This window comes from Terrisporobacter mayombei, assembly GCF_020748465.1.
Taxonomy (GTDB): domain Bacteria; phylum Bacillota; class Clostridia; order Peptostreptococcales; family Peptostreptococcaceae; genus Terrisporobacter; species Terrisporobacter mayombei.
Genome location: NZ_JAHZMP010000002.1, coordinates 634,388 through 690,667 on the forward strand (window position 1 = coordinate 634,388; position 56,280 = coordinate 690,667).

At 28.2% G+C, this 56,280-nt stretch carries 73 protein-coding genes and 3 pseudogenes (2 of these 76 only partly in view); 66 read left to right on the plus strand and 10 right to left on the minus strand.

Features of this window, described 5'->3' with window-relative positions:
- From K0039_RS09525 to K0039_RS09565, 9 genes and pseudogenes are all read left to right on the plus strand, one after another.
- On the plus strand, positions 1–172 hold the final stretch of the coding sequence (locus tag K0039_RS09525) for an isocitrate dehydrogenase (NAD(+)) (RefSeq protein ID WP_228104820.1). It extends 821 nt beyond the left edge of the window; the window shows 172 of its 993 coding nt (coding positions 822–993); its start codon lies beyond the left edge, outside the window; it ends in the stop codon at positions 170–172.
- A gap of 94 nt (positions 173–266) precedes the next feature.
- Positions 267–1,076 carry an MBL fold metallo-hydrolase gene (locus K0039_RS09530; RefSeq protein WP_228104821.1) on the plus strand — a complete coding sequence of 270 codons (810 nt, stop codon included), beginning with the start codon at positions 267–269 and terminating at the stop codon, positions 1,074–1,076.
- A 215-nt stretch (positions 1,077–1,291) separates the two neighbouring features.
- Complete coding sequence (locus tag K0039_RS09535) at positions 1,292–1,900, plus strand: class I SAM-dependent methyltransferase (protein WP_228104822.1); 609 nt, start codon at positions 1,292–1,294, stop codon at positions 1,898–1,900.
- 49 nt (positions 1,901–1,949) lie between these two features.
- On the plus strand, positions 1,950–2,687 hold the full coding sequence (locus tag K0039_RS09540) for a hypothetical protein (RefSeq protein WP_228104823.1): 738 nt from the start codon (positions 1,950–1,952) through the stop codon (positions 2,685–2,687).
- Position 2,688: 1 nt separating this feature from the next.
- Positions 2,689–3,432, plus strand: a complete 744-nt coding sequence (gene ymfI / locus K0039_RS09545) for an elongation factor P 5-aminopentanone reductase (protein ID WP_228104824.1) — start codon at positions 2,689–2,691, stop codon at positions 3,430–3,432.
- A 72-nt stretch (positions 3,433–3,504) separates the two neighbouring features.
- A pseudogene (locus K0039_RS09550) lies at positions 3,505–4,082 on the plus strand (nitroreductase family protein).
- 84 nt (positions 4,083–4,166) lie between these two features.
- On the plus strand, positions 4,167–4,694 hold the full coding sequence (locus K0039_RS09555) for a hypothetical protein (RefSeq protein ID WP_228104825.1): 528 nt from the start codon (positions 4,167–4,169) through the stop codon (positions 4,692–4,694).
- 160 nt (positions 4,695–4,854) lie between these two features.
- On the plus strand, positions 4,855–5,193 hold the full coding sequence (locus tag K0039_RS09560) for a rhodanese-like domain-containing protein (RefSeq protein WP_228104826.1): 339 nt from the start codon (positions 4,855–4,857) through the stop codon (positions 5,191–5,193).
- Between the two features lie 147 nt (positions 5,194–5,340).
- Entirely contained in the window at positions 5,341–5,685 is a 345-nt protein-coding gene (locus tag K0039_RS09565) for a hypothetical protein (RefSeq protein ID WP_228104827.1), read from the plus strand.
- Between the two features lie 224 nt (positions 5,686–5,909).
- Here the strand turns inward: K0039_RS09565 and K0039_RS09570 are convergent, their stop codons facing one another.
- Positions 5,910–6,290, minus strand: a complete 381-nt coding sequence (locus tag K0039_RS09570; protein ID WP_228104828.1) for a DUF6483 family protein — start codon at positions 6,288–6,290, stop codon at positions 5,910–5,912.
- A gap of 194 nt (positions 6,291–6,484) precedes the next feature.
- Between K0039_RS09570 and uvsE the strand changes: the two genes are divergently transcribed.
- Positions 6,485–7,438 (plus strand): UV DNA damage repair endonuclease UvsE, encoded by a 954-nt coding sequence (uvsE, locus tag K0039_RS09575; RefSeq protein ID WP_228104829.1) that lies wholly within the window; start codon positions 6,485–6,487, stop codon positions 7,436–7,438.
- A gap of 247 nt (positions 7,439–7,685) precedes the next feature.
- On the opposite strand, the gene K0039_RS09580 is transcribed toward uvsE, so the two are convergent.
- Together K0039_RS09580 and K0039_RS09585 are read right to left on the minus strand one after the other, a co-directional pair.
- Positions 7,686–8,066 (minus strand): DUF4363 family protein, encoded by a 381-nt coding sequence (locus K0039_RS09580; protein ID WP_228104830.1) that lies wholly within the window; start codon positions 8,064–8,066, stop codon positions 7,686–7,688.
- A gap of 11 nt (positions 8,067–8,077) precedes the next feature.
- Positions 8,078–8,734 carry a DUF421 domain-containing protein gene (locus tag K0039_RS09585; RefSeq protein ID WP_228104831.1) on the minus strand — a complete coding sequence of 219 codons (657 nt, stop codon included), beginning with the start codon at positions 8,732–8,734 and terminating at the stop codon, positions 8,078–8,080.
- A 105-nt stretch (positions 8,735–8,839) separates the two neighbouring features.
- Between K0039_RS09585 and K0039_RS09590 the strand changes: the two genes are divergently transcribed.
- From K0039_RS09590 to K0039_RS09600, 4 genes and pseudogenes are all read left to right on the plus strand, one after another.
- On the plus strand, positions 8,840–9,301 hold the full coding sequence (locus K0039_RS09590; protein WP_228104832.1) for a C-GCAxxG-C-C family (seleno)protein: 462 nt from the start codon (positions 8,840–8,842) through the stop codon (positions 9,299–9,301).
- A 186-nt stretch (positions 9,302–9,487) separates the two neighbouring features.
- Entirely contained in the window at positions 9,488–10,924 is a 1,437-nt protein-coding gene (miaB, locus tag K0039_RS09595) for a tRNA (N6-isopentenyl adenosine(37)-C2)-methylthiotransferase MiaB (protein ID WP_228104833.1), read from the plus strand.
- A gap of 549 nt (positions 10,925–11,473) precedes the next feature.
- Positions 11,474–11,716 carry a VanZ family protein gene (locus K0039_RS23870; RefSeq protein WP_369123851.1) on the plus strand — a complete coding sequence of 81 codons (243 nt, stop codon included), beginning with the start codon at positions 11,474–11,476 and terminating at the stop codon, positions 11,714–11,716.
- Positions 11,662–12,381 (plus strand): annotated as a pseudogene (locus K0039_RS09600) (D-alanyl-D-alanine carboxypeptidase family protein). The gene K0039_RS23870 and the pseudogene K0039_RS09600 overlap by 55 nt, the downstream one beginning before the upstream one ends.
- Before the next feature lie 22 nt (positions 12,382–12,403).
- Here K0039_RS09600 and K0039_RS09605 read toward each other — a convergent pair.
- Positions 12,404–13,015, minus strand: coding sequence for an NUDIX hydrolase (locus K0039_RS09605; RefSeq protein ID WP_265589452.1), 612 nt, complete (start codon positions 13,013–13,015; stop codon positions 12,404–12,406).
- Between the two features lie 123 nt (positions 13,016–13,138).
- On the opposite strand from K0039_RS09605, the gene K0039_RS09610 reads away from it, so the two are divergent.
- The 12 genes from K0039_RS09610 to K0039_RS09665 all read left to right on the plus strand — a co-directional run bounded on the left by K0039_RS09610 (position 13,139) and on the right by K0039_RS09665 (position 31,910).
- On the plus strand, positions 13,139–14,410 hold the full coding sequence (locus tag K0039_RS09610; RefSeq protein ID WP_228104834.1) for a nickel pincer cofactor-dependent isomerase, group 22: 1,272 nt from the start codon (positions 13,139–13,141) through the stop codon (positions 14,408–14,410).
- Between the two features lie 625 nt (positions 14,411–15,035).
- Positions 15,036–17,879 carry a DNA mismatch repair protein MutS gene (gene mutS, locus K0039_RS09615; protein WP_228104835.1) on the plus strand — a complete coding sequence of 948 codons (2,844 nt, stop codon included), beginning with the start codon at positions 15,036–15,038 and terminating at the stop codon, positions 17,877–17,879.
- A 60-nt stretch (positions 17,880–17,939) separates the two neighbouring features.
- Positions 17,940–19,922: a DNA mismatch repair endonuclease MutL gene (gene mutL, locus K0039_RS09620; RefSeq protein ID WP_228104836.1), complete on the plus strand. Its 1,983-nt coding sequence runs from the start codon at positions 17,940–17,942 to the stop codon at positions 19,920–19,922.
- Positions 19,923–19,934: 12 nt separating this feature from the next.
- On the plus strand, positions 19,935–20,876 hold the full coding sequence (gene miaA / locus K0039_RS09625; protein ID WP_228104837.1) for a tRNA (adenosine(37)-N6)-dimethylallyltransferase MiaA: 942 nt from the start codon (positions 19,935–19,937) through the stop codon (positions 20,874–20,876).
- A 67-nt stretch (positions 20,877–20,943) separates the two neighbouring features.
- Positions 20,944–21,192 carry an RNA chaperone Hfq gene (gene hfq / locus K0039_RS09630; protein ID WP_228104838.1) on the plus strand — a complete coding sequence of 83 codons (249 nt, stop codon included), beginning with the start codon at positions 20,944–20,946 and terminating at the stop codon, positions 21,190–21,192.
- A gap of 150 nt (positions 21,193–21,342) precedes the next feature.
- A complete protein-coding gene (locus tag K0039_RS09635) occupies positions 21,343–22,623 on the plus strand; it encodes a methionine gamma-lyase family protein (protein WP_228104839.1) in 1,281 nt (426 codons plus the stop codon).
- An 81-nt stretch (positions 22,624–22,704) separates the two neighbouring features.
- Positions 22,705–23,805, plus strand: a complete 1,101-nt coding sequence (locus tag K0039_RS09640) for an SIR2 family protein (RefSeq protein WP_228104840.1) — start codon at positions 22,705–22,707, stop codon at positions 23,803–23,805.
- 45 nt (positions 23,806–23,850) lie between these two features.
- Positions 23,851–24,552, plus strand: a complete 702-nt coding sequence (locus tag K0039_RS09645) for a DUF554 domain-containing protein (protein WP_228104841.1) — start codon at positions 23,851–23,853, stop codon at positions 24,550–24,552.
- 103 nt (positions 24,553–24,655) lie between these two features.
- Positions 24,656–25,522: a kinase gene (locus K0039_RS09650; RefSeq protein WP_228104842.1), complete on the plus strand. Its 867-nt coding sequence runs from the start codon at positions 24,656–24,658 to the stop codon at positions 25,520–25,522.
- 601 nt (positions 25,523–26,123) lie between these two features.
- Positions 26,124–26,633 (plus strand): NADH-quinone oxidoreductase subunit NuoE, encoded by a 510-nt coding sequence (nuoE, locus tag K0039_RS09655; RefSeq protein ID WP_228104843.1) that lies wholly within the window; start codon positions 26,124–26,126, stop codon positions 26,631–26,633.
- A gap of 13 nt (positions 26,634–26,646) precedes the next feature.
- Positions 26,647–28,395, plus strand: a complete 1,749-nt coding sequence (locus K0039_RS09660; protein ID WP_228104844.1) for an NADH-quinone oxidoreductase subunit NuoF — start codon at positions 26,647–26,649, stop codon at positions 28,393–28,395.
- 17 nt (positions 28,396–28,412) lie between these two features.
- Positions 28,413–31,910, plus strand: a complete 3,498-nt coding sequence (locus K0039_RS09665; RefSeq protein ID WP_228104845.1) for an FAD-dependent oxidoreductase — start codon at positions 28,413–28,415, stop codon at positions 31,908–31,910.
- A gap of 75 nt (positions 31,911–31,985) precedes the next feature.
- Here the strand turns inward: K0039_RS09665 and K0039_RS09670 are convergent, their stop codons facing one another.
- From K0039_RS09670 to K0039_RS09685, 4 genes are all read right to left on the minus strand, one after another.
- Entirely contained in the window at positions 31,986–32,465 is a 480-nt protein-coding gene (locus K0039_RS09670; protein ID WP_228104846.1) for an ABC transporter substrate-binding protein, read from the minus strand.
- 34 nt (positions 32,466–32,499) lie between these two features.
- Positions 32,500–34,017, minus strand: a complete 1,518-nt coding sequence (locus K0039_RS09675; RefSeq protein WP_228104847.1) for a recombinase family protein — start codon at positions 34,015–34,017, stop codon at positions 32,500–32,502.
- Positions 34,014–34,247 carry a helix-turn-helix domain-containing protein gene (locus K0039_RS09680; RefSeq protein ID WP_228104848.1) on the minus strand — a complete coding sequence of 78 codons (234 nt, stop codon included), beginning with the start codon at positions 34,245–34,247 and terminating at the stop codon, positions 34,014–34,016. Before K0039_RS09680 ends, K0039_RS09675 begins: the two co-directional genes overlap by 4 nt.
- 293 nt (positions 34,248–34,540) lie before the next feature.
- Positions 34,541–34,882 (minus strand): helix-turn-helix domain-containing protein, encoded by a 342-nt coding sequence (locus K0039_RS09685; RefSeq protein WP_228104849.1) that lies wholly within the window; start codon positions 34,880–34,882, stop codon positions 34,541–34,543.
- A gap of 188 nt (positions 34,883–35,070) precedes the next feature.
- Between K0039_RS09685 and K0039_RS09690 the strand changes: the two genes are divergently transcribed.
- From K0039_RS09690 to K0039_RS09715, 6 genes are all read left to right on the plus strand, one after another.
- The gene (locus K0039_RS09690; RefSeq protein ID WP_228104850.1) at positions 35,071–35,325 is read left to right on the plus strand and encodes a helix-turn-helix transcriptional regulator; all 255 of its coding nucleotides are present in this window, start codon (positions 35,071–35,073) and stop codon (positions 35,323–35,325) included.
- Positions 35,326–35,379: 54 nt separating this feature from the next.
- Positions 35,380–35,577 (plus strand): hypothetical protein, encoded by a 198-nt coding sequence (locus K0039_RS09695; protein ID WP_228104851.1) that lies wholly within the window; start codon positions 35,380–35,382, stop codon positions 35,575–35,577.
- Positions 35,578–35,655: 78 nt separating this feature from the next.
- Positions 35,656–35,844, plus strand: coding sequence for a hypothetical protein (locus tag K0039_RS09700; protein WP_228104852.1), 189 nt, complete (start codon positions 35,656–35,658; stop codon positions 35,842–35,844).
- 9 nt (positions 35,845–35,853) lie between these two features.
- Complete coding sequence (locus K0039_RS09705; RefSeq protein WP_228104853.1) at positions 35,854–36,186, plus strand: hypothetical protein; 333 nt, start codon at positions 35,854–35,856, stop codon at positions 36,184–36,186.
- 2 nt (positions 36,187–36,188) lie between these two features.
- The gene (locus tag K0039_RS09710) at positions 36,189–36,947 is read left to right on the plus strand and encodes a Rha family transcriptional regulator (RefSeq protein WP_228104854.1); all 759 of its coding nucleotides are present in this window, start codon (positions 36,189–36,191) and stop codon (positions 36,945–36,947) included.
- Positions 36,940–37,122 carry a hypothetical protein gene (locus K0039_RS09715; protein ID WP_228104855.1) on the plus strand — a complete coding sequence of 61 codons (183 nt, stop codon included), beginning with the start codon at positions 36,940–36,942 and terminating at the stop codon, positions 37,120–37,122. Before K0039_RS09710 ends, K0039_RS09715 begins: the two co-directional genes overlap by 8 nt.
- A gap of 49 nt (positions 37,123–37,171) precedes the next feature.
- Here K0039_RS09715 and K0039_RS09720 read toward each other — a convergent pair whose 3' ends face one another.
- Positions 37,172–37,396, minus strand: coding sequence for a hypothetical protein (locus K0039_RS09720; RefSeq protein ID WP_228104856.1), 225 nt, complete (start codon positions 37,394–37,396; stop codon positions 37,172–37,174).
- 86 nt (positions 37,397–37,482) lie between these two features.
- On the opposite strand from K0039_RS09720, the gene K0039_RS09725 reads away from it, so the two are divergent.
- The 21 genes and pseudogenes from K0039_RS09725 (at position 37,483) to K0039_RS09820 (ending at position 46,468) form a co-directional block, all read left to right on the plus strand.
- Positions 37,483–37,773, plus strand: coding sequence for a hypothetical protein (locus K0039_RS09725; protein ID WP_228104857.1), 291 nt, complete (start codon positions 37,483–37,485; stop codon positions 37,771–37,773).
- 99 nt (positions 37,774–37,872) lie between these two features.
- Positions 37,873–38,187, plus strand: coding sequence for a hypothetical protein (locus K0039_RS09730; protein ID WP_228104858.1), 315 nt, complete (start codon positions 37,873–37,875; stop codon positions 38,185–38,187).
- A complete protein-coding gene (bet, locus tag K0039_RS09735; RefSeq protein WP_228104859.1) occupies positions 38,177–39,094 on the plus strand; it encodes a phage recombination protein Bet in 918 nt (305 codons plus the stop codon). The genes K0039_RS09730 and bet overlap by 11 nt, the downstream gene beginning before the upstream one ends.
- 50 nt (positions 39,095–39,144) lie before the next feature.
- Entirely contained in the window at positions 39,145–40,038 is an 894-nt protein-coding gene (locus K0039_RS09740; protein WP_228104860.1) for a phage replisome organizer N-terminal domain-containing protein, read from the plus strand.
- 79 nt (positions 40,039–40,117) lie between these two features.
- On the plus strand, positions 40,118–40,636 hold the full coding sequence (locus tag K0039_RS09745; protein ID WP_228104861.1) for a hypothetical protein: 519 nt from the start codon (positions 40,118–40,120) through the stop codon (positions 40,634–40,636).
- A gap of 11 nt (positions 40,637–40,647) precedes the next feature.
- Positions 40,648–40,821 (plus strand): hypothetical protein, encoded by a 174-nt coding sequence (locus K0039_RS09750; protein WP_228104862.1) that lies wholly within the window; start codon positions 40,648–40,650, stop codon positions 40,819–40,821.
- Positions 40,821–41,153, plus strand: coding sequence for a hypothetical protein (locus K0039_RS09755; protein ID WP_228104863.1), 333 nt, complete (start codon positions 40,821–40,823; stop codon positions 41,151–41,153). Before K0039_RS09750 ends, K0039_RS09755 begins: the two co-directional genes overlap by 1 nt.
- Positions 41,154–41,166: 13 nt before the next feature.
- Positions 41,167–41,349, plus strand: coding sequence for a hypothetical protein (locus K0039_RS09760; protein WP_228104864.1), 183 nt, complete (start codon positions 41,167–41,169; stop codon positions 41,347–41,349).
- A gap of 17 nt (positions 41,350–41,366) precedes the next feature.
- On the plus strand, positions 41,367–41,498 hold the full coding sequence (locus tag K0039_RS21975) for a hypothetical protein (protein WP_265589454.1): 132 nt from the start codon (positions 41,367–41,369) through the stop codon (positions 41,496–41,498).
- Positions 41,488–41,850 (plus strand): VRR-NUC domain-containing protein, encoded by a 363-nt coding sequence (locus K0039_RS09765; protein ID WP_228104865.1) that lies wholly within the window; start codon positions 41,488–41,490, stop codon positions 41,848–41,850. The genes K0039_RS21975 and K0039_RS09765 overlap by 11 nt, the downstream gene beginning before the upstream one ends.
- Before the next feature lie 4 nt (positions 41,851–41,854).
- Positions 41,855–42,112, plus strand: a complete 258-nt coding sequence (locus K0039_RS09770; RefSeq protein WP_228104866.1) for a hypothetical protein — start codon at positions 41,855–41,857, stop codon at positions 42,110–42,112.
- The gene (locus tag K0039_RS09775; RefSeq protein ID WP_228104867.1) at positions 42,081–42,626 is read left to right on the plus strand and encodes an HNH endonuclease signature motif containing protein; all 546 of its coding nucleotides are present in this window, start codon (positions 42,081–42,083) and stop codon (positions 42,624–42,626) included. The genes K0039_RS09770 and K0039_RS09775 overlap by 32 nt, the downstream gene beginning before the upstream one ends.
- 107 nt (positions 42,627–42,733) lie before the next feature.
- Entirely contained in the window at positions 42,734–43,276 is a 543-nt protein-coding gene (locus K0039_RS09780; protein WP_309164882.1) for a sigma-70 family RNA polymerase sigma factor, read from the plus strand.
- Positions 43,277–43,366: 90 nt separating this feature from the next.
- Positions 43,367–43,486: a Spo0E family sporulation regulatory protein-aspartic acid phosphatase gene (locus tag K0039_RS09785; protein WP_228104868.1), complete on the plus strand. Its 120-nt coding sequence runs from the start codon at positions 43,367–43,369 to the stop codon at positions 43,484–43,486.
- 11 nt (positions 43,487–43,497) lie between these two features.
- Positions 43,498–43,662 carry a hypothetical protein gene (locus K0039_RS09790; RefSeq protein ID WP_228104869.1) on the plus strand — a complete coding sequence of 55 codons (165 nt, stop codon included), beginning with the start codon at positions 43,498–43,500 and terminating at the stop codon, positions 43,660–43,662.
- Positions 43,649–43,807: pseudogene (locus tag K0039_RS09795) on the plus strand (nucleoid-associated protein); the annotation flags it as partial. The gene K0039_RS09790 and the pseudogene K0039_RS09795, both read left to right, overlap by 14 nt.
- 259 nt (positions 43,808–44,066) lie before the next feature.
- The gene (locus K0039_RS09800; protein WP_228104870.1) at positions 44,067–44,603 is read left to right on the plus strand and encodes a GNAT family N-acetyltransferase; all 537 of its coding nucleotides are present in this window, start codon (positions 44,067–44,069) and stop codon (positions 44,601–44,603) included.
- 215 nt (positions 44,604–44,818) lie between these two features.
- Entirely contained in the window at positions 44,819–45,211 is a 393-nt protein-coding gene (locus K0039_RS09805) for a hypothetical protein (protein WP_228104871.1), read from the plus strand.
- Positions 45,204–45,464, plus strand: coding sequence for a MazG nucleotide pyrophosphohydrolase domain-containing protein (locus tag K0039_RS09810; RefSeq protein ID WP_228104872.1), 261 nt, complete (start codon positions 45,204–45,206; stop codon positions 45,462–45,464). Before K0039_RS09805 ends, K0039_RS09810 begins: the two co-directional genes overlap by 8 nt.
- Before the next feature lie 429 nt (positions 45,465–45,893).
- On the plus strand, positions 45,894–46,010 hold the full coding sequence (locus K0039_RS09815) for a Spo0E family sporulation regulatory protein-aspartic acid phosphatase (protein ID WP_228104873.1): 117 nt from the start codon (positions 45,894–45,896) through the stop codon (positions 46,008–46,010).
- 62 nt (positions 46,011–46,072) lie between these two features.
- Positions 46,073–46,468: a hypothetical protein gene (locus tag K0039_RS09820; RefSeq protein WP_228104874.1), complete on the plus strand. Its 396-nt coding sequence runs from the start codon at positions 46,073–46,075 to the stop codon at positions 46,466–46,468.
- 172 nt (positions 46,469–46,640) lie between these two features.
- Here K0039_RS09820 and K0039_RS09825 read toward each other — a convergent pair whose 3' ends face one another.
- Complete coding sequence (locus K0039_RS09825; protein WP_228104875.1) at positions 46,641–46,871, minus strand: hypothetical protein; 231 nt, start codon at positions 46,869–46,871, stop codon at positions 46,641–46,643.
- A gap of 944 nt (positions 46,872–47,815) precedes the next feature.
- Between K0039_RS09825 and K0039_RS09830 the strand changes: the two genes are divergently transcribed.
- The 13 genes from K0039_RS09830 to K0039_RS09890 all read left to right on the plus strand — a co-directional run.
- On the plus strand, positions 47,816–48,265 hold the full coding sequence (locus K0039_RS09830; protein ID WP_228104876.1) for a hypothetical protein: 450 nt from the start codon (positions 47,816–47,818) through the stop codon (positions 48,263–48,265).
- Positions 48,266–48,292: 27 nt separating this feature from the next.
- Positions 48,293–48,589, plus strand: a complete 297-nt coding sequence (locus K0039_RS09835) for a hypothetical protein (RefSeq protein ID WP_228104877.1) — start codon at positions 48,293–48,295, stop codon at positions 48,587–48,589.
- 70 nt (positions 48,590–48,659) lie between these two features.
- A complete protein-coding gene (locus K0039_RS09840; protein WP_228104878.1) occupies positions 48,660–49,292 on the plus strand; it encodes a hypothetical protein in 633 nt (210 codons plus the stop codon).
- Between the two features lie 84 nt (positions 49,293–49,376).
- Entirely contained in the window at positions 49,377–49,682 is a 306-nt protein-coding gene (locus tag K0039_RS09845) for a hypothetical protein (RefSeq protein WP_228104879.1), read from the plus strand.
- Positions 49,683–49,753: 71 nt separating this feature from the next.
- The gene (locus tag K0039_RS09850; protein ID WP_228104880.1) at positions 49,754–50,632 is read left to right on the plus strand and encodes a terminase small subunit; all 879 of its coding nucleotides are present in this window, start codon (positions 49,754–49,756) and stop codon (positions 50,630–50,632) included.
- Positions 50,616–51,995: a PBSX family phage terminase large subunit gene (locus tag K0039_RS09855; protein ID WP_228104881.1), complete on the plus strand. Its 1,380-nt coding sequence runs from the start codon at positions 50,616–50,618 to the stop codon at positions 51,993–51,995. Before K0039_RS09850 ends, K0039_RS09855 begins: the two co-directional genes overlap by 17 nt.
- A gap of 11 nt (positions 51,996–52,006) precedes the next feature.
- Positions 52,007–53,575: a phage portal protein gene (locus tag K0039_RS09860; RefSeq protein WP_228104882.1), complete on the plus strand. Its 1,569-nt coding sequence runs from the start codon at positions 52,007–52,009 to the stop codon at positions 53,573–53,575.
- Positions 53,568–53,861, plus strand: a complete 294-nt coding sequence (locus tag K0039_RS09865; RefSeq protein WP_228104883.1) for a hypothetical protein — start codon at positions 53,568–53,570, stop codon at positions 53,859–53,861. Before K0039_RS09860 ends, K0039_RS09865 begins: the two co-directional genes overlap by 8 nt.
- Entirely contained in the window at positions 53,862–54,104 is a 243-nt protein-coding gene (locus tag K0039_RS09870) for a hypothetical protein (protein ID WP_228104884.1), read from the plus strand.
- An 8-nt stretch (positions 54,105–54,112) separates the two neighbouring features.
- On the plus strand, positions 54,113–54,358 hold the full coding sequence (locus tag K0039_RS09875) for a hypothetical protein (protein ID WP_228104885.1): 246 nt from the start codon (positions 54,113–54,115) through the stop codon (positions 54,356–54,358).
- Between the two features lie 49 nt (positions 54,359–54,407).
- Positions 54,408–54,686, plus strand: a complete 279-nt coding sequence (locus tag K0039_RS09880) for a hypothetical protein (RefSeq protein WP_228104886.1) — start codon at positions 54,408–54,410, stop codon at positions 54,684–54,686.
- A 43-nt stretch (positions 54,687–54,729) separates the two neighbouring features.
- The gene (locus tag K0039_RS09885) at positions 54,730–56,145 is read left to right on the plus strand and encodes a phage minor head protein (protein WP_228104887.1); all 1,416 of its coding nucleotides are present in this window, start codon (positions 54,730–54,732) and stop codon (positions 56,143–56,145) included.
- A gap of 2 nt (positions 56,146–56,147) precedes the next feature.
- Positions 56,148–56,280 carry the 5' portion of a hypothetical protein gene (locus tag K0039_RS09890; RefSeq protein WP_228104888.1) on the plus strand. Its footprint extends 113 nt past the window's final position, so the window shows 133 of its 246 coding nt (coding positions 1–133); its start codon is at positions 56,148–56,150; its stop codon lies off the right edge, out of view.

Here is a 56,280-nt window from a genome sequence, read left to right on the forward strand (position 1 = left end):
CATAATTCAATCGGCTATTATGATGTTAAAATACTTGGGAGAAGTAGAATATGCTAAAAAAATAGAAAGAGCTTTAGAACGAGTATTTTTAAAAGGAGAAAAGCTGACAGTAGATTTAGGTGGAAATGCCAGTACAGAAGAATTTACAGAAGAGATAATTAAGTATTTGTAGTCCTGAATAAAAATTCTTTCATAAAATATGGAAGAATTTTTATTTTTATACTATTATAATTTTAAAATCAAGTCAAACTTTAAAGGGGTGTAAGATGTTTTTAACAGTTTTAGTTGATAACAATACTATAATTGATGAATATTACATAGGAGAGCCAGGTCTTTCTTTTTATATTGAGGATGAGGATATAAAAATATTATTTGATTGTGGATACTCAAATGTATTTATTGAAAACATGAAAAAATTAAATTTAAGCACATATAATATTGATGTTTTGGCAATTTCCCATGGACATGATGATCATGTGGGCGGAATTAAATACTTAGCACAGGAAAAGTTAAATCCAAGTCTAAAAATAATTGGACATAGTTTAGCATTTAATAAAAAAATAAAAAATAATCAATGTATATCATCACCTTTAGATATAAATGGAATGAAAAATATGGGAGAAGTTCAATTAAGTAAAGGACCTATTAAAATAAGTGAAAACATTTATTTTTTAGGAGAAATACCAAGTACTATGGGTTTTGAACCTAGGCATTCTATTGGAGAAATAGAAATAGATAATAAGTATGAAAAAGATTTTATTTACGATGATACAGCATTAGTTTATAAAGGAAAAGAAGGTTTATTTATTATTACTGGATGTTCTCATAGTGGAATTTGCAATATAGTAGAATATGCTAAAAAAGTATGTAATGAAAATAGTGTGATTGGGATAATAGGGGGAACTCATTTGCGTGAATATAATGATAGAGCCAATAAGACTTTAGAGTATTTTAAAGATAATAATATTAATAAACTATATCTTGGTCACTGTACATCTTTTGAGGTAAAAAGTTATATTCACAGTAGTATTCCTATAACAGAAGTTGGTGTAGGTTTAAAATTAGAAATTAATTAATTATAGTAATAAAGCCATTGGTTTACTACACAATGGCTTTATTAAATTTTACAAAAATAAAAAAAATATTATGTTAAGAAATTAATATAGACTTAATTCAATACTAAAACTTATAATATAATAAGATATGTAGAACGTACTACTTTTTGTACATGGGTTATAAATACCTAGTAGGAAATAATTTTGAAATTAAAACATATAAAATAGGAGTAAATATGAAAGAAAAATACTATGATAAACTATTAAATATAAATACAATAGGAAATCAAAACTGGAAAAAAACCTCAACTCATAATCATCCTTATGAGCCGACATTATATATAGCTTTGGAAGAATTATTTCAAAACTATAAGTTAAAAGAAGATGATCATATAGTAGATTTTGGATGTGGAATGGGAAGATTAATTTTTTATATAAATTATCATTTCCAATCTTATGTAAAGGGTGTTGAAATTAATGAAAGATATTATGAAGAAGCTTTAATAAATAAGATTAACTATGAAAAGAAAAATAAAAAATATATGGAAAAAATAAATTTTTGCTGTGATTTAGCACAACAATATGAAATTTCCTATTTAGATAATAAGTTTTATTTCTTTAATCCTTTTTCTATTCAGATTTTTTCAAAAGTTATTGATAATATATTGGAGTCTTATGAAAATAATATGAGAGATATGGATATAATTATGTATTATCCATCTAGCGAGTATCTAGATTTTCTAGATTACAAAACACCATTTATATTGAATAAAGAAGTTAACTTAAAAGAGTTATACGAAAAAGATCCTAGAGAAAAGTTTGTTATATATAGTTTAAAATGCTAAAGTTATATTATAGAAGTTTTATAATAATATTTATACTCGAGGGGTAGTTATGGGAAAAGAATCAAGATTTAGGTTTATTTTTCGCACTATATTACTAATTATATTTATTATATTATTTATAATAGGTAAAGATAAAATAATAAGCATATTAAACTACGAAATAATATATAGCATAAAAATATATCATTTAATTTGGTTATACTTAATGTTAGAAACAGTAATTTTAATTATTCCATATACGAATAATCATTCTTATAATGGGAAATTATTTTTAAAACATTATAGACCAGTAGATAACTATGACGAGAAAAAGTTACAAAAATACATAAAGAAAAATAATAAGCATGCTAGAAGTGTATTTGTGGCATGGATAGTCTTAAATGTGGTATTATTTATAATCTATTATAATTACAACCTAAGTACACCATATATATTTTTAATTTTTATGATTTATTATTGGACTGACATGTTTTGCGTTAATGTGTGGTGTCCTTTTCATAAATTATTCTTTAAAAGTAAATGCTGCAATGAATGTAGAATATATAACTGGGATCATGTTATGTTTTGTACGCCCTTATTACTTATAAAAAGTTTTTGGTCTTATAGTTTATTTTTACTATCTTTCTTTGCATTTATTCAATGGGAATATATGATAAAAAAACACCCCGAGAGATTTTCACCTTCGACAAACAAAAAACTACAGTGCAAAGATTGCGATTACAATTGTAGATTTAATAAAATGAAATACTTAAGAAGTAAAAATTATATTAGTAAAAAAGAGGTTTAAAATGAATATAAAAAAGACAGCATTAATAACAGGAGCTTCAAGAGGAATAGGAAGAGAAATGGCAAAATTATTTGCTAGGAATAATTATAATGTAGTTATTAATTATAATTACTCAGAAAAAGAGGCACAGGAGTTGCTTGAAGAGCTTACAAATGAAAATTATAGTGTTAGAATTTTTAAGGCAGACATTTCAAATATTAATGAAGCAAATGCTTTGGTAAACTATACTATTGGTCAGTTTGAAAAAATAGACGTATTAATAAACAATGCCGGTATTAGTAAATATAATCTTTTTACAGATATAAGCTATGACGAGTGGCATGATGTAATGAATGTGAATTTAAATTCTGTTTTTTATGTTACAAAAAAGGCATTACAATATATGTTACCAGAACACAGTGGAAAAATAATTAACATATCATCTATTTGGGGGCTGGTAGGTTCTGCCAAGGAAGTTCATTATTCAACATCAAAGGCAGCAATTATTGGAATGACAAAAGCACTAGCAAAGGAACTGGGACCATCTAACATACAAGTAAATGCTATAGCCCCAGGTGTTATAGAAACTGATATGATGAAAGATGCGGATAGTGAAATAATAGAAATGTTAAAAGATGGAACACCTCTTATGAGAATTGGAAAACCTATAGATATAGCTAAATGTGCTCTATTTTTAGCCAGTGATGGAGGCGACTTTATAACAGGTCAAGTAATAAGTTCCAATGGAGGATTTGTAATAAACTAAACTTGGGAGGTTATTATGAGTAATTTGGATTTTATTTACAAGAGAAAAAGTGTAAGAAAGTTTAAAGATGAAATGGTTCCAAAAGAAGACATTGATAAGATTTTGAAAGCGGCAACTTTTGCTCCCTCAGCTAGGAACCGTCAAAACTGGCACTTGTAGTGATTAGAGACAAGAATAAAATTAATGACCTTGCACAGGATATTAGTAACAAAGCAGATGAATACATAAATAAACTAGATAATGAAGATATGAAAAATGATTTAAAAAGAATGATTTCTTATTATACTATTTTCAAAAATGCACCAGTTTTAATTTTAATTTATGGCAGTGGATATGAAAATGATGCTTATAATATGCAAAAGTATTTGGGTGAAGATGAAGAAAAGCTACAAAAATTACTATTCCCAACTGCTCCAATACAAAATGTATCGGCAGCCATGGAAAATTTATTACTTGCTACCAGTAATATGGGATATGGAACATGTTGGATGACTGGACCTATATTTGCAGTTGATGTTATTGAAAATCATATTGATTTCAAAAAAGAAGGATATGAATTAATTGCAATGACGCCACTTGGTGTGCCAATAGGAGATAAAATAATTCAACCAATGAGAAAGCCATTGGAGGAAGTAGTTACATACTTATAAAAATTTCCTTACTCCATGTTGCAAACTAGGTGCCTTATCTACCCTGTATTGCTCAAATAAAATTACAACTAAAGGAGAATAAAAATGACAAATTTTATAAACAAAGAAAAAATATTTGCCAATGCTACTAAACTGGCTGAGATTTTATTAGCGAGTGAAAATTACTCTGATTTTCATGAAAGATTAAGTAATAGTGATATTAAGTATAATGAAAATAAAACTTATGAAGTAGCACCAAGTGGATTTATTGATTTTAATCATCATTTATATGAAGATATTAATCATATGAATTCTATTAGTACAGGTTTGTATTTAGAAAAATCTTTTATAACGTTTAATATATTTATATGGACTTCTAGAGGTGAAGGATTTGCCATATTTAAGCATATACTTCGTGGTGAAGAAATAAATAAGCTGAAAAATATCGATGACGTTAAGGAGTATCTATTTACGCATTTAAATGAATTGGAAGAAGGTATAATGAAGACTTATAACAATGATATGAAGAAATCTTTGGAGGACTTTGGAAGTGGGATTGAGGCGAAAAGATTACCTCTACCTAGTATCTTAGGATGTATGAGTATAGAAAATAATTTGCAAGATTTTAGATAAATATTTATGAAAATAGCCAAGAATTTTCTTGGCTATTTTTAATATAATTAATTTTTCACATTAATAAATTTTATGTGATTTAGTTACAGAAAAAAATTAAAAATAATAATAAAATGTACTCATTGAGTAATTAAATAATAAATCATTAGGAGGAAAAACAATGGGATTTTTATCAGTACTATTTGGAAATAAAAATGTTGAAAAAGTTAATGGTGAAGAATTAAACCATATGATAAAAAATAATAAAAAATTATTAATTTTAGACGTGAGAAGTTCAGGAGAATTTAGAAATGGCCATATACCAAAATCAAAAAATATACCGGTTCAAGAAATAACCTCAAAAATGAACACCTTAGATTTATACAAAGATTCTGAAGTAGTCGTATATTGTGCATCAGGCGCAAGAAGTTCTAGTGCAGCAAATATTCTTGCAAAAAATGGGTTTAATAAGATACATAACTTAGGTGGAATCGGTAATTATAAAGGAAAACTGAAATAATGAATAATATAAAAAAAATTATTAGCGCTGACGTTTATTTATAATTGCTATTGTAATAATGATTTTAACTGGTATGTTTAAAGTTTTGATTCTTAATCAAACTCCACCTACTACTACTTTGATAAATAAACCTATTTAGTAATTACGATGGTTAGAATAAATAGACATTACAATATGGTTAAAGAAAACCTAGAATTAAAAACTAGTGGTAAAGAATTAATTGACAGTAAGAGAAACTTTAATCATATTATTGTCCCTATGGCAAGTTTTAATATAACTTTTATAAAAGCTTTAAATTGTGCAATTACCATAGGTGATTATGTGGAAGTAATTCATATTAGCTATGATAAGGAAGAAACTAAAAAAATAAAAGATAAATTTGAAAAATTAAATTTAGATATACCTTTAGTAATAAAGCATACTCCCTATAGAAATGTTATAAAAACTTTAATAGATTATATCGATACTGTAAAAGAAGAGGAAGATGAGTAACATTTGAAGCAGGATGTCCAATAACTGGTATGGCTCAGTACATGGCAATTGGTTTTCTTATCTTGCAGTAGAAGTACCAGTAAATAGGCATCAAATGAATGGTTAGGAGAAGTTGACGATGAAATATACAAAAAACTTAAATAATTAAAAAGTAAAAGGAGTATAAATAGATTGTCACAGTGAACGATTTATACTCCTTATATTTTGAAGCTAGTTATATATTTTTAGAATAAAAACTCCACCATTAAAGATACTCCATATTCTTTGCAAATAGATTTTATACCTTCAGAAATCTCATCTCTAGAATAATCATTTGACTCTAAATAATCATCACCAAAATCATTAAGATACAAATAAAACGACATTGCCATTTCAAATTGTTTCATGTCAGAAGTATTTATTTCATCAAATAGTATGTCTTCAGCATCATTTATCCTCCCTTGATTTACAAGTTCTAATAACCTTACATATAAATAATCTACTCTAGAATATGCGTCCTTTTCTGGAAGCTCATATTCTATCTCACTTTTACTAAGTACAATATGAGCAATAGATTTAACTAAATCTTTTACCATTCTTAAAATATAATCTTTTTCTAATTCCATATATTTCACTCCTATTTTTATATCTATAAATATTATTATTATCACTTTAAATAAAATTGTATCATAATAATAAAATTCATTCTATTTTTATAAAATATTATACTCTTATAAGAAAAATTATTAAAGTAAATATTTGAATACTATCTATTTATAGTGAAAAAAATATATGTAAATAAGTTTTTAAGGAGATAATTATGAGAATTAGATTAGGGTATGTGGCAATTGCATTAAATCTGAAAAATATTACATCTTCAAGTACAGTAACTTTTGCCAATTATAATAAATTAAAAAGTGAAGATGAAAAACTTAGCAAACTAAAAAGAGTTACATTTTCTAATATAGATGATTTGGAGAAAATATTAAAATATAATATTGAAAATAATATACATTTTTATAGACTAACTTCAAAACTAATCCCTTTATCTACTCATCCTGAAGTAACTTGGGACTATGAGAATTATTTTAGCAAAGAATTAAGGGCAATAGGAAAGATAATTAAATCATCTAACATGAGAGTAGATGCTCATCCAGATCAATTCAATGTAATAAATAGTGTTAAAGATAAGGTAGTAAAAGATACCATAAGAAATCTTAATCATGCAGTGGATTTATTTGACCTTATGAATTATGATGAGGGGAAATTAGTAATTCATATAGGAAGTTCAGTTGGAGGAAAAGAAGATAGTATACATAGATTTATTTCAAACTATAAAACTTTTCCAAGAAGAATAAGAGAACGATTAATTTTAGAAAATGATGATAAGGTATTCACTGCCAAAGATGTGTTTAGAATTTGTGAGGAAATAGAAGTACCTATGGTACTAGATGTACATCATCATAATTGTAAAAATAATGAGGAAAATATGAAAGATTTGCTTCCTCATATATTTTCCACATGGGATAGTGAAAGTCTACCGCCTAAAATTCATTTTTCTAGTCCAAAAGAAGGTAAGCTAGATAGAAAACACGCTGACTATATAGATGTTAATGATTTTTGTGGATTTTTAGATTTAGCAAAAGAAAATGTAAATAGAGATTTTGATGTTATGATAGAAGCAAAAAAGAAAGATCAAGCAATTTTAAAATTGATGAGGAATCTAAGAAAAATTAATTATAATTGCAAGTTTATAGATAATAGCACAATATAAATATAATAATATTCCTAGTAGGATATAATATATTTATATTATTAATAGTAAAACCGTAAAACACTACCTATAAAGAAATTCGTGATTTTTGTAGATAGTGTTATATATATTTTGTTTTAAAAGCTAAAATTCGCTATGCTCATGGCGCCAACGAGATATCCTTGCTCTCGCTTCGGATATCTCCGTTACTTAAAATTCTTATCTTAATTGCCTATAGCATAAACGAGTTTTGAAGATTATTTATTTTTTAAAAAATTCTATTAAGATTATAGCACTCATCTTCCATTAGATTTTCTAGAACCATTTTTATCTTTTCAATTTCTTGAAGACTTATCATTTTCTCTTCTAAGCATATGCTTTGTTCAAGAACTTCAAATGATGCAAATATTTCATTGAAGTAGCCATGATTTATTAGTTTATACCATATATTCTTTTCTTCATCCAAATCCATTTTAGTATCTTTCAAAATATATGAAGCTTGTTCCCATTTATCTTCTTTTATTTTTTCTTCTATAACATTGATTTGATTTATATAATTTGATGAAAACTCATTGATTTTCTCATGATTGAATAATCCTAATATGATGAACACTATGGTCCATGCAATTACAAAATAAGAGGATTTCATAAAAATTCACCTCACTCATATTTTTTTTGAATAAATATTTTGTCATATTCATCTAATACACAAATAAGAACATCTTTAACATCATCTATATGATGAGATTTGAGGATATTTAATAACCATTCATCACCTTTATCAATTAGTTTTAAATTGTTTTTAAGTATTTGACCGTCTTGTATTAATGATATGGGAAGATGATTATACTCTCGACTTGGCGTAGTATTATAAGTTGTTGTTGGAACAACGCTCAAGTTGCCGTCGGTTTCTAGTATGGCATACTGAACATATTTAATGTTAAAATATCCTTGTACACGAAGTTGTTCTAATAGTTCATTAATAGTTATCTTTTCTTTTTTTAGTGCATTATAATCTATTTTGCCTTTATTAATTAGTATAGAAGGTTTACCTGATACTACTCTTCCTATAAACTTTGATTTAAGGCCTAAAATAGAGATTAATGTTTGCATAAACACTAAACCTGTCAGGGCAGCTATTCCATAAAGCATGGGAATATCATTGTTTTCCATGGGCGTTGATGCTACTTCTGCTATTAATAAAGTTATAACTAAATCAAAACAATTCATTTCTGCTATTTCACCCTTACCCATAATCCTTAAGGAAATCAATACGGCAATGTATAGTATTATACTTCTAATAAATACAACTAACATATTTTCACCCTCCTTGCACAGTATAATAATTTAGTATTTGTAAATTTAAATGCTTTATGTATAATTTAAGTAGATAGAAAAAACTATGCTTAAAAGGGGGATAAAATGGTCAATAGTATTAATATGAAAGAAACTGTTGAGGATGCAAAATATATATTTAATAATGGTTTTGCATGTTCAGAATCTGTTATTTATGCAATTAGGAAAAACTTTCACCTAGACTTATCTGATGATGTGATAGCTATGTCGTCTGGATTTCCTTGGGGGCTAGGTAGAGCATATTGTATATGTGGAGCACTGGCTGGTGGAACTATGTGTCTTGGATACTTCTTTGGAAGAAGAGAGCCTAATGATCCTAAAATTAATAAATGTTTTGATTTAACAAAGGAATTTAGTGATGCTTTTGTCGAGTTTGCAGGATGTCAATGTTGTGGGAAGATAACAGAAGGACTTAATAGAGAGCACAATGGTCACAAAAGCAAATGTACTACTATAGTGGCCATGTCAACGCAAAAAGTCTGTGAGATTGTATGTAGAGAATTGGAAATAGAAATTATAGACAACTAGATACAGGAATTTAAAGAAGTAAGTACATTGTCTTTAGAATAAATTTACATAATGATTAAAATATAGTAATTTGGCTAAAGAATATTACTAAAGCACTAGGGTACACATACTAGTGCTTTTTACTAGTATTTTTAACAAAAATTATGATATAATTAAATTTGCATTATTTACTAAGGAGGAAGACAAATGGGAAAAAGAAAACAAGTTCAAGTTCCTGTGGAAAAGATAGAAGAGCAAAATAGATTTATTGAAGCAATTGTAGAAAAAAATAATAGATATTTTGCTATAAATAAAAGAAAACCAAAATATATGATTACGACTTTTGGATGTCAGATGAATGAACATGACTCAGAAAAACTGGCTGCAATGTTAGAGGCTATGGGCTACGAGCCTACATTAATGACAAATGATTGTGATTTAATAATATACAACACTTGTGCAGTAAGAGAAAATGCTGAACTTAAAGTTTATGGTAATTTAGGTCACTTAAAATTAGCTAAAAGAAAAAATCCAGATTTAAAAATTGCAGTATGTGGATGTATGATGCAACAGCCTCATGTAGTTAAAGAAATAAAATCTAAATATAAGCATGTGGATTTAGTGTTTGGTACACATAACTTATACAAATTCCCAGAATTGTTAACGGAGACTATGGATAGTCATACTACATTAGTAGATGTTTGGGATGTGGATGGAGAAGTTGTTGAAGGACTTAGAAGTAGTAGAAAATTTGAGCTTAAAGCATTCGTTAATATAATGTATGGATGTAATAACTTCTGTACGTACTGTATAGTTCCTTATACTAGAGGTAGAGAAAGATCTAGAACTCCACAAGACATAATAAACGAAATAAAAGAATTAGTAGCAAATGGTACTAAAGAAATAACACTACTTGGTCAAAATGTTGATTCTTATGGAAAAACTTTAGAAGAACCTATAGCATTTGCAAAGCTTCTTAGAATGACAAATGAAATAGAAGGATTAGAAAGAATAAGATTTATGACTTCTCATCCAAAGGACATATCTGATGAAGTTATATACGCTATGAGAGACTATGACAAAGTATGTGAATTTTTACACTTACCAGTACAATGTGGTAGTTCAAAACTTCTTAAGAAGATGAACAGACACTACACTAAAGAAGACTATTTAAGAATAATAGAAAAAGCAAAAACTGAAATACCAGATATTGCTCTCTCTACTGATTTAATGATAGGATTCCCTGGTGAAACAGAAGAAGACTTATTAGATACTATAGATGTGGTTGAAAAGGTTAAATACGACAATGCATTTACATTTATATATTCTAAAAGAGAAGGTACTCCAGCAGCTAAGATGGAAGATCAAATTCCAGAAGACGTTAAACATGAAAGATTTAATAAAGTTTTAGCCAAAGTAAACGAAATACTAGCAGATCTTAACAAAGAATATATAGGTAAAACAGTTGAAGTTTTAATTGAAGGAAAAAGCAAAACTGATGATACTAAATTTACAGGAAGAACTAGACAAAATAAACTAGTAAACTTTTCTGTGAAAAATCCAGAAGAAAATTTACTTGGAAAATTAATGAATGTAAAAATAAATTCAGCTACAACATTCTCACTAGCTGGTGAAGAAGCTTAACATGAAAATGTGCAAAATTATTAAATTTTGCACATTTTTTATTTGTAATTATTAAGCTTCTTTAATTATAATTTTTCAGACTAACTTTAATAAATAGTGGAGAAAATTTTAAGGAGGCTACGCCTTCAGCCAAAAAATATATTTAAATGTTATATTTTTTATTAAAGTGTACACAATTAAGGTGTGAAATTTAGAAAGGAAAAATTATGAAATGTACTTTTTAGAAAACATTACAGTATATGTTATACCATCATTATTAGTCTGTAGTATATATAATAAAATAAATGAAAAAAGAATTTTTAAAAATAATAAATCAACAATTATATATAAATGTATACTTATTTTAATGACAATATACATTAGTATACTTTTAGCATATTTGATTTCACCAATATATGGTTTTACTTTTGAAATTAATTGGAGTAAAAACTTGAATATTAATCCTTTTAGAATTTTTAATATACTATTTGAAAAACCAAAAACCTTATTAAAATATATTATTACATTTTTTACCTTATGGTTTTTTATTGCCCCTAATATGCAAAAAAAATTAACACAAGTTTTAAAGCAATTTTAAGTGGTGTAATTTTATCTTTTTTTATAGAAATATTTCAATTATTTTTATACAAAGGGACTGATATAGATCATATGATTTTAGCTTCTGTAGGTACACTATTAGGTTATCTTGTATATAAATTTTTATCATATAAATTTGAAATTAAGATGATAAAAATATTATCTATAGCAAAAGTTGTAATGAAAAAATTGCACCTGCCAGCACTGCTAAAATGATTACAGCTGTTACAGTACTAGATTACTGTAACATTAATGAAAGAGTTAAAGTAGGTGACGAGATTAAATTTGTATTTAGTGATGCGTCAAGAGCAGGGCTTAAAAAAGGTGATGTAGTGACTATAAAGCAACTACTAGATGGTCTATTACTCCCTTCGGGTAATGATGAAGCCTACGTCTTGGCAAGTTATACAGGTGAAAAAATATCTACTAGAGAATTATCAATAGAAGAAGCCATATCAAATTTCATGATTTATGCTAATAAGAAAGCAGTTTCAATTGGAGCAATAAATTAAAATTTTATTAGACCGGATGGATATGATACAAATGGGCAATATACTACAGTCAAAGATTTAGCTTGCATAGGTGATGAAGTTATGAAGTCAAAAATATTAAGTCCCATTGTATCAAAATATAAATTGAATTATAAGTACCCTGATGGTAGGGAAGTTAGATATGAAAATACAAATGAGCTAATAAACACATATAGTGAATATTACTATTCTAATATTAAAGGTTTAAAATTAGGAAGTTCATTAAATGCTGGTAAATATTTAGTTTCTGCTGCAGATATAGACAATAAAACTTATATTTGTGTTGTAATGGGATCTACAAATAAAGGAAGATGGTTAGACAGTTTATGTTTATATCAAAGTATAAAATAAGGCCTATAATATTTATGAGGCCTTAATTAGTTTTTATAAAGTTCAAAAAATTTTCTAAAATCCTAGCCGTTATACCCCAAATAACATAATCCTTATATTCATAAAACCAAACAGGATATTCACCTATTGCAAATTCATATTTTTCTTTATTAGGTATTTTTTCATAAGGAAAATTTTCATTTGGAACTACTTTTACATCATTTGTATAAATATTTGCATCGTAATTTATTAAATAATCAATTGGAACTAAAAATATATGATCAACTTCATCCTTATTAATATTTAAGTTTCTTATGTCTTTAATTTCACCTAAATAAGGATGGATTATTAAATTTGCATGTGATACATAAATATCTAAAGGAGATATAATATTAATGTTATCTTCATTAGTTCCTATTTCTTCGCAAGTTTCTCTTATACAAGCTTCTTTTGGAGTTTCATTTTCTTCAATTCTTCCTCCAGGAAAGGAAATCTCCCCAGGCTGATGCCTCATTTTCTTTGATCTTAGCTCAAACAAAATAGAGTATTTTCCATTTTCTTTTACTAGCGGTATTAATACAGAAGCACGCTTCATGTTTTCATAACCATTTATATAGGGCTGATAATTATTAAATTTGTCAATTATGTCTTTCAAAATAAAGCCTCCTAAAATTAAACATATTATTAATATAATACTATAATAACATTATAGAGTTAAAGATATTAAAAAAATTTATGCTATACTAAAATAATAGTGCTAAGTTAACGGGGGGATTTGATGGATAAAATTAATAATATATTAGAAGAAATAAAACTTCCTGAAATTATAAAAGTAAAACAAATATTTGATAAAACAAGTATTAATAACGTGGAAGAAGAGATAAGAAAATTATTAAATGAAGAAAACTTTAAAAATAAAATTAAAAAGGGAAAAACTGTTGCTATTACAGGGGGAAGTAGGGGAATTAGTCATTACAAAATCATAATGAAAACCATAGTTAATTTTGTAAAAGACAAAGGTGGTATTCCATTTATTGTTCCAGCAATGGGTAGTCATGGGGGAGGAGATGCAAAAGGACAAAAACATATTCTTGAAAAACTTGGAATTACAGAGGAAAATATGGGATGTGAAATAAAGTCTTCTATGGAAGTAGTTGAAATAGGAAGAACAATAAAAGGTTTACCTGTTTATATTGATAAAAATGCTTTTGATGCTCATGGGCTAATACTTGTGAACAGAATAAAGGCACATACTTCATTTAGAGGTGAATATGAAAGTGGTCTTGTTAAAATGCTTGCAATAGGACTAGGAAAAAGAAAAGGTGCAGATATTACTCATTCCTTGAGATTTGAAAAAATGGCTGAAAATATTTTAGAGTCAGCTAAAGTATCTCTATCTAAGCTAAATATATTATTTGGAGTTGGCACAGTAGAAAACGCCTATAATGATGTAGCCCATATAAATATATTAAATAAGGATGAAATTCTTACAAAAGAACCATTATTATTAGAAAAATCAAAAGAGCTGATGGGGAAATTATATTTAGATAATATAGATGTATTAATAGTAAAAGAAATTGGCAAAAACATAAGCGGTACAGGTATGGATACAAATATTATAGGAAGATATCATACTAAAGCTGCATCAGGAGGTCCGAATATAACAAAAATAGGTGTATTAAATCTAAATAGTAGCTCAAATGGAAATGCTAATGGAATGGGTTTAGCAGACTTTATAAGTGAAAAGTTTTATAATAATATTGAGTTTGAAAGTACATATTTAAATGCTATAACTTCCACAGAGCCAAATAGTATCAAGCTTCCTATGGTTTTAGAAAATGATAAATATGTATTTAAAGCTTGCGCTAAAACCTGCGGTGTTTTAAACTTCAAAGATATTAAGTTAGTTATTATAGAAAATACTAAAAATTTGAATGAAATATATATGAGTAGAGAAGCATACGAAAGTATAAGTGAAGATAAAATGGTTGAGGCTAAGGGAAGTTATTTTGAAATAAAATTTGATGATAATGGTAATTTCATTATATAAAATGTTAAAAGTATATTAAAATATTAAATTATTGTAAAATACGTTAAAATGTTGTTAATATACGAAATATTAATCCACTATATAATATAATAAAATAAAAAGGAGTGGATAGTATGACTACTACAGCTTGGATATTTATGGCAACAGCTTTTGTTATAATTGGAGGAGCAGCAGGATTATCTCTTAATAAAATATTAAAGAGTAATAAATAAGGTCTGGTATTAACTTCAATACATTATATATCAAATGTTATTATAAGATAATAATATTCATATTCAAATAGCTATTTATTTGTAAAAAAATAAATAGCTATTTTTTTATCTATATATTCATAAATTATTTTTTATTCTTTTTAAAAAATATTTAGCTCCTACTAAAATGCATAATAAAAGAATAACTATTATGTAGGTTATAGTATACAATATCATTAGTCAGAGATACCCATCCTTATTTTAAAGCTAATAAGAATTAATATATATTTTAGTTAATATTGTATGGATATAGGTAAGAAAATTCAATAAAATCATGGAATATTTATAAAAATTTATAATAAATCCAATATTTTTATAGATAACATATAAATTGTGTTATATGATATAATAACTAAAGATGAGGAGGTAGAAAGATGGAGATTGACAGAAATAAACTTACTCCTATGATGAAACAATATTTTGAATGTAAGGATAAATATCCTGATTGCATATTATTTTTCAGATTAGGTGATTTTTACGAAATGTTTTTTGAAGATGCTATAGTTGCATCAAAAGTACTAGAAATCGCACTAACAGGAAAATCTTGCGGTTTAGAAGAAAGAGCACCTATGTGTGGTATTCCCTTTCATGCTGCCGCTTCATATATATCGAAATTAGTAGAAGCAGGATACAAAGTTGCAATTGGAGAGCAAATGGAAGATCCTCAAAGTGTAAAAGGTATAGTAAAAAGAGAAGTAATTCAAGTAGTTACACCAGGTACTGTATTAGAAGGAAGTCTACTTGAAAATAAAAAGAATAACTATCTTATGTCTTTATATAAAGTAAATGACAAGATAGGCCTTTCTTACGTAGATATAAGTACGGGAGAAACAAATGCAACTTGTATAGCAAAAGATAAAGTTATTGAAGAAATAGCCAAGGTTAGTCCTTCAGAAATAATATTAAATGATTTAAGCTTCAAAGATAACTTAAAAAATATAGCCATAATGGGTAATATTTATATAAATGAAAGTTTTGATGAAGATTATTTAAATACAAATATATTAAGTAAATATTTTAGTGAAGATTATTTAAGAACTTTAAGGTTTGATAATGAAAATCTAATAAAAACTAGTTTATGTATACTTCTTAATTATATATATAATACTCAAAAACAAATAACATCAAATATAAATGTAATAACTATATATAATCCAATGGAATACATGGTTCTTGATATGTTTACTAGAATAAATCTTGAGTTAACTCAAACAATTAGGGGTTCTAAGAAAAAAGGATCATTACTACATGTATTAGACAAAACATCAACTGCCATGGGAGGCAGACTTCTTAGAAAATATGTTGAAGAACCTTTAGTTAATAAAAAGAAGATAGACGAAAGACTAGATGTTATTGAAGAAATAAAAGAAGATTTTTCATTAAGAGAAGATTTAATAGATATATTAAAAAATGTCTACGACATAGAAAGAATTTGTGGGAAAATTGCTTTTGAAAAAGTAAGTCCAAAAGAAATGATTAACTTAAAAAATTCCATAGAAAAGCTTCCGCTTTTAAGAGATAGAATAAACTCTTGTGATGGAGATACTATAAAAAAATATATAGATAATATGGAAGACTTAAAAGACATTTATGAGCTAATAAATGAAGCTATCATAGAAGAACCTAGTATTACAATTAAAGATGGAAATATAGTAAAATCATCTTACAATGAAGAGTTAAGAGAACTTAGAGATATTTCAAAAAATGGAGCTTTTATGATAAAAGATATAGAAAACCGTGAAAGAGAAAAAACAGGAGTTAAATCTCTCAAAATAGGATTTAATAAAGTTTTTGGTTACTATATTGAGATAACTAAAGTAAACCTTGCAAACTTAGACTTGGAAGGTGGATATATAAGAAAACAAACTCTAAGTAACGCAGAAAGATTTATAACAGAAGAATTAAAAGAAATAGAAGATAAAATCCTACATGCCGAGGAAAAAATAAAATCATTAGAATATGAGATTTTTGTAAAAATTAGACAAACTATTTACAACAACATTGATAGAATCCAAAATGTGGCTAAAATAATAGGAAATATAGATGTATTTACTTCGTTTGCAACAGTGGCTCATATTAATAACTATGTTAAACCGAGCATTAATAATGATAATAAACTTGATATAAAAAATGGACGTCATCCAGTAATAGAAAACATAGTTGGAGAAGAAAACTTTGTTCCAAATGATACTTATTTAAATAGTGGTGAAAATATTATAAATATAATTACAGGACCTAACATGTCTGGTAAGTCTACATATATGAGACAAACAGCCATAATTTGTCTAATGGCACATATGGGGTCATTTGTGCCAGCAGATTACGCAAATATTCCAATTTCTGATAGGATATTTACTAGAGTTGGTGCCAGTGATGATTTATCACAAGGTCAATCAACATTTATGGTGGAAATGAGCGAGGTTTCTCATATATTAAAAAATGCCACAGATAAAAGTTTAGTTATACTAGATGAAATAGGTAGGGGTACATCGACTTATGATGGGATAAGTTTAGCTTGGTCCATAGTTGAATATATAGAAAAGTATATTAAATGTAAGACTTTATTTGCAACTCATTATCACGAGTTAACTGAATTGGAAAATGAATTTGATGAAGTTAAAAACTACTCTATTGCTGTTAAAGATGATGGAGAAAATATAATTTTCCTTAGAAAAATAATAGATCAAGCAGCAGATAAAAGTTATGGCATTTATGTTGCTAAACTTGCTAAGCTTCCAGATAAAGTTATTAATAGATCATCAGAAATTTTAAAGGATTTAGAAAAAAACCATATATATAACGGCTACGCCATAAATGGAGGAGCTGATAATGAAGATGCCAATTTAGACATAAAGAACAAATGTTCCGGTATAGAAAATTCGGCATTAAACTTAGAATTAGAACTAAAAAAACTGGAAGATAGCAATTTTAAAAATGAAAATGAACATTTAAAACTTGAAAAAGAAAACTTAAATAAGATTTATAAAAAGCTAAAAAAAGATTATGAAAAGTTAAATGGCGAATATGAAAAACTACAAAGAGAAAACTTAGATAATATACCAAATAAAGAAGTGGCGGTAAGTGAGGATCAAATATCTTTTGATGTAGTTAAAGATGATGATATATTAGAGGAAATAAAAAGTCTAGACATATTAAGTATGACACCATTAGATGCAATGAACGCACTTTTCAATCTTCAAAAGAAAACAAAAAAATAGCGCCCACGCAGTGGCTTAAAGAAATAGCGCCCATAAAAACAAATTCTTTGGAGGGATATTATGTCAAAGAAAATAAATATACTAGATGATATAACAATAAATAAAATAGCAGCAGGGGAAGTAGTCGAAAGACCTTCTTCTGTTACTAAAGAATTAATCGAAAACTCTATAGATGCTAATTCTACACAAATAGTTATAGATATAACTGATGGAGGAAAAAAACAAATAAGAATAACAGATAATGGGAGTGGAATTTTATCCAGCGAAGTAGATAAATCATTTTTAAGACACGCTACTAGTAAAATAAAAAAAATAGATGACTTATACGACTTATATTCTTTAGGTTTTAGAGGTGAAGCTTTAGCTTCCATAGCTTCTGTATCTCGTTTGGAGATGATTACAAAAACCAAGGAAGAACCTATTGGAACAAAAGTTATTTTAGAAGGCGGGAAAGAGATTTTAAAAGAGCCTGTGGGAACAAAGAATGGAACTACCATTATTATAAAAGACTTATTCTTTAATACTCCTGCTAGGCAAAAGTTTTTGAAATCTACACATGCAGAAACTATAAATATAAGTGATTTAATTAATAAGCTTGCCATAGGAAATACAGATATACAATTTAAATATATAAATAATGGAAAGTTAATGCTAAATACTCCAGGAGATGGAAAGCTTATTTCTGTCATTAGAAGTATCTATGGAAAAGAGATAGTTGAAAATTTAATTAAAATTAATGAAAAAGGTGAATATTGTAGTATTTCAGGATATATAGGAAATAACAATATTTATCGTTCAAATAAAAACTTGCAGCATATTTACATAAATAATAGATTTGTAAAAAGTAAAATAATATTAGATGCTATAAATGAATCATATAAAAGTATTATACCTATTAATAAGCATGGTATATGTTTTTTAAATATTGATATTAATCCTTCAAAAATAGATGTTAATATCCATCCTACAAAAATGGAAATTAAGTTTGAAAATGATAAGGATTTATATATAGAAATTAGAGATTTATTAAAAAGAAAGTTACTAAATACTGCATTAATTGGTAAATATGAAAGTTATGATAGAAAACCTATTGTAAGTGAAAATAAAGAAGTATATTTAGAAAAAAAAGAAGAAGCTTTAAATACTGTAATTTCAAATAAGATAAATAGTACTACGCCCATAGAAAAATTGGATGATGACAATAAGTTTATGTCTTTTGAAGAGGCTTTAAATAAGGGAAATAATAAAAAAGACCATAATGAAAGTTTAAATAGTAATGATAAAAAAGAAGATATTAAGCTTCAGCATTTAGAAAATAAAAAAGGTGAATACTTTATAGATGGCAATATTGACCTTAGTAAATCATTTACTTTTGACGAGCTAGAAACTTTGAGTAATCTAGATAATAAAAGTAATCATGTTGAAATAATTAAGGAAGAAAATGTTATAAAAAATGAAAATAGATTTTCAATTACTGATTTTAGAGTTGTAGGAAGTATACTTAACACTTATATTGTACTTGAAAAAAATAATTCCATGTACTTATTAGACCAACATGCAGCTCACGAGAAAGTACTGTATGAGGAATATATGAAAAAATTCAAAAGCCATAAAATTGATATGCAAATGTTATTAGATCCTATAGTGGTAGAAATATCAAATGTAGATATGTTAAATGTAGAATCAAACCTTGACTTGTTTTTAAATTTTGGTTTTGAAATTGAGCTATTTGGAAATAATCACATTATGATAAGAGGTGTACCTACTATTTTTGGTAACCCTGAAAGTGAGAAATTTATTCTTCAAATTATTGATAACATAGAGGATTTGAAAAATAGTTATGACTTAAAAGGAGATAAATTTGCCTCAATGGCATGCAGAGCTGCTATAAAAGCAAATGATAAAATTCATACTATGGAAATGAAAAAGCTTCTATCTCAAATGGAATTATGTGATAATCCATTTACGTGTCCTCACGGTAGACCTACCATAGTTGAAATATCAAAAAAAGAAATTGAAAAAATGTTTAAAAGAATTATGTAAGAAAGGATTGCTATGAAGAAAATACCACTTATCATCCTAACAGGACCTACGGCCGTTGGAAAAACGGCTTTATCAATAGAGTTAGCAAAGGACTTAAATGCAGAAATTATATCTGCTGACTCTATGCAAATATATGAATATATGGATATAGGAAGTGCTAAAGTTACTAAAGAAGAAATGGATGGGGTAACACATCACATGATAGATGAAGTTAAACCAGATTTTCCTTTTTCTGTTTCAGAGTTTCAAGATAGAGCAAATAAATATATAAAAGAAGTAGCTAATAAAGGCAAAAATGTGCTAGTAACCGGTGGTACAGGTTTATATCTTAATTCATTAATTTACAATATGGATTTTGCAAAATCCAATAGTAATTCTAAAATAAGAGAAGAATTAGAAAAAGAACTTAATGAAAAAGGCATAGATTATATGCACGAAAAGTTAAAATCATTAGATGGTGAAGCTGCTTCTAGAATACATAAAAACAACACAAAAAGAGTTATAAGAGCCTTAGAAGTATGTTTGGATGGAAAGAAAATGCAAGACTTTTCCAATGATTTAAAATACAATGAAGATTACTCACCAATAATAATAGTACTAAATCGTGATAGAGAGATACTCTATGATAGAATAAACAAAAGAGTAGAAATTATGATGGAAGCAGGATTAGTTGAAGAAGTTAAAAAATTACTAGATATGGGATATGATAAAAACTTAATTTCTATGCAAGGAATAGGTTACAAAGAAATAGTTAAATATCTAGAAGGTGAATATACTTTAGATGAAGCTGTAGAAATAATTAAAAGAGATTCAAGAAGATATGCAAAAAGACAAACAACTTGGTTTAAAAGATATAAAGATAGTGAATGGTTTGATTTGGAGAAGTATGACAATATAGAATTACTTAAAAAAGATATTATGAACTTTATTGAAAATATATCTAAAAATGTATAATATTATAATATAATTGTTTATAGATAAATAGTTTATTTAATATAATTTAGTCGGGAGGATATTATTAATGAAAAATACTGCTTTAAATTTACAAGATTTATTTTTAAATAATGCTAGAAAAGAAAGAGTACCTGTAACAATATATTTAATGAATGGTGTTCAAGTTAAAGGCTATGTAAAAGGATTTGACAGCTATATAGTATTACTAGAAGGTGAAAATAAACAACAAAATCTAATTTATAAACATGCAGTTTCTACAATAGTACCAGGTAAAAGCATAAACATACAAAACACAAATCAAAATAATACAAAGTAATTTAAAGATAAAAGGTACTTATACTAATCTACAAAAATTATAGGTTAATATAAGTACCTTTTTTAATTATTTTCCTTTAAATCTTGAACTTAAATTTTTACTATGATAAAATTTTTAAAGTGACAAATAAAAGAAAATAGGTGAGATTAAGTGCTTAAAGAGACAAGTGAATTACTAAAAGAATATTATGGATTAGATGATGAAACTTTTGATTTATCTAATGAAGTAATGGAAGATATAAAAAATCAATTTGAAAAAATAAAACAAATAAGAGAATTTAATCAATATAAAGTATTAAGAGCTATGCAAAGAGCTCACTTAAGTGATAACCATTTTAACTGGACAACAGGATATGGATATAATGATATTGGACGTGAAAAAATAGAAGAAATATTTGCAGATGTATTTGGAGCAGAGGATGCTTTAGTTAGACCAATAATAGTAAATGGAACTCATGCCCTAAGTTTATGTATCCAAGGGATAGTTAGACCAGGAGATGAAATATTATCAATTACAGAAAAGCCTTATGATACATTACAAGGTGTAATAGGTATAAGAGAAGAAAAAGGATCTCTTAAAGAATTTGGTGTTACATATAAAGATGTGGATTTCTTGCCAGATGGTAATATTGACTTAGAAGGTGTTAAGAAAAAAATAAATGAAAAGACCAAACTAGTAATGATACAAAGATCAAAAGGATATTCTTGGAGAAAATCTTTATCAATCGAAGATATAAAAGAAGCTATAGAAGTGGTTAAATCAGTTAATAAAGACTTAATAGTTATGGTAGATAACTGCTATGGTGAATTCTTAGATACAAAAGAGCCTACTGAAGTAGGAGCTGATATTATGGCTGGTTCTTTAATTAAAAACCCAGGCGGAGGACTAGCTCTAACTGGTGGATACATAGCAGGTAGAAAAGACTTGGTCGAAATGATATCTTATCGATTAACTACACCAGGTATAGGAAAAGAATGTGGTTTAACATTTGGAACTACAAGAAATGTACTACAAGGATTTTTCATGGCGCCATATGTTACATCACAAGCTGTAATGGGTGCAATATATTGTGCTAGAATGTTTGAAAGATTAGGATATGATGTACTTCCAAAATATGATGATTTAAGAAGTGATATTATACAAGTTGTAAGACTAAAAAATGCAGAGGAAGTTATAGCATTCTGTCAAGGAGTGCAAGCTGCAGCTCCAGTGGATTCTTATGTAAAACCAGAACCATGGGCGATGCCAGGATATGAAGATGAAGTAATAATGGCAGCAGGAGCGTTTATTCAAGGATCATCAATAGAACTTAGTGCAGATGCACCAATAAGACCACCATATAATGTTTACTTCCAAGGTGGACTTACATTTGATCATTCAAAAATGGGAACACTAAAAGCAGTAGAATATATTAAAAAATTGAAAAAATAGCATAATAATTTAAAAAAGTCTTAATATATAATTGTATTAAGGCTTTTTTATATATTAAGGGATAGAAGGTGTTTTAATCATATGGAAATATGTATTTTTTTAGGAGCGGGAGCTTCTGCAGCAGAAAATTTACCTATACAAAATGAATTATTTTCTAATTATTTTAAGAACAGTCTTCCTTTGCATCCATATAGCAAAATGAATACAAATCTTAGGGAATTTTTTAAAGAAATGTTTAATATTGACGTTTTACTAGATGATATAGATAAGGTTAACTTCCCAACATTTGAAGAAGTGCTTGGTATTTTGGACATGGCAGAACAAAGAAGAGAATCCTTTAAAAATTTTAGAACAGATACTTATAATAATAGAAGTGGGTCAATTAATATTTTGCGACAATATTTAGTATTATTAACTGCAAATTCAATTAACAATGCAGCAAAAGTTAGTAATAAGTATCACGAGCTATTATTAAAAAATTTAATGGAGAGAGATCAATTGTTTAATACTACTTTTATTAGTGCAAACTATGATATTCATATAGATAATACAATTTCTAAATTATATGATAAAGAAAATATGCCTGTGATGCTAGATTATGGAGTGGATTTTGCTAATTTTAATTTTAAGAATAGCTCTTGGAAAAGACCTTGCGGAAAAACTATAAAACTGTATAAGATACATGGATCACTAAACTGGCTATACTGTCCCATATGTTCAAGTTTAACACTTACTCCATATGAAGGTGGTGTAATGAGGATTTTAAATAATCAAGATGAAGCTACTTGTTTAAATTGTAATGAACGTACAATTCCAATAATAGTTCCGCCTACATATTTTAAAAATATGTCTAATGTTTACTTAAGTAGTGTATGGAACAAAGCAGAAGCCTCATTAAGAAAAGCTGACGTTATTATCTTTTGTGGATATTCATTTCCAGAGGCTGATATTCATATTAAATATATGTTAAAAAGAGTTCAAACAAGTAGAAATAAAAAGCCTTTGAAGATAATAGTATTTAACAATCATGAAAATAAATTAATGTCGGCCTTAAAGAAAGAAGAAATGAGATATAAAAGATTTTTGGGTGAAGATATTATTTTCACTAAAGATTCTTTTCAGGATTTTGCCATGAATCCTTATAAATATATAAGTCTTATAAAAAATAATAATAGATCTTAAAAAGTGATAAAATAGAGTATTAAAAAGTATTAGGGGGGAATAAAAATGTTTGGAGTAATAGTAAACAGTTTAGCTATAATTTGTGGAGGAATACTAGGTTTAATAATAAATAAAGGAATACCTAAACGATTGGATAAATCTATTATGGATGGATTGGCACTTGTAGTTACGTATATGGGAATATCTGGTGCGTTAAAAGGGGACAATCCATTATATGTAATAATATCTATGACAGTTGGCATAATCATAGGTGAGTTAATTGATATAGACAATTTATTGAATAAATTAGGCTCATATTTAGATGAAAAATTATCTAAAAAAAATATATCAAATTCAGATGAAGAAAATAAAATATCAAAAGGATTTGTTTCTTCTAGCTTATTGTTTTGTGTAGGTGCTATGGCTGTAGTTGGCTCTATTCAAAGCGGACTTTCAAATGATAATTCAGTATTACTTGCAAAATCAGTATTAGATGGGATTTCTTCAATATTTTTTGCTGCATCTATGGGAGTAGGAGTATTATTATCAAGCATAGCTGTTTTTTTATATGAAGGAATAATTACCCTAGGAGCTTCTGGTTTATCAAATATACTAAGTACAAATGTTATAACATATATGACATGTGTAGGAAGTTTGTTAATTATGGCCATGGGATTAAATATGCTTAAGGCATGTGATATAAAAGTTGCAAATATGCTACCAGCTATGTTTATTCCTATAATTATGGGGATTTTCAACATTATTTAGAAGAAGTTTTAGACAAATTATTTATTTGGAAGGAATATAACTCTTAAAATCAAATATTTAGTAATAAAATGAATTAATATTTGATTTTTAGGAGGGGAACTAAATGATAACTTTTGATATAAACGGCGCAATAATAAAATTTGATGAAAAAAGAGATGAGTATAACGCAATTAGAAAAAATTTCAAATTGTATGGAGATGAGTGCTCTAAACAATTTACGGAGTATTGTTTAGACAGTGTAACAAATACTAGACATATTAGTGAAAAACACTTTGAATATGGTCAAAATTTAGTTTATGAGGTAATAAGAAAAGGTGTAGAAACTCTTGTTGGATATAATATCATAACAATTGATTTTAATTTATTCAAAGAGCTATATTGTAATAAATATTTAGATTTCGAAAGACTTTTTAATAATGTAACTAGAGATTTATCTAATTCTAGAAATAAAAAAAATATAAAATTGTTTGATATTAAACCAATCATATCTAAGCTTTGCGAATATCTTTATGAAGATTGTTTTAGTGTGCATCTTGCTGTACTAGATGCATTAATAGATAACGGTGTAACAGAAGTGAATTCTTATATAGACAAAAAATCTATTAGACAATCCGATGCTCTTTTTAATAATTATAAAGATGGATTTATTAGCAAGCTAGATGGATGCAAGGTAGTGCAAAAGATTATAATGTCAAATCCATATAGAAAAGAAGTTTATGAGTTTCTTATAAAAGAAGATGGTGATTTTTCTGGTGAAATAGAAAGTCTAGCATCATATTTAGGATTTGATTTAAAAGAATATAAAAGTTTTTTAATGGACATGTATATAAAGGAATTAATGGACAGAGGTGTTGGTGATATTGACACTGCAAAAGAAAAAGTTAAAAAGTATGCAAAATATATAGGTTGTAAAAATGATAGTATTTTCTTAACTAGAATCGACGCTATATATACTTTTGAAAATGCATAGAAAAAAGCTTCTACTTATCAAGTAGAAGCTTTTTATATATTTGGAAAATTCAAAAAACTTTTGTGAATTAGGTTAATATTTTATTTAGTTAATTTTTTTAATAAATAGATATGCAAGATAGTTTTATTGTTAAAATAAATAATATTTACTTAAATCAATATGCGATTAATATTAATGTATATTATTATTAATAATAATTACTAAAAGTAAAATTTTTATTTAATAAAATAATATTTAAAGTGAAAATGCTTAAGATACAAATATAATGAAAGTAAATACAGTGTTTTTATTTATTTTTATTAAACTTACCTATAAAGTAGCATGAGCATTGATTAAAATAATTAATTACTAAAAAGAATAATATTGTTAATTCTTATTATAAATTATATATTAATTACATTTCTATTTTTACAAAAAATTCTGATAATAAAGTATAATAAAAAAAATACTTGAAAAATAGATATAAAAACCGAAAAAATGGTTAAATAAATAACAAAATTACAAGTTTTATGTTTGCTATAATTTCCTTTTTTTGCTAATATTATTATTAGTAGTACATATACCTAATAAAGATACAATTTTTAAATAGGGGGTAAATTAAATGAGTGAAAAATGCTGTTGCGGGACTGATAAATGTCAAGACTTCAAAGAGCTTGGTCCCGTATTAGACAAATATGCCAAAGTACCTGGAAGTTTGATAACTATTTTACAAAAAACTCAAGATATCTATGGATATATTTCAATTGATGCTATGAATTATATTTCAGAGGCAACAGGTATAAAAACTGCCAAAATATATGGCGTTGCCACATTCTATGCGCAATTTAGATTGCAACCAATAGGAAAGTATTTAATAATGTTATGTCAAGGAACTGCATGCCATGTAAATGGATCTGAAATGATTGAAGAAGCTGTTTGTGAATTTTTAAATATTCAAGATGGTGAAACAACAGAAGATGGAAGATTTACATTAAATAATGTTGCATGTTTAGGATGTTGTTCATTAGCGCCTGTTATGATGGTTAAAAGTGCAGATGGTGATGAAACTTATGGAAACTTAACTAAAGATTCTGTTAAAGAAATATTAACAGAAATTAGAGAAAGATCATAGGGGGTGAAAAGTGATGAAAGTTATAATCGGTCAAGGTAGTTGCGGTGTTGCAACTGGAGCAAAAAAGACAGCAGCAGAATTTGAGAGACTTATAGAAGAAAAAAACCTAAATATTAAGGTTGATATTACTGGTTGTGTAGGTACTTGTTACCTAGAACCAATTGTAGATGTATATGACGACGATGAAGTTATGACAAGATATGTAAAAGTAAAACCAGAATGTGCTTTAGAAATAGTAGAAAAACATCTTGTTAAAGGGGAAATAGCCACTGATTTAGAAATATCAGATGAAGATAAATTATTTATAGAAAAACAACAAAGAGTTGTACTTAGAAACTGCGGTTTAATAAATCCTGAAAAAATAGAAGAATACGTCGCAGTAGGTGGATATGAAGCTACTAAAAAAGTTGTAACTTCAATGACACAAGAAGATGTAATAGAAGAAATAAAAGTTTCAGGACTTAGAGGTAGAGGAGGCGCAGGATTTCCTACTTGGTTTAAGTGGAATGCAGCCTTACAAAATAAAGCAGATCAAAAATACATAGTATGTAATGCAGACGAAGGTGATCCTGGTGCATTTATGGATAGATCTGTTCTAGAAGGTGACCCTCATTCACTTATAGAAGGTATGATTATAGGTGGATATGCAATGGGTGCTACTGAAGGTGTTATATATGTTAGAGCTGAGTATCCTCTTGCTATACATAGACTTGAAATAGCTATGGCTCAAGCTAGAGAAAAAGGTTTTCTTGGTAAAAATATATTTGGATCAGGATTTGATTTTGATTTAAGAATAAAAGCTGGTGCTGGAGCATTCGTTTGTGGTGAAGAAACTGCACTTATAGCTTCTCTTGAAGGAGAGAGAGGAATGCCTAGACTAAAACCACCATTCCCAGCTGCAAAAGGATATTGGCAAAAACCTACTAATATAAACAATGTTGAAACTTATGCTAACGTTGCTTGGATAATAGTAAATGGTGGAGCTGCATTTGGTGCAATGGGAACTGATAAGAGTAAAGGTACAAAAGTATTTGCTCTTGCAGGTAAAATTAAAAAAGGTGGACTAGTTGAAGTTCCTATGGGTCTTCCACTAAAAGACGTTATATTTGGAATAGGTGGAGGAATCAAAAAAGATAAAGCATTTAAGGCTGTTCAAATGGGTGGACCATCTGGTGGATGTATACCATCTGCTTTAATAGAAACACCTGTTGATTATGAAAATATAAACAAAACTGGGGCTATTGTTGGTTCTGGTGGTATGATTGTAATGGACGAAACTACTTGTATGGTTGACATGGCAAGATACTTCCTAGATTTCACTAGAAAAGAATCTTGTGGTAAATGTAACTACTGTAGAGTAGGAACTAAGAGAATGCTTGAAATATTAGAAAGAATAACTAAAGGTAAAGGTAAGGATGGCGATATAGAACTTCTTGAAGAATTAGCAGTAAAAATAAAAGATGGTTCTATGTGTGGTCTAGGTCAAACTGCTCCTAACCCAGTTCTTACAACTATTAAATATTTTAGAAATGAATATGAAGATCATATTTATAATAAAAAATGTACAGCTAAATCATGTAAAGCTTTAATTTCATTTAATATAACTGAAGATTGTAAAGGATGTAGAGCTTGTGCTAAAAAATGTCCAGTTGAAGCTATATCAGGTGAAAAGAAAGAAATGCATGTAATAGATCACGATAAATGTATAAAATGTGGTAAGTGCGAAGAAACTTGTAAGTTCGGCGCAATAGTTAGAGGCTAGGGGAGGAGGATGATAATATGAATAAATTCAGATTAAATATAGACGGAAAAGAAGTATTTGGATTACCAGGTCAAACAATTCTTGAAGTTGCAAGAGAAAATGATGTTTTCATTCCTACTCTATGCTACGATGAAAGAACTAAAATATATGGTTCATGTGGTTTATGTGTAGTTGAAATAGAAGGAATGCCAAAAATGGTAAAGGCTTGTGCTACAGAAATATCACCTAATATGATAATAAAAACTAATACAAGCAGAGTTATAGAGTCAAGAAAAACAAATTTAGAGTTATTACTATCTAATCACGTGGGAGATTGTAGACCTCCATGTGTTCTAGCATGTCCTGCAGGTACTGATTGCCAAGGATATGTGGGCTTAATAGCAAATGGCGAATATGATGCAGCCATCGAATTAATTAAAGATAGAATTCCACTACCAGCAGCTATTGGTAGGGTATGTCCTCATCCTTGTGAAGAAAATTGTAGAAGAAAACTTGTGGAAGAGCCAGTATCTATTGCTTGGTTAAAAAGATTTGCTGCTGATAAAGATTTAGAAAGTGAAAATCCATTTATGCCAGAAATAGAAGAAGAAACTGGTAAGAGTGTTGCTATAATAGGTGGTGGGCCAATGGGTCTATCTGCTGCATATTTCTTAAGACAAATGGGTCATAGTGTAACTATAATTGAATCTATGCCTAAACTTGGAGGTATGCTTCGTTATGGGATACCAGAGTACAGACTTCCAAAAGCAGTTTTAGATGAAGAAATAGCATTAATCGAAAGTATGGGTGTTAAAATGATACCTAATACTAAAGTTGGTGTTGATATACCATTTGAAACTATAAAAGCAGACTATGATGCTGTACTTCTTGGAATAGGCGCTTGGGTGTCTACTGGTGTTAGATGCAAAGGTGAAGATAGTGAAGGTGTTATAGGTGGTATAGACTTCCTAAGAAAAGTTGTTAGAAATGAAGAAATAAAACTTGGTGAAAATGTGGCTATAGTTGGTGGTGGTAACACTGCAATGGATGCTTGCAGAACAGCCGTAAGACTAGGAGCTAAAAAAGTTTATAATATATATAGAAGAACTAAAAATGAAATGCCTGCTGATATGGTAGAAATAGTTGAAGCTGAAGAAGAAGGAGTAATCTTCAAAAACTTAACTAATCCTATTGAAGTTATTGCAGACGAAAATGGAAAAGTAAAACAAGTAGTACTTCAAGTTATGGAACTTGGTGAAGCTGATGCTTCAGGAAGAAGAAAACCAGTACCAGTAGAAGGAAAAACTGAGACTATAGATATAGATACTATGATTTTAGCTATAGGTCAAGCAGTAGATGCTTCTAAATTTGAAGGTATGGATAAAACTAGAAAAAATGCCATAGCTTATGATAAAGATACATTTATGACAAGTATGCCAGGTGTATTTGCTGGTGGAGACTGTGGTAATGATAAGATATCAATAGCAGTAGAAGCTATATCAGATGCTAGAAAAGTATCAGATTCTATAGATGCTTATTTAAATGGTGAAGTATTAAAGTATGAAAAACCATTTGTTGTTGAAAGATTTGATATAACTGAGAAAACATTTGAAGATAGAGAAAGAATGTGTAGACCAGTTATGGATCAATTAGAAGCAGAAGAAAGAAAAGATAATTTTACTGAAGTAGTATTCGGATATGATGAAGAACAAGCAGTAAATGAAGCTTCTAGATGTTTAGAATGTGGTTGTCATGATTACTTCGAATGTAAATTAATAGATTATGCTAATCAGTATGATGTTCATCCAGAAAGATTAGCTGGAGATAAAAATGTAATAGAATTTGAAGATGATCATCCATTTATAGTAAGAGATCCTAACAAATGTATACTTTGCGGACTTTGTGTAAGAGTTTGTGATGAAGTTATGGGTGTTGGAGCTTTAGGACTTGTTGACAGAGGTTTTGATACTGTTGTTAAACCATCACTTGAAAAACCTTTAGCAGAGTCTGGATGTATATCTTGTGGACAATGTGTAAGTGTTTGTCCAACAGGAGCACTTCAAGAAAGACAAAGTGTAGTTAAAGAAGTTCCACTTGAAACAGATGTTACAGACACTACTTGTTCATTCTGTTCAGTAGGATGTTCTCTACATTTAGAATCATATGGAGATATGTTAATTAAATCTAACCCAGATAAAAATGGTCCAGTAAATAGGGGACTTTTATGTGGCAAAGGTAAATGGGGATTTGATTGTTCAGTTCTAGAAGGAAAATTAACAAATTCACTTATAAAAGGTGAAGATGGATTTAGAGATGCTGATTATCATGAAGCTTTAGTACTTACTGCTAAGAAAGCTGAAAGTATAGCTGCTAAACATGGTAAAGATGCTGTTGCTGTTGCTATATCAGATAGATTTACAAATGAAGAAGCTTATGTAATGAAAAAATTAGCTGACACTATGGGAGCAAAAACACTTTGCTTTAATAATGTTGAAAGCGGATTAGAAAAAGTTCTAGGATTAGATGCTTCTCCTAATACAATTGATGAATTACTAGCTACAAATGTAATAGTTACTTTTGGATTTGTAATGGAAAACAATCCAGTAATTCAACTTAAATTAAAACAAGCTGCTGAGCAAGGGGCAAAAGTATATGTAATAAACCCTAAAGAATATGAAGTAAATAACTTTGATTTTGCTACAAAAGTCGTATATGTTGAAAATGACTTAAGCGCTGTTAAAGAAATAGCGAAAGCTTTAATAGAAATGGGTAAAGTTTCTTCAATGGATAATTTTGAAGATTTTAAAGCTTCATTAGATAATGTTTCTGTAAGTGATGAAATAAAAGAAATAGCAAATGCTTATGCTACAGCTAAAAAAGCAATGCTTGTATTCCAACAAAATGTAGTTTCAGTTGAAGTTGCTACTATGATAGGAAATATTGCTTTACTTTCAGGACATATAGGAACACCTAGAGATGGTGTACTTCAAATAAAAGCTAAAAACAATTCTCAAGGATTAATTGATATGGGAATAAAAGCTGGAGTAGAAGCTCTGGACGGTGTTAAAGGACTTCTATGCTTTGGAGAAAATCCTAATGTTAATTTATCTGATTTAGAGTTCTTAATGGTTTTAGATACTCATATGACTGAAACTTGTGATATAGCTGATGTTATTATACCAGGTACTGGTTTTGCATCATCAAATGGAACATTTACTAATACAGAAAGAAGAATACAAAGCGTAAATGCAGCTATAGATGAAAATGTATTATATAATTATGAAGTTGCAGCTGAAATAGCTCATGTATATGAAGTAGATTTTAACTATAGAGATACTGCTGATATAAGCATTGAAATGGAAGATGTTTTACCTAAATATAAATATGCTAAACTTGGAGAAGTATATGGTAATGTATTAACTCCAGATGATGCTAAATTTGTAGTGGTAAATGATGGAGAATTTGTAAATATTCATAATTGTACTGACAATTTAATGAATATTATAAATGAAAGATTACCAAAGCAAGTTAAATAATATATATTACTCTATATAAATAATGGAGCCACCCTTTAATAGGGTGGCTCTTATATTATAAGAATTATATTTTAATTATTTCACGTTTTTAATGGCATTTTCAGCATAAGTTGTAGTTACTACTGAGTCATATGGTACTTTCTCGTTTAATTCTCCGCCTTCAATCATAACATCCATTAATCTATTTAAGCTATCTTCTTTTAGAAGTGGATCTGATGACCATGCATCAATTTCTTTATATTTTTGGGTAACAACTATTAAATCTTCTAAAGAAGTATCTTCAAAGAATGGTTGCATAGCTTTAGCTACTTCTTCGTCAGAAGCTTGTTGAACCCATTTTTGGCCTTTATATAGGGCATTAGTAAATCTTTGTATTAAATCTGAATTCTTATCCATATATGATTTAGTAGCACTGTAACAAGTAAAAGGTATTTCACCAGCATCCTGACCAACAGATGCTACAATATAACCTGCACCTTCTTTTACTAACCCAGTTGCAGTAGGTTCAAATGCTGTTGTATAATCAGCTTCTCCAGCAGCAAATGCTCCTGACATTACACCAAATTGTTTAGGTGTATGACTATAACAGTTATTTTACCTTCAATTTTATCTCTATTTCGAACTTAGCAGTCCTTTTACCTTTTTCTTTGTAATAAATAATTTCATCTATTACTGTTTTCAATAAAAAGTTTTTCAATTTCACATCATTAGTTTTATTATAGTTTTCTAGTACAGTTTTTAAATTAGGAACTAGATCATTATAATTAATATTTATAGTTTTTTCATTTTCTATTAACTCAATTGTATTTTTTATAGCTTTTTTATTTTCATCACTTTTCTTAGATAGTATTTGTGTTCTTTCAAGATAAGTGTCTATATCATAGACTCCTCTTTCTAAAAAGTCATGAAGGTTATTCTTTTGCTTATTTATTTCTAGCGATTCTTTTTCCAAGAGTGATAAAGTATGTTTTAAATTATTCACCCTATCATTATTTTTATTTTCAACTGTATTAGATAATATTTGTTGTTCAAAATGTTCTAAAATATCCTTTAGATTTTCTAAAATTTTTTCTTCTAATACATCAAGTCTTGCACCTCTATTTTGGTTGCATGATTTACATCTTAGAAATTGCACGTAACCGTCTTTATAAGTGGCATAATTACAAGTCATAACCCGACCACAACAAGAACATTTGACAATAGAAGCTAAAGGATTAGTTAATTCTTTGTTACTAGTTACACTTGTTGTATTTCTGCTAGAAATTATTTCATTAGCTTTATTAAATACTTCTTCAGATACAATTGCTTCATGCTTGCCTTTAGCATAAATTATTTTATCTTTATTTTTCTGCTTAATAGTCTTAGTTCCTCTTCTTAAATAGTTATTCCAACTAACGTAGCCTGCATATATTTCATTTTTTAACATTCTTCTTATAGTTTGTTCAGAAAAAGATATATTGTTATTTGTTTTAACTCCTATACTATCTAGCCACACCTTTATTTTATAAGCACCATTACCATTTAAATACATATCGAATATGTTTTTTACTATAACTGCTTTTTTTTCATCTATAACAAGTATTTTATTTCCTTCTTTTGTATATTCAAATTTATATCCAAAAGGAGCAGTAGAAGCTATGAATTTTCCTTCTTCAACCGATTTTTCGCGCCCTTTTTGCATTCTCTTGGTTATCATTTTAAGTTCCCTACGAGCAAAGAATGATTTGAATTCTGTCATTTCTTCATCTAGATCATTGTTTAAATTATAGGTTTTATCTGGCGTAATGATAAGAGTATTACTTTCTTTAAAAGTATCTAGTATAAGCCCTTGGTCCTGCATACCTCCACGGCCTAATCTATCGAGGTCTATACATAACACTGCATCGTAATTATTATTTTTAACTTCTTCTAGCAACTCTAACATTTTAGGTCTTGAACTTATACTTCCCCCAGAAACAATTTCCTCTTTTACTTCAATAATATCTAGATGCTGCTTTTTAGCTATAGCAAGAAGAGTACCTCTATGCCTTGCTAGAGTATCTGTATTTTCTTTTTTTTCTATTTCTTCATCTTGCCTACTCTTTCTTAAGTAGATACAGGTTTTCATGATAATTCCCCCTCAATTTCTATATAAATATCATTGTGCTTCTCTAAAAAGTATTTACATACTTCTAGCTCTTTCAATTGTAATGCTTTGCTAATTTTTATTATTTCAATAAGGGTTACATTTACAAACTTATCATTTTCTATTTTAGAAATATAAGCTTGAGTAACTCCTATCATTTCCGCTAATTCATTTTGCGTAATATGCATTTTTAGTCTTTTTCTTCTAATCACGTTTTCCCTTTTAAAAAAATTGTATTAATTTGTTGGAAAATATAACTGCCAGTTATATTTTTTGCTTTATAATATAAATAGAAGTTCAATAGATTAAATGTTTGTATTTTTATATCGAACATAGAACATATATTCGCTAAAATATAAGTATAAATATAAATAGGGGGTATTGGGGTGGAAGAAGAAACGCTAGTAATAATGCAAGATTTAAAAAAACTTAAAGAAAATGATATAGAAGCTTACGAAACAATAATTAAATTAGTACAAAAATTAAGAGAAATAGGTTAATCAACTTATTTCTCTTGTTTATTTTTGTTTAGTTTTTTTATCATTTGTTTTATAAACTCTTTATCTTCTACATCTAGTTTACTTATTTCTTTAGCTACAGCATAATCTTCATCATTTTCAATATCGATATAAGTATTGTCTAATTTTAAATCTTCACTTCTACCTAATAAACTATCTGTAGTAACGTTAAATATATCAGCTAATTTATCTAATGTTTGAGTAGGAGGGATTCTATTATCATTCTCCCAGTTAGATACTGTTTGTTTTGATACTCCCATTAACTTAGCCAATTCAACTTGATTTATTCCTAGTTTTTCTCTGTTTTCTCTTATATTATCACCCAACATTATTATCAACACCATCCTTATGAATATTATACCTTAAAGTTGACTAATTTAAAATTATATGAAAAAAAGTATAAAAAAATGAATACTTTTTCAAAAAAAGTTGAAAATATAGTTGACAGTATTCTTAAAGTTGACTATCATTAAAGTATAACAAGTATTCCATAAGAATACTAAAGGAGGTGGCATAATTGACATTAAGAAATAAATTAAGATCATTAAGGTCAGAAAGAGGTTTTGACCAACAATATATGGCAGATTATTTAGGCATTCAAAGAACAACCTATTGCAATAAAGAAACTGGTAAAAGTGACTTTACTGTAACTGAAGCTAAACAAATAGCAGGGTTATTCAACTTAAGCATAGATGATATTTTTTTTACAGAGAGAGTCAACTTAAAGAATACTTTTATAGTATGTCCGGTTAGAGAGGTTGAAAATAGCTAATTTATAGCTATAGGACAAAATATTAACAGCATAAATATAATTAGGGGTGATTGTATGAAGCAAATTTATAGGGAAGATGAAGTGTCTAAAGTAACCATTACATTTGCGACTAATCAAACAGAAGAGCAGCAGAATAAAGTATTAAAAGATTTTGCACAGGCAGCATACAACCTTTGCCTTTATGAGTATCAAAGGGGGTTAAAAAATACAAATGAAAATCAAGATAACTCTGGAACAACTAAAAGTACTTAGTGATATATTTCCAAACATGACACACGAAGAGTTGTTCAAATTGATAAACAAAAGATAAATGAAAAGGGGGAGTAAATAATGAAAAGCATGTTAGTAAAAATCAAATCAGACAGCACTAAAGAGGTAACTAGATACAAAACAGATAGAGATATCACAAAAGAATTAAAACATCTTGAAGATAAAGGTGTAAATATAATCCAAATGAGATACTTCGACGAAACACAGAGCTTTGGAAATTGTCAAAAGCTAATTGTTATAAGTGAGTAGGTGGTAATTATGAGAAGGTTTAAAGCTAAAGTAACAATAGAAAAAGAGTTTGTTATCGAAATAGATGAAAACATCGCTACAGAAGAAGAATTAACAAACTGGGAAAGTGTATTTTGGAACTTAGATTCAGAAGATACTAAAATAGCTTCTTATGTAAGCAGTTATTGTGAATTAAGAGCAACACAAGGAATTGATTTAGAAGGATTTGGAATTGTATTACCAATTGGCGAAACATCACATAGAGGAATACATAATAATGTTATTTGTAATCATATGAGAACTATTAAAGCAGATGATGATGGATATACAGATGTTTATTTACAAGAGTTGAAAGGGGAATAGAAATGGGAGATTTATATCAAAGTTACAAAGTTATGGAGAATAATGAAGGACAAGCAGTACAAACAATACCTAGTTATGAAGTAGCAGAAATGATGGAAACAAGACATTCTAAAGTAATAAGAATGGTAGAAGGAGATGAAGATAGAGCAGGTATAATACCAACTTTAAGAAAAGCCCAAATGGGAGTTTCAAAATACTTCATTGAAAGCACTTACAAAGTTGAAGGAAATAACAAAACTTATAAATGTTATGAATGCACTAAACTTGGGTGTGACATGTTAGCTAACAAAATGACCGGTGAAAAAGGGATATTATTTACAGCTAAATATGTAGAAAGATTTAATGAAATGGTAGAAAATCCACTAGAAAATGCTTCAAAGGAATTACAGGCAATATTCATGATAGACAGAAAGCAGCAAGTAATTAAAAGTAGGGTTGGAGCGATAGAAGAAAAGATGACTGTTGATTATGAGCTAGCAGAAAACTTAAGAACAGCAGTAAATACAAGAGCAGTTCATTTATTAGAAGGTAAACATTCAGAAGCTTATAAGAAACTAAGCAAGAAGTTATTTTCAGAACTTTACAGAGATATAAAAGGAGCATTCAAAGTGAATAGTTATAAAAATATATCTCTTAAGAATTATGACAAAGCACTTAATTATATAGAAAAATGGAAGCCTAATCTGATGCTTCAATATGCAATTCAAGGTGCAAATGGACAAGTTAAAATAGACGAAATGGAGTGTATTACTAATGAATAGAAATGAAGAAATGATAGAGCTAAAAAATAATATTTCAGTTGTTCAAGTTAGAGACCTATTAGAAGTTACACAAACAATAGGAAAGGCATTGACAGAAGATGAATTTTTACAAATTATGAGTTTTTATGGAAAAGTTGCAAATAGATTATTAAAGGCAGGTGCAACTAATGAGTAAAAAATATTAATCAATAGACCAAAAATTGCTTTAGTCTATTGATATAGAATTAACATCTATGACATGATCTAGAACACGACTTACAGCACGACTTACAACAAACAAATGATTTAAGTGGATGCTGGTATTTTGCTCTCTGTAGGGCTTCATCGCAGTTAGAGAAAGAGCCAATATAAGTTCTACTTAAAGAATACGGTAGGTAAGGACAACCTTCGACATGAATTTCATATCTGCCGTGGGCATCTACAAAGTTGTTGAAACAGTAGTTTTTCATAAAATCGCCACCTTTGGTTATTAACTTAATATAAGTTATGCGTGAGAAAACAATTTATGCTTTATAAGTAAATAAGGAGGTTTAACATGGAATGGTCAAATCAAGATGTTGTAATTGAAAAAATACAAAATAAAATGAACAATCTTAGAAATGCAGCATACGTAGCAGAAAAAGGCAAGGATGCAATGCTACAAAGAAACAAAGAAGAAATCATAAAATATACAGAGTTCAAAGTTAGATTAGAAGATTATACTAAACAAGCAGATTTTTTAGAAGAAATATTATTAGATATAGATTTACTCAAGCAAGAAGAAGTTAGAAATTTTGAAGAAGCAGAAGAAGATCTAAGAGAAAAAAGATATGAAGCTTATATATAAAAATAGAACCTACGCCAATAGGTCCTATTTAAAGAAAAAGTTAAGCAATCAGAAAATTACTTTTATTATATTATACCAAAGAAGGTGTGATTTTAGAATATGAAAATGCAAGATTTGTTTAGATTTGCAGATAGAGCTATAAGACAATCAGAAGATTGTTTTGAAAATAAATTGTTTTGTGCGCAGATGATGTCAACTCATACTTGCGCAGTAGATTCTAAATATGGCTACTTAGACGGTGCTAAAGATTGTTTAGAAAGTTATAAACCTATAGAAGAATTAGAAGAGTACATTAATGAATTTGAAGCATCACAAGAGATAATAGATGAATATGACAGGGCATATATAAGTGCTTATAGAGATTATATAAAACAAGAATCATTGAAGAAGGAGAGTGAAACTAATGAGCAATAATGCATTACAATTAGCGGAATTCAAATTAGAAGGAGGGCAAGTGCTTACAGCTGATACGGTTAAAAATTATTTAGTAAGTGGTGGTGGAAATGTATCAGACCAAGAGGTTCTAATGTTTGTAGAGTTATGCAAAGCTAAAGGAATGAATCCTTTTGAAAGAGATGCTTATTTAATTAAATATAAAAGCAAAAATCCACAATTTGATACACCAGCAACAATAATAGTAGGTAAAGACTTCTTTATAAAAAAGGCAAATGAAAATTCAGCATTTGAGGGAATGAAAGCCGGAATAGTTGTTGTAGATAAAGAAAATCAAATACACGAAAGAGAAGGCTCTCTTAAATTACCAGACGAAACAATTGTCGGTGGATGGTGTGAAGTATATAGAAGTGATAGGAAAGTTCCTACAAAAGCAATAGTTGCTTATGATGAATATGTTCAAAAGAAAGGTAATGGCGAAGTTAATAGTATGTGGTCTAGTAAACCCGGAACAATGATTAGAAAAGTTGCACAGTCTCAAGCATTAAGAGAAGCTTTTCCAAATGAGCTTAGAGGATTGTATCAGCAAGAGGAAATGGGCATAGATGGAAAATTACCACAGAAGCCTATAGAACCAGGGATGGCATCATCAGAACAAAAAAATAAAATCATGTCTATGGCAAAACAAAAAGGACTGTTTAATTTTAATGATATGAAAAATACAAAAGAACTTGAATATTTCTGTACTTCGAACGGATATGACTTGAAAAATCTTAAGTTTGAAGAAGCAGGAGAAGTATTACAACTATTAATAGAATATGATCCAAAAGGAAATACAAATATTGAAGAAGAAGCTCAAGATGTAGAATTTACAGAAGTAACTGAAAGTACAGAAGAAAATATAGAAGGACAAGTTGGTTTATTATAGGAGGGATTAAATTCCCTTCTATTAGCAAAAGACAAAGGCAGGTGATATATATGGCTAAAAAGAGATATTACTGGATGAGACTTAAAGAGAATTTCTTCAGAGAGAAAAGAATAAAGAAGTTAAGACAAATAGCTGGTGGTGATACATTCACAATTATTTATCTTAAAATGCAACTATTAAGTCTGCAAAGTGATGGGCTATTAGAATATGAAGGTGTTGAAAATAGCTTTGCTGAAGAATTAGCCCTTGAAATAGATGAAGATATTGAAAATGTAAAAGTTACCTTAATGTTTTTACAAAAGAATAATCTAATAGAAGAAACAGTTGATAACACATTTTTACTTCCAGAAGCAGTTGAAAATATGGGTTCAGAAAGCTCAAGCACTGAAAGAGTTAGAAAACATAGAGAAAAAAAGAAATTATTAGAAAATAAGGAAGATGATGTTGATTTGTTACATTGTAACACTGATGTAACAAATAGTAACGTTACAGACTGTTACAGTAACGAATGTAACGGTCCTAGAGAAGAGACAGAACAGAGAAGAGAAGAACAAGAGACAGATATAGATTTAGAGACAGAGATAAAGACAGAACTAGAGCAACAACAAGATATAGAAAGAAAAGATGTTGTTGGTTTGATTAGTATATATTTTCCTTATTTAAATGAAAAAGATTTAAACACTATTGCAGATGAATTTTTAAAAATTAATAAGGACCTATATTATTTATCAGAAAAATTGATTTTAGCAGTAGATGCTAAGAATATAGAAAATAAAGTTGGTTATCTTTTAAAAGCAATTAAGGAAGATTATCAAATAAGATATGCAACATCATTAGAAAATTTAGCGACAGTGTGGGAACAGGAACTCTTAGAAAAACCAAATAACCTTATCATTGCTGATAAGGTTAAGTACTACAGATTCAAATGTAACAAGGAGCGTTAAGCTATTAGTATTATGTACAGATTAAAATAAATTATTCCGGGGGATTTATTTCCCTTGGGCCATAAGAGGGGAGATTATTATGAGTGGCAAAAGTAGGCAACTAGTCAGAATGTCAAATCTTTTAGAGAAATCAAAGCACGTCAATATAGAAGTAATAGAAGATCCAACACTTATAAATTATCTTAGATTAGCAGAATGCATATTAGATATAAATCATAACCACAAAATGAGTTACTATTTGCAAGGATTAGAAAATAGCGAAGAAGCAGACAAGGCAATGCAGCGAATAGATGAAGATAGGAAAAAAGGCATATTAACAGAAGCACAGATGATAAAAGTCAATGAAGCAAATAGTAAATATGATGATATAGTTCGAAGAAAAATCGAACAGTACAAAAATAAAAATAACAATCATATTTCTAACTTACATCCAATTAAAGTTATAAATGAATATGCAGGTACAACAGAAGTATATTCATGTATTAAAGAGTTTTGTGAAGAACACGGATACAAAGCGCAAAATATTGTAAATCATTTCAGATATTATAATTCTAACGAAATACAGTACAAGGGCTTAACCATACAAAGAATAAAATAGGAGTGAAACTTATGAAGAAGATATTAGGAGGGAAAGAACATAGCTGCATTAACTGCGGAGGAACTATGATATATATCCATGTACCTAGAATTGGAGTAGTAAGTCAATGCAGAGAATGTGGCAATTGTGTATCTGGAAGAGTTAAAGAAGAAGTAAAAATATATAGTTATGAGGAGAAGAGATAATGAAAGATACTTATAGATTAGGACAAATTATCAAGACTGATACAGAACAAAAGATGAAAAGAATGGTTAGTGGAGACATAGAAATATTACCTAAAGGAAGTAAGTTGTTAGTTACTAGAACTGGATTTAAGGTTCTTAACGGAGAATGTAAGGATCTTATAGTACCTCTTAATGGTAAGACAATAAAAGGTACTGATTATACAAATATAGCAAGAATGATTTATAGTAGATTAAATTCAGTATATGGATTAGAAATGTATTTAGATGATGAAGAAATAGAGATGGATAGGTTCTTAGAAGAAATAGAAGATGTTTTAATGGATATTTTGTAAGGAGGAATAGAAAGTGTCAATAAACGGATTTGAAAATCAAATAAGATGGATTAACAATGCATTGGATAGTTTAGAAAGCAAAATAGAAAGTGGAGACATAATGGAAAGCATATCAGACTTAGGAGATTTAAAGGGTGAAATAAAAGAATTAATTAGTGAAGCGGAAGAAGTTATAGATGTAATAAAAAATTTATAGTTATAAAGGTTAAATAAATGAGTGAAGATACAGAAAAAATATTAGAACTTGCGAAAGTTTACGTACAGAATGGTGAAACTTACATAAATGCTATTAAAAAAGCACAAGAGGAAGTTAGGAAACAGGAGATTGAGAAGTATGAAAAGTAGAGAAGCACAGGAGCAGGCAATAGTCATAAGTTGGTGCAAAATGCAAGAGAATGTATATCCAGCCTTAAAATTGATTTATGCAATTCCAAATGGAGGCTATAGAAATAAGATAGAAGCAAAGAATTTAAAATTACAAGGAGTAAAAAGTGGAGTGCCGGATTTAAATCTAGCTTATCCAAACAGTTTTTATCATGGATTATATATAGAAATGAAGTGGGGTAAGAATAAACCTACTGAAAATCAAGATGATTGGATTAAGAGGTTATCAGTGGTAGGTTATAGATGTGAAGTTTGCTGGAGTAGTGAAGAAGCAATTGCGGTTATAAAAAATTACTTAGGGATAAGGGGATGATACTTTGAAAAATACACTAGCAGATTTGAATAATCACTTATTTGAACAAATGGAAAGACTTAATGATGAAAGTATAGTTGGAGGAAATCTAAAAGAAGAAATAGACAGAGCTAATGCAATGGCCAAAGTAGCAAGTCAAATTATAAATGGTGGAAACCTAGTTTTAAAAGTAAAAAATATGCAAAATGAATATGGGATAACAGAAAATGATAATATACCTCCAATGCTAAATGCAAGTAAGGAGTCTCCCAAAAGTAAGTAGTAAAAGGCATAGATGGACTAAGGATGAGGAAGAATATTTTAAGTCAATTATAGAAGGTAGACATTATAGAGATATAGCTAAACTAATGATAAATAAGTTTGGTTATGAATTTAAACCAGAACAACTAAGGAAAAAAGCTTATGATTTAGGGATAAAAACTGGCTTAGATGGTGGATTTAAAAAAGGCCATTTGAAAAATTCAGCGGAGATTGGGAGTGAGTCAACAAATAGGGATGGATATGTAATAGTAAAAGTTGCACATCCCAATATATGGGAACACAAGCATAGAATGATTTATGAAAAAGCAAATGGTAAAATTCCAAAAGGACATTATTTACTATTTGCAGATAAAAATAAATTAAATGTATCTTTAGATAATTTAATATTAGTTAGTAATAGAGAATTACTAATAATGAATCAGTATAACTTAATACATGATAATAAAGAACTTACGATTACAGGACTTAATATTGCAAAGCTTATTATTCAAATAAGTGAAGTTAAGAGAAGGTGATTAAATGAAAATATTAATCTACACAGTAATAGCAGTATTGATATTAGATATAGTGATTATACTTGCAAGAATTAGAGCAACTAATAAGAAATAAAGGAGTGTTAAGAGTGGATGAAAATAGTATTTTTATAGAGAAGCACATGGGACTTATAATTGATGCAGCGTGGAAACATTTTAAAAGTTGGATGATCTATGAAGAAGAAATAAAAAAACAAGAATTAATACATGAAGGTATGCTGGGATTAATAAGAGCTAGAGAAAAATTTGATAAAGAACTAGGATATCAATTTTCTACATATGCTCATAGATGGATATGGGGTAAGATGTCTAGATATATTCATAATCAACAGAAGAAAGAATCTGCAGAAAATAATATATATATACACAAGAAAAATATAGTACTTGAAAGGTCAAAAGAAGAAAGAGAATTTATAGATATAGCAAGTGTTAAAAGCGAAGAAGGTAGTATTGATTTATTAGATTTTATAGAAAGTTTAGATGATAGTAATAAGAAAATATGTAACATGCTTATACAAGGATACAAGCAAAAAGAAATAGCTAATATGTTAAACATTCAATTAGGAAGTATGAATCAGAGAATATCAAGTTTGAGAAAGATAATTCAAGAAGAATATCTTAAATGTAGTTAAATAACAACAGAATAGAGGATTAAACTGCTATAGTCTTAATTCTCTATTCTCAATCAAGAATCAATTAATAATAAATATAGAGGTGATTAAATGTTAGAGGAGTTAAAAGAAATACTTAGCAACTTATATGCACAGTATGGCTTAACAGACGACACTCTAAGATTAAGCCAAGTACTAGATAAACTTATATATCAAGAAATGAAATATTAGGAGGTATACAAATGAGAGGGATACAATACTTAACGATTATTTTATGTCTAATAGGCAGTTTATTAATAGATAATACAAAAACATTAGAAATGGTAATGTTGATTACAATTACACTAACTTTATTTGAAATATCAGATAAGTTAAAAAATGGAGGGAATACAAATGATAATAAATAAATACATAGTTCATGTTTTAGATAGAAATAGTGAGAATCCAATCTTAAATGATTTTGAAGGAAAGGTTAGTTTAGAAATAGGTAATTTCTTTCAAAAGACAATAAAGAGCATATCAAAAGATACAGATCTAAGAAAAGCAGTATTCAATTAGTTGAGATGGAAGGACTTAAAGATGAAAATAAAAGACTAAGAGATAATTTAGATAAGATTAAAAGTATTTAGTCATTACACAGTCTGACTATATTGCTAACTAATTAATAAAAGTGTTCTTTGAAAATTGAATAGTACGGTGTTTTAAACAAATTAAATTTCAACCTATATAAAATATTAATGTTCAAATGTAGAGAATATGTTATAATGAGCTCTAATTAAAGTCGTAGAATAAATTGTAGGAGGAAATAGTAGTGGAGTTTATAAGAATAAAATCTAATGATAGCATTTATTTTGATGATGTAATGAATATATATAAAGTAAGTTTTCCTATATTTGAGCAAAGAACTATAGAAAATCAAATAGATGTTTTAAAAGATGATAAATACAATTGTATGGTTGTTCATGAAAATAACGAATTAGTTGGAATACTATTATATTGGGATTTAGATACTTTCAAATATATTGAGCACTTAGCAATATCACCTAGTTTAAGAGGGAAAAACTATGGGTCTAGAATTTTGAAAGATTTTTGTGAAAATAATGGAACTATAATTTTGGAAATAGACCCACCGATAGATGACATATCAATTAAAAGATTAAGATTTTATTCTAACTTAGAATTTAAGTTACAAGAATTTGAACATATTCATCCACCATATAGAAAAGATTATAAAGGTCATAAACTAAAGATTATGAGTTTTAATAGAGATTTATCTAAGGATGAATATAATGTATTTAACGTATTTTTAAAAGAAAGAATTATGAAATACTCAGAGCATAATAGTTAAATACTTTATAATTTTAATATTTAACTTAACAACTAAATAATAACACATTAAAATACCGTACTATTCAAAATGAATATTCGGTATTTTTTAATGCATGATTCAAAGACAATGTGAGCTAATAACTTGTTATACACTTGAAAGTGTATAAAATGAAAGGAGATGAACTTTAGTAAGGGTTTGGTACTTACAATACACTCTCTTACTAAAGATAAATTATGTTTAATAACAGAAAATACATCAACCAGTTAAAAGCAGAGAATGAAAAGCTTAAAAGAAAAAAAGAAGAATATGAAGATGAAACGATAAAGTCTATGAATTCAAAAGATTCTTATAAAAATGCAAATATAAAATTAATGAATGAAATTGGTAAATTAAAAAAGGATATAGAAAATAAAGAAAACAGTGTATGTAATGTATTAGATGCAAATAAGGAACTTAGTCTATCTAATAATTACTTGGAGAATAAGATAAAACTGCTAGAACAAGTTATAAAGCAACGTGAAGAGAATGAATGCAGATTGAACCAGCAAGTTGTTAAATACAAAGGAATGCTTGATAAGATAGATAATTACACTAGGATGCTTGAAGGGAGAGGAATAAATGAATAAATTTCCTATTTTAGATATAAGCAAGATTTCATTAGCAACAGAAGTAGATAAGCTTACAGAAGAAACACATGAGTTTATAAATGCAATAGCAAATAATGATGAAGACAACATGATAGAGGAAGCTCTAGACGTGTTTCAAGTAGTAATTAATATATTGAATAGATATGAATTGACAGATAAGTTAGAGGAAGGCTTAAAGATTCATATTGAGAAGCTTAAGAACAGAGGTTGGAAAATAGAAAAATATTTGTAGGAGGAATATATGAGAAAAGTTAAAGAAGGCAATGTTATATTTTTAATACCGAAACAACCAGATACAATGGATCTAATTGGTGTAGATGGTAAGAGAATTACTATCCAGAATTAAGAACTATTTTCATTATAGTTAATGAAGGAAAAAGAAGTACAAAAGTTGGTTTAATATTACAAAAAATGGGAATTAAAAAAGAGATACCAGATATTTGTTTACTAGTCCCGAATAAACGATTTTATAGCTTATACATAGAGCTATAGGGATAATAAAGGAATATTTAAATATCAAGAAGAGATGGTGATTAAATGAAACTATTAGCTAGAATTAACTCAAATAATAAGAAATAACAACAGAATAGAGGATTAAAACTGTATAGTTCTAGTCCCCTATTATCAATAGATAATCATATGAAAATAGGGGGATGATTAAATGTTAGAGGAATTACAAGAAATACTTAGCAACTTATATGCACAGTATGGATTAACAGATGACACTCTGCAATTATCGCAGTTAATAGATAAACTTATATATCAACGTATGAAATAGAGAGTATGGAAAATACGAAAATAACTGAAATAGATTAGTTTAGACTGGAGGGAATATTATATATGACAAAAGAGGAATTAAAAGAGTACATAGAAACTAAAAGAGAAATAAAAATAATTGAAGAAAAGATAGAGTACCTAAAAAGCCAAAAGACAAGTATTAAATCAATGATAATCGATGATATGCCTAAACCAGAACCGGAGCAGGATAGATTAGGAGAATTACTAGGAGAAATAGAAGAATTAATAGAGTTATACAATGTAAAGCAGGACAAGTTATTTAAACAGCAGATTAAAATAGAAAAGTGTATAGATAAATTAGATAATGCAAAAGAAAGAAATATAATGAGACTTAGATATTTAGAAGGACACAAGTGGGAAAAAGTATGTGTAGAAACTAATTACAGTTGGGAAGGTATACATAAAGTTCATAGAAGAATTTTAGCTAAGATAAAATAGATGAAATATAATTTTTATTGGCTATGTTAGTGATTATTATCATGTAAAAATAACCATATCTTAGCATTGTCAATTTACTGACATAAGATGTGGTTATTTTTATAATTTGCCAAGAATTATTAGATGTGATTGTAGTATTTTGATAAACTTAAATCATATGTTTATTATAAAGCTATATAATATGATTTATATTGATAATAGCAACAATCCAAAATATTAAACCAGAAATAACATATAATATATAATTTTGTTTTTCTTTCTTCAATTCTACGCAATTTATCGTGCTATTTAGTGCAAGTAATAACCAAAGAAAAAACTGCGATTTATCTCTTTCGATATTAAAAATATATACTAGTCCCGTAAGAGCAGCTAATATTACTATAATTTTATTTATATTTTTCAATGAATACCCCTCCCTCTATTTTACTATTTACCTTCTTACTTTTCAGAAAATATATATTTAATAGTCGGTTATCCTTTCCATAGATAGATAGATATATATATCTATAATAATAACGATAAAATGAAATATTTTGTTGTGTATTGTTAAAATTTTACATAAAAAATAACTTAAAGATATTTATTTCAGAATAAGTTAACATAGCCTTTTTATTTAAAAAGATGATTTATATTAAGGAGAATTACAATGAAAAATAACAATTAGCGACCATAAAGGAAATGAAATTTCTTATGAAAGAGAAAGTATATTTGAAGATTTTTATGATGCTATACATAATGATATAAGAGATATTATATGTAGTAGTAAATGCTTATGGTATAACTTTGAGTTAACTAAATAAAATAATTCATTTAAATAAGAGTGCACTAAAATACACTATAAATGGTGCTATGATTGTATTATGGAAGATTAGATAAAAAAGAAATGACTTAAATTCTCATACCATTTAAGTTCTGTCGAGGGAAAGGTACGGTAAAGCCTTCCCTCAATATGTTAGCATTGGATTGTAAGTAATTAAATCATATCGAAGTACAAGAATGATATTAAAAACTTATACTGTGGTTCGAATCCATAGGCTGACTAATACGTATTAATCTTGAGAAGGAAAACTAATAAACCCAACACCTAAGTTGTAAAAATATAAATTAATCGTAGGGTAATACGATTAACATTTACTTAAAAATAGTAGTAGTAACAAATAGTTTAATTATTTCAATAAACACTATATATTGTATAACCTATAATTTAAAGCCTAGTTCTAACATCGCTAGGCTTTCTTTATTCTTTAAAAACAGGTACTTAATAATTTAGGTGCTTGTTTTTAGAAAATAATTACTCATGATATTTCCTCCTTGAGAGCAGCTAATAATTTAGTTGCTCTTTTTATTATGTTTGAAAGGTGTGTTGATATGGCTAAAAAATGGATAGATGGTAATAAAATAGCAGAGGTTACAGAGATGCCAGAAGATTTATATAGATATGATGATCTAATGAAATCTGTACCTAATTTTGATAAGACTGATGGTGCAAAGAAAGTATATTCAAGAAAAGAATATATTATATTGCAAGTCAAGAAAGGGTATGTAGTTTATAATACGACAAGACCTTTTGAAAAATCTCATACACATCTTAGAAGTTTCAGTATGGCCAAGACTATAATTGATAATTGCATTATTAAGAAAGCACCTAAAACAAATAACTTATATTTACTAGAAAGTCACGTTAGAGTAAGTGATGATACTAAGTATATAAAGTTAGTAGAGGAATTGATTGAAGCTAAAAGAGATAAGGACAAATTGAAATATAGAAATAAAAATATAAATAGCAAGAAGAAATAAAATGATTATAGCACTGTGAGGTATGTTGTGGAAATAAGGGATAAAGTAAAAATAGGTTCTATGGAATATCAAGTTATAAGAACAGATAAACCAGTATTATTAGATAATCAAGTTTGTAATGGAATTATAGACTATGAAAACTTATTTATAGAGATAAGTACTAATAGAGCAAACCAAAAGCAAGAAGAAACATTTATACATGAGATACTTCATGGAATTATACATGAAAGAAATTTAATTCTTGAAGATGAAGAGATGATTGTTGAAGAAATTAGCACGGGATTATATCAGTTCATAAAAGATAATCCTAAAATATTTGAATAAAAAAGAAGGAAAACCTCGAATTAAGTAGAATGTAAGTATAGTTATTGCATTTTATAAAGGGAGAGAAAATATGGAAAGTAAATCATATAAAGAAGAAATGAAAGAGTTAATAAATGAAACACATAAAAAGGATGTTAAAGATACTATTTTGATAATAGTTAAAGATTATTATTATAGGAGTGAAGAAGATAGAGTTATATTAGAAAAGATATTAAAAGATTTTATAATTGATATAGATAAAGTATCTCTTTTATCTTTGATAATATTTACAGTATCACCTATGATAAACGGGATGTTTGGTGATTACAAATACTTCACTATACTTGTTTATTTAGCATTGTATGTTGTTTTAGCGGTATTAATATCCTCTTTTGCAAAACAATACAAATTTTATAATTTATATCTTGATACAATAAATAACTTAAGAGAAAAGAAAATAGTAATATTAAAAAAAGTAGTTAAAGAAATAGAATCAAAAGAAGAAACAAAATCAGAAGAAGAAACAAAATCAGAAGAAGAAACAGAATCAGAAGAAAGAAATATAATCAAAATAATAGATAGAATCAAAGAAATAATAGATAGAATCAAAGAAATAATAGATAGAATCAAAGAAAGGATAGAATCAAAGAAAGAAACAAAATCAAAAGAAGAAACAAAATCAAAAGAAGAAATAGAATTAAAATATGATAGCAGAGTTAAATAGATAGATAAAAAATATATTTTTGAAGATATAAAATTAATTGAAAGTAATGAGTTATTAAAATAAAACTAGAAAGGTAGGGCTAAATTGTTAGAGATAATTAATGAAATAGTTGATTTAATTGATGATGCTTTCGACAATAAACACTTATTAAATTGTAATTTAGTAGGTTTATATAATTACATTAAATATGGAAATGAAGATTTTGATGGTGATAATAAAGGTATAGAATTTGTATATAAGATAATCTTTGGAGTAAAAGCGATAGAAAATCAATTTGATATTTATAAATATAAAGAAGAATACTTAAATGCAATAAATAATTTACCGAAAGAATATAATGTTGAATTAACTAATGAAGTTGATTTATTAAAGAAATACTTTATAAAATAAAAACACTTACAAGATAAATGTAAGTGTTTTTTATTGTATAAATTTACAAAACGAATGAACGAGGTGGTGATATGGCAAGAGTAAGAAGTCCTAATAGAGATAAAGCTTTTGAGATATACAAAGAAAACGATGGAAATATTACAAATAGAGAAATAGCCAATATTCTTGGCATATCTGAGAAGAGTATATCAGGATGGAAATCTAAAGATAAATGGAATGATAAATTAAACGGAGTACTCCAAAAGAACAAACGGAGTACTTCAAATAAAAAAGTAACTAAAAAAAAGGCAGAAAAACAAGTTGCGAATGATGAAGTTGAGTCGGTATTGGAAGATACTGAACTTACTGAAAAACAAAGGCTTTTCTGTATTTATTATATAGAAGATTTTAACGCTACTAAAGCCTATCAGAAAGCTTATAAATGTGATTATCAAACTGCACATAAAAATGGTTGGAGATTGAAGGCAAATAAAGGCATAAAATTAGAAATAGACAGACTGACTGAAGAATGCTTACAAGAACAAGAAATTAATTCTAAGCTACTTAATAAAAGATTATTTCAAAAGTATATGAATATAGCTTTCTCTGATATAACTGATTTCTTAGAATTTAATAGTGAGAAAGTGGAAGGGGAGTTTGGACCATATCTAAAAAATAGTGTAGTCCTAAAAGATAGTACTCAACTGGACGGAACTCTTATAAGCGAAATTTCAGAAGGAAAAGACGGAATAAAGATAAAACTTCAAGATAAAATGAAAGCTTTACAATGGCTATCAGACAGAACGGACTTATTACCTACTCATACTCAAGCTAAGCTTGATTTAGAAATGCTTAAGCTAGAAGTTGAAATGAATAAGTTAGACAATACTCAAGAAGAAGTTGAAGAAGATGGATTTATAGAAGCTTTAGATGATACAACAAAAGAGGTATGGGATGATGAAGAAGATTGATGATCTAAAAAAGAAATGGTCCAAGATAAAAAATAATAAAACTCATACAGTTAAGAAGGCTACTATAAAATTTAAACCATTCTCTAAAAAACAAAAGCAAGTATTGACTTGGTGGAATGATAATAGTCCAGTAAAAGATAAAGATGGAATTATAGCAGATGGAGCTATAAGGAGTGGTAAAACTATTTCAATGTCATTATCTTACGCTATATGGGCGATGTCTAAGTTTAATGGTCAGAACTTCGGTATGGCAGGTAAAACAATAGGTTCATTTAGACGTAATGTTTTATTTTGGCTTAAGCTAATGTTAAAAGCTAGGAACTACCAAATACAAGATAAAAGAGCAGATAATTTATTAGTAGCTAGTAAAGGCAATACTACTAACTATTTTTATATATTTGGTGGCAAAGATGAAAGATCACAGGATTTAATCCAAGGTATAACTTTAGCTGGAATGTTCTTTGATGAAGTTGCATTAATGCCAGAAAGTTTTGTTAATCAAGCTACTGGCCGTTGTTCAGTTGAAGGCAGTAAATGGTGGTTTAACTGTAACCCTGGAGCACCTTTTCATTGGTTTAAAAAGAACTGGATAGATAAGGCAAAAGAAAAAAACTTACTATATCTGCATTTTACAATGGATGATAATCTGTCCTTACCTGAAAAGATTAAAAATAGATATAAGAGTATGTATGCAGGTGTATTCTATTTGAGATATATACTTGGGCAATGGGCAGTAGCGGATGGAGCAGTATATCCAATGTTTAATCCAGAAGTTCATGCAGTTGAATTAAAGAGAAACTGGACAAGAATATTTATAGCCGGTGACTTTGGTATTCAAAATGCTACCACTTTTGGTATATTTGGTTATTATGCCCCAGAAAAGAGATATCATCAAATAGCTTCTTACTATCATAATGGTAGAGAAGAAGGACAAAAGACAGTAAAAGAATATGTGGCAGATTTGAAAAACTTTATTCGAGAAAACATGGTAATTCCAGAATACATTACTATTGACCCTAGTGCTGCTGCTTTAATGGTAGAACTAAGAAAAGATACATGGTTCAGTAGACATAATATAAGAATAATACCAGCAAAAAATAATGTTGAGATAGGAATACAGTTAGTATCTTATTTGCTTAATATAAATAAGTTAACACTAGACCCAAGCTGTACTTATGATATAGAAGAGTTTAGTTCATATGTGTGGGATAGTGATAAGTTAGACAAAGGAAAAGAAGAGGTTGTAAAACTTAATGACCATGCTATGGATAAAATTAGGTATGCAATTATGACAGATTCAAAAATACATAGAACTTTAGATAGAGCATTAAAACTATTTAGTGGAAAGGGTACGAGAGAATAGGAGGTGAGAGAGTGGACATATATAAACAAATGGATAAATCATTACTTGGTTTATATAGTACAGACCCAAGATTCATTGAAGAATTGCAAGAAGTAAAACAATATTATGAGTTTTATGAAGGGCGACCGGAATCAAGTGAAGATGACGAAGAAGATTGCCGAGGACAATTATGGAGAGTTAAAACAGATGACTATAAGCCTACACGTGAGGTAAGAAATATTACTAAGAAGCTAATGAAAAAGCAAAAAAGATTTATGACTGCAGTTAAACCTGACTTTCTAATAAAATCATTAGATGGAACGGAAGTTGGAAGAGTTGATAATAAAAAAGCTATAATAAATAAAATATTAAATGACGGTAAGTTTTGGAATAAGTTCTCCAAAGCTTTTTTAGATTGTACTATTGGTAAGAGAGTTATGCTCACATTAACAACTGATGTAGATGATAAAGGAAATCCTCTATCTGATAAACCAATAAGGTTTAGATTTTATACTATGCCAGAATTTACTTATGAATATGATCCAAATGATGCAGAAAAATTAATTAAAGTACAAATAGCTTATCAAGATGAAAGTACAATAGGTAAAATACAACAAGAGCAAAGATGGCATAAATGGATATATGAAATAAGAGACGATGGAAACTGCTGGGCAACTTATCAAATAGTAGACGGAGTAGATACTCAGGCTTTTGTAGAAACTGAGGATGAAGAAACTGGCGAGACTACAAAAAAAGAATTAAAAGAAGAATGGGATACTGGATTATCACAGTTACCATGCAAGGTAATATTCAACGACGGATTAACAGGAGATGTAAGAGGACATAGTGACGTAAAAGATTTAATTGATATTGCCATGGATTATAATAGGACACAATCAGATTATAGAGATGCACTTAAATTTAAAATGTTTGAACAAGATGTTTTTACAAACACAGATCCTGCTAGTATAGAAGGGATAAAAATAGCGCCAGGTGCTTATATAGATTTAAAAGGTGACCCGGCATTAGGAACAGCAGATGGAAGTGTTCCTACTCCTGGATATGGTAAATTAGCTTCTACATTTAATTTTCAAGTAGCAGCAGACAGTTATTTAACAGGACTTAAGAAGGATATGTATGAACTTATGGACCAACCGTTACCAGAATCACTTGTCAATGTAGCAAGTGGTAAAGCACTTAGAATGTTGAATGACGATTTAATAGGTAGATGCGAAGAGAAGTGGCAGGAATGGGATGAAGCTGTACGTTGGTTAATAGATTTAATAACTGAAGTAGTTAATAAGGGAAATCTTTATAGAGATGTACAAGGCATTGAAGATTTAAATATTAATACTTCATTAGAATTTTCACATAACTATCCTATTCCAGATGATGAAATACAAACAAAAGAATTAGCTATGAAAGAAGTTGAAGCTAATGTACGCTCACATCAATCTTATATTAGAGACTTTGGAGATGCACAAGAAGCAGATAAAGAGTTTGATGAGATACTAGAGGAAATGGATAAAATCAATATGACTCAAAATAGTATGAGTGGTTTAGATATTATTGATGAAAATGGAGATGAAACAGATGAGTAAAACAATTTGCGATAAATGTGGAAGAAAATTCACAATAAAACTTCATACAAAAGAAAAAGATAACTTACAAATCACTTATTTTAAATGTCCAAAATGCTATGAAGAGTACATAATGACTGTCACAGATGAAGAACTTAGGAAAAATATGAAAGAAGCAGCTTCTTTAAGATATAAAATGCTACTTGATTGTAACGATAAAGAATCTATTAGAGATTATCATATACTTAAAAATAAGAATTGCATAAGAGAGCAAGAACTTAAAAAAGAGTATTTAGGAGGAATATAAATGAAATTACCAAATGGATATGAACAAGGCAAAGGAAAAGAAAAGCTTGCATTAACTGTTAAGATGACTGAAACAGATATATTTAAAGCGTTTTTTAGAGAATACAGAATCATTCTAGAAGATGAAAGAATAGATAAAAGCATAAGGCTGGAATATAATGATAGATTCAATATGATTATCAATGAAACTTGTGATAGGGAAGTTGTAAAAGATGGGGTTAAAGAAAATATATTGAATGAGTAGGTGGATTAATGGATAATAAAAGAATTGAACAAGCAATTGAACTTAAAAGTAAAATAGAAGAACTAGAAGAATATCTGTCATATTGCCCAAGAAGGAGGACTTTAGTCAAAGAAATCAAAACAAAGTCTTTTATTAGGTTTGGATGGTATGATGAGAAGAAGGAATATGAAATACCAGAAAATATAACAAAAGATATAGATATGTTCTTATGGAAAGAACTAGGAAGATTAAAAAAAGAATATGAAGAGTTGTAAAGTCCTAATAGGACTTATTTTTATGCCATAAATAAGATTGGAGTTTTGCATGGAAGATAGAAAACTATATGAATTAACAAATGAAAATGATGAACTAAAGGCTAGAATGTGTGAAAAAGATAGTTTGATAGAAAAACTTACAAGTGATGAGCATAATAATAAAATAATAAAAGAATATTTAGAAAATAGTATACAAAATTTAAAAATAGCAATAGGTGAATACGCGATAAGATGCTACCACGAAAACCAAGAATATAATAAAGAACAACTGGATGATTTTGCAAATGAAAATGTGATTTTAAAAGTAATGCTTGATAGTCTTAAGTAAAGCCCAAAAGGGCTTATTTTTATGCTATTAAATAGGTGATAACATGGGATATATAGAAGATTTAGATAAATACCTAAAACGTAATAAAGTCAAACTTAATAAAAAAGAGCAACAAGAAATACTTAGAGTATATAATAAAGCTTTTGATAGTATGTTAAAGCAATATAAAAACAGTACACATAAAAAGAATGCTACTCAAATAGCAAGAACAGCATACTGTAAACAACTTCATAGCGAAATATTATCAATAATAAAAGAACATAACATAAAAGTAACTGATGATATTCTAAATGCTCAAGTTGATACATTAATGCAAGGCGCAGAATATTATAAAGATACAGAGTTATATAAAAATGTTACGAAACACGCTAATATCGTTAACAGGCAAGTAGTAGAGCAAATGATAAAAGGAAGTATATATAAAGATGGAGTAGGATTAAGCAAAAGACTTTGGAAAGATGTAAATGCAAGTGGAGATAAGATAGAAACGGCTATAACAAGTCTTATTGCAGAAGGCAAAGGAGCAACAGAAATAGCTAAAAACCTTACTCAATTTGCTAAAGGTGGGCATAGGACTTGGGATAAAGCTAAAATAAAAGAAAAACTAGGAAGCGCTTATGCTGGTAGATATGGAGCAGGTGGAATAGATTATGAAGCTTTAAGACTTGCAAGAACTACACTTAATCATCAAGCACAGTTAACTCAAAAGAGTGCTAATCAAGTTAATCCTTATGCGCAGAAATTAAAATACCATAGTGCTCATTCTTCTAATAGAACTTGTAAACAATGTGAAGATAGAGATGGACAAATATTCGATATTGACAAATGCCCATTCGACCATCCTAATGGAATGTGTCATATGGAAGTAGTATATTGTATTAATGGTAAAGAAGTATCAAGTACTCAAATGGCAGATGACATAGGGAAATGGATTAAGGGAGAAGAGAATAGTGGAACGATGGATATATTATATAGAAATATTCCATTAGAAGACATTAAAAAATATAGCCATATAAAAAATTCTGGTGCTATTTTTGGAGCATACAACGATGATAATGATCCATATGAAAAAAATAGATATAAGCATGCTAAAATGTATTATGAATCTATTAGAAACAGAGATAAATCTTTAGAAATCAAAAAAATATCTATAAATACTGGATTTAAAGAAAAAGACATAGAAAATGTATATAATCATGTGTTTATGAATAAATATGAATTAGACGGTGGATTTAAAAGATTTGACCCTGATTATGATATGGCTTGTTCTTGGGCAAGATTAAGAGAAGGGAAAAATATTCAAGAACATGATATTATTATGTTAAAGCATGAAAGGCTTGAATATTACCTAATGAAGCGATACAATCTAAGTTATAGAAAGGCTCACGATATAGTAGAATCTAAATATGATTATAAAAAGGCAACTGATGAGTTTAATAAGAGAAAGAAAGGAGTGTAAAAATGCTAGATTTTAAACTTATAAGAAAAGATGGAGACACATGGTATTACGAAGTTTACCCAGAAGGTAAAGTTGAGCATGTTAGTATAGTGTCTTTTAATATAAAAACCGGAGAAATGAATATTGTAGACTTAG

Excerpts from the sequence above, each read along its gene's own strand:
- K0039_RS09870 (WP_228104884.1), top strand. The coding sequence starts at position 53,862 with ATGAAATTACCAAATGGATATGAACAAGGCAAAGGAAAAGAAAAGCTT.
- K0039_RS21975 (WP_265589454.1), top strand. The coding sequence starts at position 41,367 with ATGAGTGAAGATACAGAAAAAATATTAGAACTTGCGAAAGTTTACGTA.
- K0039_RS09755 (WP_228104863.1), top strand. The coding sequence starts at position 40,821 with ATGAAAGATACTTATAGATTAGGACAAATTATCAAGACTGATACAGAA.
- mutL (WP_228104836.1), top strand. The coding sequence starts at position 17,940 with ATGTCAAAGAAAATAAATATACTAGATGATATAACAATAAATAAAATA.
- K0039_RS09665 (WP_228104845.1), top strand. The coding sequence starts at position 28,413 with ATGAATAAATTCAGATTAAATATAGACGGAAAAGAAGTATTTGGATTA.
- K0039_RS09660 (WP_228104844.1), top strand. The coding sequence starts at position 26,647 with ATGAAAGTTATAATCGGTCAAGGTAGTTGCGGTGTTGCAACTGGAGCA.
- K0039_RS09820 (WP_228104874.1), top strand. The coding sequence starts at position 46,073 with ATGACAAAAGAGGAATTAAAAGAGTACATAGAAACTAAAAGAGAAATA.
- K0039_RS09700 (WP_228104852.1), top strand. The coding sequence starts at position 35,656 with ATGAAAAGCATGTTAGTAAAAATCAAATCAGACAGCACTAAAGAGGTA.
- miaB (WP_228104833.1), top strand. The coding sequence starts at position 9,488 with ATGGGAAAAAGAAAACAAGTTCAAGTTCCTGTGGAAAAGATAGAAGAG.
- K0039_RS09745 (WP_228104861.1), top strand. The coding sequence starts at position 40,118 with ATGAGTGGCAAAAGTAGGCAACTAGTCAGAATGTCAAATCTTTTAGAG.
- nuoE (WP_228104843.1), top strand. The coding sequence starts at position 26,124 with ATGAGTGAAAAATGCTGTTGCGGGACTGATAAATGTCAAGACTTCAAA.
- bet (WP_228104859.1), top strand. The coding sequence starts at position 38,177 with ATGAGCAATAATGCATTACAATTAGCGGAATTCAAATTAGAAGGAGGG.
- mutS (WP_228104835.1), top strand. The coding sequence starts at position 15,036 with ATGGAGATTGACAGAAATAAACTTACTCCTATGATGAAACAATATTTT.
- K0039_RS09555 (WP_228104825.1), top strand. The coding sequence starts at position 4,167 with ATGACAAATTTTATAAACAAAGAAAAAATATTTGCCAATGCTACTAAA.
- uvsE (WP_228104829.1), top strand. The coding sequence starts at position 6,485 with ATGAGAATTAGATTAGGGTATGTGGCAATTGCATTAAATCTGAAAAAT.
- K0039_RS09715 (WP_228104855.1), top strand. The coding sequence starts at position 36,940 with ATGAATAGAAATGAAGAAATGATAGAGCTAAAAAATAATATTTCAGTT.
- K0039_RS09530 (WP_228104821.1), top strand. The coding sequence starts at position 267 with ATGTTTTTAACAGTTTTAGTTGATAACAATACTATAATTGATGAATAT.
- K0039_RS09610 (WP_228104834.1), top strand. The coding sequence starts at position 13,139 with ATGGATAAAATTAATAATATATTAGAAGAAATAAAACTTCCTGAAATT.
- K0039_RS09720 (WP_228104856.1), bottom strand. The coding sequence starts at position 37,396 with ATGAAAAACTACTGTTTCAACAACTTTGTAGATGCCCACGGCAGATAT.
- K0039_RS09570 (WP_228104828.1), bottom strand. The coding sequence starts at position 6,290 with ATGGAATTAGAAAAAGATTATATTTTAAGAATGGTAAAAGATTTAGTT.
- K0039_RS09685 (WP_228104849.1), bottom strand. The coding sequence starts at position 34,882 with ATGTTGGGTGATAATATAAGAGAAAACAGAGAAAAACTAGGAATAAAT.
- K0039_RS09650 (WP_228104842.1), top strand. The coding sequence starts at position 24,656 with ATGATAACTTTTGATATAAACGGCGCAATAATAAAATTTGATGAAAAA.
- hfq (WP_228104838.1), top strand. The coding sequence starts at position 20,944 with ATGAAAAATACTGCTTTAAATTTACAAGATTTATTTTTAAATAATGCT.
- K0039_RS09750 (WP_228104862.1), top strand. The coding sequence starts at position 40,648 with ATGAAGAAGATATTAGGAGGGAAAGAACATAGCTGCATTAACTGCGGA.
- K0039_RS09830 (WP_228104876.1), top strand. The coding sequence starts at position 47,816 with ATGTTTGAAAGGTGTGTTGATATGGCTAAAAAATGGATAGATGGTAAT.
- K0039_RS09710 (WP_228104854.1), top strand. The coding sequence starts at position 36,189 with ATGGGAGATTTATATCAAAGTTACAAAGTTATGGAGAATAATGAAGGA.
- K0039_RS09790 (WP_228104869.1), top strand. The coding sequence starts at position 43,498 with ATGAGAGGGATACAATACTTAACGATTATTTTATGTCTAATAGGCAGT.
- K0039_RS09725 (WP_228104857.1), top strand. The coding sequence starts at position 37,483 with ATGGAATGGTCAAATCAAGATGTTGTAATTGAAAAAATACAAAATAAA.
- K0039_RS09810 (WP_228104872.1), top strand. The coding sequence starts at position 45,204 with ATGAATAAATTTCCTATTTTAGATATAAGCAAGATTTCATTAGCAACA.
- K0039_RS09580 (WP_228104830.1), bottom strand. The coding sequence starts at position 8,066 with ATGAAATCCTCTTATTTTGTAATTGCATGGACCATAGTGTTCATCATA.
- miaA (WP_228104837.1), top strand. The coding sequence starts at position 19,935 with ATGAAGAAAATACCACTTATCATCCTAACAGGACCTACGGCCGTTGGA.
- K0039_RS09565 (WP_228104827.1), top strand. The coding sequence starts at position 5,341 with ATGGTTAGAATAAATAGACATTACAATATGGTTAAAGAAAACCTAGAA.
- K0039_RS09590 (WP_228104832.1), top strand. The coding sequence starts at position 8,840 with ATGGTCAATAGTATTAATATGAAAGAAACTGTTGAGGATGCAAAATAT.
- K0039_RS09765 (WP_228104865.1), top strand. The coding sequence starts at position 41,488 with ATGAAAAGTAGAGAAGCACAGGAGCAGGCAATAGTCATAAGTTGGTGC.
- K0039_RS09815 (WP_228104873.1), top strand. The coding sequence starts at position 45,894 with ATGTTAGAGGAATTACAAGAAATACTTAGCAACTTATATGCACAGTAT.
- K0039_RS09850 (WP_228104880.1), top strand. The coding sequence starts at position 49,754 with ATGGCAAGAGTAAGAAGTCCTAATAGAGATAAAGCTTTTGAGATATAC.
- K0039_RS09645 (WP_228104841.1), top strand. The coding sequence starts at position 23,851 with ATGTTTGGAGTAATAGTAAACAGTTTAGCTATAATTTGTGGAGGAATA.
- K0039_RS09675 (WP_228104847.1), bottom strand. The coding sequence starts at position 34,017 with ATGAAAACCTGTATCTACTTAAGAAAGAGTAGGCAAGATGAAGAAATA.
- K0039_RS09730 (WP_228104858.1), top strand. The coding sequence starts at position 37,873 with ATGAAAATGCAAGATTTGTTTAGATTTGCAGATAGAGCTATAAGACAA.
- K0039_RS09640 (WP_228104840.1), top strand. The coding sequence starts at position 22,705 with ATGGAAATATGTATTTTTTTAGGAGCGGGAGCTTCTGCAGCAGAAAAT.
- K0039_RS09775 (WP_228104867.1), top strand. The coding sequence starts at position 42,081 with ATGCAAGTAAGGAGTCTCCCAAAAGTAAGTAGTAAAAGGCATAGATGG.
- K0039_RS09805 (WP_228104871.1), top strand. The coding sequence starts at position 44,819 with ATGTTTAATAACAGAAAATACATCAACCAGTTAAAAGCAGAGAATGAA.
- K0039_RS09875 (WP_228104885.1), top strand. The coding sequence starts at position 54,113 with ATGGATAATAAAAGAATTGAACAAGCAATTGAACTTAAAAGTAAAATA.
- K0039_RS09880 (WP_228104886.1), top strand. The coding sequence starts at position 54,408 with ATGGAAGATAGAAAACTATATGAATTAACAAATGAAAATGATGAACTA.
- K0039_RS09865 (WP_228104883.1), top strand. The coding sequence starts at position 53,568 with ATGAGTAAAACAATTTGCGATAAATGTGGAAGAAAATTCACAATAAAA.
- K0039_RS09840 (WP_228104878.1), top strand. The coding sequence starts at position 48,660 with ATGGAAAGTAAATCATATAAAGAAGAAATGAAAGAGTTAATAAATGAA.
- K0039_RS09560 (WP_228104826.1), top strand. The coding sequence starts at position 4,855 with ATGGGATTTTTATCAGTACTATTTGGAAATAAAAATGTTGAAAAAGTT.
- K0039_RS09855 (WP_228104881.1), top strand. The coding sequence starts at position 50,616 with ATGATGAAGAAGATTGATGATCTAAAAAAGAAATGGTCCAAGATAAAA.
- K0039_RS09670 (WP_228104846.1), bottom strand. The coding sequence starts at position 32,465 with ATGTCAGGAGCATTTGCTGCTGGAGAAGCTGATTATACAACAGCATTT.
- K0039_RS09585 (WP_228104831.1), bottom strand. The coding sequence starts at position 8,734 with ATGTTAGTTGTATTTATTAGAAGTATAATACTATACATTGCCGTATTG.
- K0039_RS09885 (WP_228104887.1), top strand. The coding sequence starts at position 54,730 with ATGGGATATATAGAAGATTTAGATAAATACCTAAAACGTAATAAAGTC.
- K0039_RS09705 (WP_228104853.1), top strand. The coding sequence starts at position 35,854 with ATGAGAAGGTTTAAAGCTAAAGTAACAATAGAAAAAGAGTTTGTTATC.
- K0039_RS09540 (WP_228104823.1), top strand. The coding sequence starts at position 1,950 with ATGGGAAAAGAATCAAGATTTAGGTTTATTTTTCGCACTATATTACTA.
- K0039_RS09740 (WP_228104860.1), top strand. The coding sequence starts at position 39,145 with ATGGCTAAAAAGAGATATTACTGGATGAGACTTAAAGAGAATTTCTTC.
- K0039_RS09785 (WP_228104868.1), top strand. The coding sequence starts at position 43,367 with ATGTTAGAGGAGTTAAAAGAAATACTTAGCAACTTATATGCACAGTAT.
- K0039_RS09535 (WP_228104822.1), top strand. The coding sequence starts at position 1,292 with ATGAAAGAAAAATACTATGATAAACTATTAAATATAAATACAATAGGA.
- ymfI (WP_228104824.1), top strand. The coding sequence starts at position 2,689 with ATGAATATAAAAAAGACAGCATTAATAACAGGAGCTTCAAGAGGAATA.
- K0039_RS09695 (WP_228104851.1), top strand. The coding sequence starts at position 35,380 with ATGAAGCAAATTTATAGGGAAGATGAAGTGTCTAAAGTAACCATTACA.